Origin of the sequence: Nonomuraea sp. NPDC049129 (assembly GCF_040648495.1) — a bacterium.
Taxonomy (GTDB): Bacteria; Actinomycetota; Actinomycetes; order Streptosporangiales; family Streptosporangiaceae; genus Nonomuraea.
Genome location: NZ_JBEZDU010000006.1, coordinates 1 through 56533 on the forward strand (window position 1 = coordinate 1; position 56533 = coordinate 56533).

Below are 56533 nucleotides of genomic sequence, written 5' to 3' on the forward strand. Positions count from 1 at the left end.
GGTGATCAACCCGTCTACCAGGGGTTTCTTACGTCGTCAGGCGAACACCAAGCTCGCGATCATGCTGTGACCAGCACCCCTGCCGCCTGGGGATGTAGGGTCGGGGGCTGGCGCGGTGGCGTCTCCTGGCGGTAGGGCCTGGGGCCTTCATGTCCCGCCGGTTTCCCGGTCGGTTGCGCCACCCCAGTGACCGTGGCCAGGTTCGTTGCTCCGTTTCCAGTCCCCGCCCGTCGAACCGTGCATGCGGTTCTCCCGCACACGGCTCACCGACGTCGTTCACCGTCGGCATTCGGTCTTACCCGCCAGGGCTTACCAGCCCTGGGCGCGACGATGATTCCATACAAGCTGATCAGTCCCAGATCGAGCGGTTGGGAGCGGGTCAGCACCCACCAACCGAACGCCATGCTGCGGCGGTGACGCCGTCGTATGAAGTGCGCCAGCCGCATCTGGGCGTATCGTCTGATCTTGCTGAGGCACTGGGCTGAGTGTCCGTAGCGGAAATACCCGGCCCAACCGCGTAGGAAGTCGTTCAGGTCCTGCACGATCGCCTCCGGCCGCAACAGCATCCGACGCCGGGCGGTGATCTCCCGGACCCGGTCGCGGGCGCGCTGCATGGCCTTGTCCGCGGGCCAGCGGGCGAGGAACACAAAAGGTCGTTTCCCGTTGAGGCCCCTGGATCTGACGAGCCGATGATGAAAGCCCAGAAAGTCCAGGCCTTCCCCGCCGACCTCCAGGTGGACGATGCGAGTCTTGGCCGCTTTGGGTTCCAATCCCAACTCGGCCAGCAGTTGGGTCAACCGGGCCAGCGCCCGTTCGGCCTGACTGCGTGACCAGCACATCGCGATCAGATCATCGGCATAACGGACCAGCGTCCCGTCTGCTTCGTCCCATGCCCGGTCCAACCGGTGCAGATAGACGTTGCATAAGACGGGGCTGACCACCCCGCCCTGCGGGCTGCCGGTGACCTCACGTCGCACCTGCCCCTCCTCCATCACCCCGGCGCGCAGAATCTGCCGCAGAAGCTTCAGCAGGGACTGGTCGCAGATGCGTTCCTCGATCGCTCGCATCAACTCCTGATGCGGAATCGCCGAGAAACAATCGGCGATATCCGTCTCGACCACCCACCGGCGCCCCTTCGCCTGCTCATCCATGAGCACTTGCAGGGCGTCGTGCGTCGACCGCCTCGGGCGGAACCCAAAAGAGCAGTCGAGCATGTCCGCCTCAAAGACCGGTTCGAACACGATCTTTACGGCGGCCTGCACGACCCGATCCCGAACCGCCGGGATCGACAACGGCCGATACTCGTCCCTGACTCCCGGCTTGGGAATCAGCACCCGGCGAGCGGGCAACGGACGATATCGCCCTTCCCGGAGTTCAGTGGCCAGCTCATCGAGCAGCCGGGCGACCCCGTACTCCTCGATCTGGCCCAGCGTGGTCTTGTCGATGCCGGGTGCGCCGTTGTTCGCGCGCACCATGACCCACGCGCGCGCCAAGACGTCTCTGCGATAGACCTTGTCCATCAGCGCGTGGAACCTGCGTCCGGGATCAGCCTTGGCCGCCCGGTAGAGCACATGCTGCAAGGCACGGACCGGATCACGCGGACGCGACCCCGAAGCGGTGGGACTAGCCGAAACGGCACTCACCGGGCCTCCTCCTGGAAGACACTGTGCATCGACGAAGTAGTGGCCCTTCCCTCACCGCCGGTTGTGTTGTCCGATCGGCTCAAGCAGTACTACGGCCACCTCCGACGCCCACCCGGCTCACCACCCACTTCCCGAGATCATCGGTTATAGGGCGTGCCACTCCAATGACATGTTTCCGCAGGTCACCGGGCCGGGGAGGGCCTCCCCAGTTCCCGCCGTCACTATCGATGCGTTCCGCGCCCCATACGCCGGGGAGTCCTTGACGGCTGCACATCCAGGATCTTCACCGCGTCCATGGCCTTCGCCCCGATTTCGAGAGGCTCGGCACTCCCTCGTCCCGCCCGAAGACGGGGTGAGTAACGACGCCGCAGGCTTCGCTTTATGCTACGGACCGCACCGTCGCTCCCCCATCAGGACCTTTGACGCTGGGCTTCGACCCCGCCCGTTTCCAGACGAAACCGCCAGCCTGCTACCGGGCCTCCTGGCAGCTACCCGGACCGGACTTCCACCGGCAAGCGACGACGAGCTTACGAACAGCAGGATCCACCGCTACGTCACGGCTTCACCTCCTGCTCTGCTGGGCGCACGAAAAAGGTTCACTCAAGGCTGAATGTGCCGCAGGCTGGTCGTGAGGCGTGAAGGCTGAGGGCGACGCATGTCTAGCGAACCAACGGCGATGTGGAGTCCCGTTGAGCATGAGTGGCTGTTTCGCGTGCCAGGCCGCCGCAATCTGGAGCCGCAGGCCGATATCCGCCCCCATGCCGACTTAAATGCCAAATGTCCATTCTGCCCCAGCGGGGAAGACGTGGCAATGGCGAGCGGTGCCCGCCTGGTGCCGAGCAAGCATCCCATGATTGCCCTGGGAGAGCCGCATTCCCCTGGGCAGGAGCAGCTGCATTGGGTGCTTGTGTACGGCAACTCCCATTCCCAAAGGCTGGGCGATCTCCCGGCCGAGGTCACCCGGGAGTTCCTGGAGCTGATCTCCATCAAGACCTCACGCCTTTTTGACCGTTCTTCGGTGAAGGCGGTCTTCGCTTTCGAGTCCGTGGGGGACCACTTCGGTCCGACGGTCGCTCATCCGCACGGTCAGCTCATCGGACTCCCTTTCGTTCCGAGGCGCCTGACTCTCGCGCCGGCCGCTGATTCGTGTGCCGTGTGCGACTCCGTCATTAGGCGAGACCTGACGGTGATGATCAGGAACCATGCACTCGTTCAAGTGCCTCCATGGTCGCGGCTGCCCTTCGAGATGATCATTATGCCGAGGGTGCACCGGCCGGATCTTGCGTCGCTGTCTGTCGAGGAGATCACGTCGATGGCCGACTGCCTGCACACCGGCCTGCAACTGTGTCGGTTGACCCACGATGGCGAGATGCCGCCTTATCTGATCAACGTGATGCAGGCCCCCAAGGGCGACACCTCACACCACCTGCGGGTGGAGCTCGTCCCGCTGCACAAGGACGAGAGAACGCTCAAGCGGCCGGGTGGCATGGAGTTGGGCCTGGGGATCTACCTCAACCCGCTGCTTCCGGAGGTCGCTGCCGGGATTCTCCGCGAGGTCTTGCCGGACGTACGGAGGTGCCCGATATGAGGCGTGTCCAGATCGTCGGGACCCAGCGCTCCGGATCCAACCTGCTTCGCCTGCTGTTGGGGTCACTCCCGGGCGTCTTCGCCCCGCCGTCGGCGCACAAGCTGAGGGACTTCCAAAGCCTGACCAGCCGGTACGGCACGTTGCACGTGCCCTCGAACCAGGGGCGCCTGGCTGAGGACATGGGCCGGCTTGTCGATATGAATGCTCTCGCGTGGCCACGTATACCGGATCGGAGGCGGGCGGTTTTAGCAGAGATGGGCGGATCGACGCTGGCTCACGCAGTTTTAGCCTTTTACGATGCGCACGCCCGACACTTCGGCAAGCAGGTGTGGGTCAGCAAGTGTCTGGAGAATGTCCACTTCATTGATCAGCTCATCGACTCGGGCCTGCCCATTCTTTATCTGCACCTCGTAAGAGATCCACGCGACGTGGCCGCCTCGTTTTCCCGGGCCCCGATAGGTCCGAAGGAGCCAAGAGCTATCGCTTTGCGCTGGTTGGAGGACCAGGAAGCGGCTATGGCAGCACGCGAGATGGTCGGCGAAGACCGTTGGCTTACCTTGCGTTACGAAGATCTGGTCACGGATCCGGAGGCTGCTCTGGCGCCGCTGTGCGATCGCACAGAATTGAGGTGGTCGGCTTCCGCTCTCGAGTTTCACCGTCGAGAAGAGGCTCGATCGGCTGCGTCGATATCCGAGCTGTGGAACAATCTCGACCAACCGATTCGGCGCGATCGCGTGGCCGCGTACAAGAGATCGGCGAATATCGAGCTGGTGACGGCTGTCGAGGGCATCATGTGTGATCTGATGTCCGCATTTGACTATGCCGCTGAATATATATCTGTGCCGACCGGAACCAGTGCCGGCGAGAACGAGGACATTCTGAATCGTGATCGTGAGATGCGTGCGGAATTTGCGGCCGCCCGCGATCCGGAGGCAGAGGCCGTGCACCTCAGGAGAGTGAGTTTCCTGGAGGACCTCAAGGCCACGAGGCCACCCATGGGTTTTGCGGAGGATCTTATGTATGTGCAGTTCGCACAGAAAGCCGTGATCGAGTGGCAAGGAAGATTGCTTCTGATCAGGAAGGGTCAGGATGACCCCCACCAGCCAGGGAGATGGGAGTTGCCGGGCGGACGCATGAAGCCTGATGAATCGCCGGATGACGCGCTTGTTCGCGAGGTGCGCGAGGAGGTGGGGTTGGATGTGTCGCCTGGGCGCCCGCTGGCTCTGTGGTCATGGCGGCTGGGCAACGAACAGGACGCCCCTACGGTCATCGCCGTGGCCCGGCTCTGTATGACGAGTACAGGGGATGTGGACATGAGCCGGAACGACGAGGATGATTTCATCGAGAAGTACGGCTGGTTCGAGAGAGACGAGGTCCTCGACCTAGATCTCATTCCAAGCGCCAGAGGCCCCATCGAGACGGTTCTCGCAAACCTCTAGCAATTCTGTTCAAACGGATGAGGCGCCTACGGGCGTGTGTGAATCAAGGACGAGTTAGTTGCTGACGCGCCAGATCCTGAGGGACGCTCAGTTAGAGATCGAGCGGCGGATCGAGTTGCGTCTACAAGTCGAGGCCGGGCGGCTGCCGGACTGCGCCCTGGCTTCGGGGCAGTATCTCGACCATCCTCGCTACGAACAGCGCGGGCTCTACGGCACTGCGGCCACGATCCACATTCTCGCCCGTCGGGCCACAACGGATCCCGCCGTCAAGGAGCAGGTGACGAGGTTGATCTATTACGTCGTCAACCGCAGCCAGGTGGAAAGGGCCTCGGTAAGCTCTGCCGTGTACCGGGACCTCGTTGCGCGCAGAATCCGGCTGCAGAAGTCGGACATTTTTCGGATGGCCGATATCGGGTTCGCCCTCTCCTCCGTGAGCCCCGCCATCGCGCTGAAGTCCGAGGCGTTGACGCTGGTGCAGGGGGCTTTCGAGGGCGCGCGGGCCAACCCGGCGGGATATGCGGTTGGTAGCGAAGGCGGAGGGCCGGATCCGCTGGCCACGGCGCATGTCGTGCGCTGTCTGGCGGCGAATAATCTGCCCATCAGGCCGGAGGACTGGCGCTATCTTCGCGAGTACCTGAGTAGCGGTGACAATGACTTCGTTCGCTGCTTCGTGCTTCTCGTGCTCACTGCCTATGACTCCCAGATGGAGCGGAGGCAGCTGCAGGTCTCCTGGAAGGATCTCTTCTCGGCGCTTTCAGCCGCGTTCGGCGGCCAGTCGGAGGCGAACCACGAGTACACCCGGTCCGGCGCGCAAGACTATGTCCGGATACCCTGGCAGATCTACCTGGTCCAATCGTGTGCCAAGCTGTTCCCTCTGACGAGATTCAACGGGTTCACGATCCAGCGGAAGATGCTGGATGTGGTTCAGCAGATCTGCGCTCCGACCGGGTTCAAGTACGAAGCGTCAGGTTGCTATCTCTCCACGCGCACCTATGCGTGCGTTTGGCAGGCGATGGAGGAGATCTTAGCCTTCAACTTCAGGCAGCCTATTCCACGCGTCGTCGTCCGCACGGTGACCGGGGCAACGCGTCTGCTGTCCAGTCGGCTCGTCGGGGTACTCACGTATCTGCTGCTCGTCGCCGTTGCGGCCGGATCGCTGGTCGAGTGGCTCAACAGCCCTCACCGCTTCATCGGTGACCTGGCGCCCAATCTGCTGGCCGAGGTCATGCTCATCATCGCTGCGAGGCTCGAGCTCCTGGTGAGGCGGGCGAAGTATCGTCGCTAAGCCGTCGAGGGCACTCGTGAACAGCCCATGACAAGCCCTTGCGATCATCCGGTCACCTTGGCGTCCCAGTTGATCCGGTAGTCGAAGATCCAGGTCATCTTCTCGGGCTTGCCCAGCTTGCCGAAGATCCGGATCGCGTACGCGTTGACGACGCGCCCGACCGGCCCCGCCGCCTTGCTGGCGTTCTTGCGGGTCGTCTCCTTAATGACCCGCTCGACCCGGGGACGGCGCTCGGCCTCATAGGCGGCGAACGCCTCGCCGTAGGGGAGGTCGCGTAGGCAGCGGGCAAGCTGGATCGCGCTCTCGATCGACAGGGACGCGCCCTGCCCCGAACTGGACGACGGCGCGTGCACCGCGTCGCCGACCAGCACGATTCGGCCCCGGCTCCACGTGACGGTTGTGGGTGGCATGTTCTCCATCGGCCCGACGATCACCACGTCCGATGGGTCGGTCCGTTCGATCAGGTCCCGTGCCGGGGTGCCGTCGGCGGCGAACTTCTCCGCCAAGATCGGCAGCCACTCGGCGGCCGGGGTCGCCTGGACCTCGGCGGCGGTCATCGGCTCGGGGTGCGGGAGGTTCACGAACCAGACGGCGTCGTCGGCGCCGAAGACCTGGTAACCGAAGAATGCCTTCTTGCCGAAGGTCATCGGCATCTTGCCCTCGGTCGAGGGGATCCCCGGGGCCCGGACGCGGGCGCCGAAGCTGATCAGACCCGCGTACTGCGGTCCTGGGGCCGCCGGGTCGATGAGGGAGCGGACGGTCGAGCGGATGCCGTCGCAGCCGATGAGGATGTCGGCGGTGGCCTGGGTGCCGTCCGCGAAGTGCGCGGTCACGCCGTCGGCGGTCTCCTCCGCCCGGACGAGGCGCTTGCCGTGCTCGGTTCTGACACCGCGCCGCGCGGCCTCGTCGTGCAGCACGCGGTAGAGCTCGTCGCGCCAGACGAACTGCATCGGCCGGATCCCGGGCGGGTTGCCGAACTCGGCGAGCGGACGGCCCTTCCAGTCCTGGAGCACGATGCCGGTCATCGGCGCGCCGAGCGGCCGGATCAGGTCGGCGCAGTCGATCGCGTCCAGCGCGTCGACTCCGTTGGGGGCGAGGCTCATGCCACCGCCGACCCCGTCGGCGGTCTTCTCGTACGCCTCGTAGACGGCGGCGTCGATGCCCGCCTTCTGCAGGGCCATCGCGGTGACCGGCCCGGCGATACCGCCGCCGATGACGAGTGCTGTCTTCACGGTGTTCTGCTGCATGATAGGATAGTTGCATTGCAACTAGTCTCGCGTCAACTAGTAGCTTTCGGAGTAGTGTCGGTGACATGAGTACTGCGTTCCGGGGTTCGCCGCTGGCCCTCACCGTCCTGGCGCTGCTGCACTACAAACCCCTGCATCCGTACGGGATCCAGCGGCTGATCAAGGACTGGGGGAAGGATCTGGTCGTCAACGTCGAGCAGCGGACGAGCCTCTACCGGACGATCGACCGGCTCGCGGAGGCCGGGCTGGTGGCGGTGCTGGACACCGAGCGGGACCACGCCTACCCCGAGCGGACCGTCTACGAGGTCACCGACGCGGGTCGCGAGGCCGCCCGTGAATGGCTGGTGGACCTGCTCACGGTTCCGAAACGGGAGTTCCCGCAGTTTCCGGCGGCGCTGTCCCACCTGCTGCTGCTTTCGCCCGAGGAGATCCCCGACCTACTGGAGCACAGGCGGACGGCCGTCACGGCGTCGGTGGCGGAACTGCAGACCGCGCTGACCGGTCAGGCCGAGGGGGGTCTGCACCGGGCCAGCCTGCTCGAACTCGAATACCTGCACGCGGTGGCCGTCGCCGAGGAGCGCTGGCTGACCGGCCTGATCGACGACCTCCGCTCCGGCCGGCTGACCTGGTCCCCAGCCGACTTCGCCGACCCGCAAGCCGACTCGCAATAGGTACGGGCAGCAGACCGTACAGGTCGGTTGGGTGAGGCATGAGGGCCTTTCGATGAACGGCAGAACGGGTGCCCGGCACGGCCCGGGCACCCGTTTCGCAGGGCTGCTATCTGGCGCAGACACGCTGCACGGAGCCGGGTGCTGGGTCACCCTGGCCCGGTGAAATGGGCTTCGGCGTATTTGCGGAAGGCCGTGACGAGGCGGCTGCGGTCGTCGGCTCGGGTGGCCAGTACGACGTGGCTGGGCTCGATGCCCTCCAGGGGGATCGTGATGAGGTCGGGGCGCAGGTCGCCGATGCGGGCGGTGGCGGGGACGATGGCAACGGCCTGCCCGCCGGCGACGAGTTCGAGCTTGTCCTCGCCCGCCTCGATGAGGGGACCGTCGGGCGCCCGGGTTCCGTCGGGCCGGGGGTCGGCGCGCCAGAAGGCGTTCCAGACTGGGTCGAGCGCCCGGGGCAGGGGCTCGTCGGCGATGTCGTCGAGGGTGACCGATTCCTTGCCCGCCAGGCGATGATCCACGGGCACCAGCAGCGCCCGGGGTTCGTCATAGAGCACCGTGACGTGCAGCCCGTCGGTGGGGAACGGCAGCCGGGCCACCGCCGCGTCCACCCGGTGGTCGAGGAGCGCGGCGCGTGGTTCGTCCCAGTCCAGGTGGATGATCCGTACCTCGGTGTCGGGATGCCGCTGGCGTAGCTCGCGTACCGCCGGGGTGACGACGAGGTTGCCGATGTAACCGATCGCGATCCGGCTGGGCTGGGCGGCGGCCCGGGCCCGCGACGCGGCGCGCGTGGCGGAGCGCAGCAGCGCGAGGGCGAGCGGGAGGAAGATCTCTCCGGCGTCCGTGAGCCGGCTGCCTTGCGGGGTGCGCTCCAGCAGGCGGGCGCCCACCTGCTGTTCGAGCCGGGCGATCTGTCGGCTCAGCGAGGACTGGGTGAGATGGAGGGCGGCGGCCGCGCGACCGAAGTGCCGGTGCTCGGCGACGGTGGTGAACGAGCGCACCAGCCGCAGGTCCAGGTCCACCGGAGGGAGTGGCGAGTCGGCCATGCGCCCAGCGTAGCTCTCACCTCTCTAGCTGCGGTGATGCGCGAATCGGGATGCGCCTTGCGAAACATTCATTGGACCCTGAGTGGGCTGCGGTCCCAAGCTGATGACGCAAGTTGAGCAGCCCAAGGAGCATTCTCATGAGGACCACCACTGTGGTCGACGCGGCCCGCCAGGCGTTGGGGCCGGTCGGCTTGACGCTGCCGGTCTCGTTCACCAGCGCCCTATCCATCGACCTGCAGCGCGAGGCCGTCGAGCGGCTGGAACGCGCCGGCTACCACGCCGTCTGGACCAACGAGGTCGTCGGCGGAAAGGACGCCCTCGTGCAGCTGGCAGTGCTGCTGGCCGCCACGCGGCGGATGGTGTTCGGCACCGGCATCGCCAACATCTGGGCCCGGTCACCGCAGACCTTGCATGGCGCGGCGGCCGTGCTGGCCCAGGCGTATCCCGGCCGGTTCGTGCTCGGGCTGGGGGTCGGATATCCGCAGCAGGCGGCCGACACCGGTCGGGAGTTCGGCAGCCCGCTGGCCACGATGCGCGACTATCGCGAGCGGATGGACAGCCCGACCTCGCCACCCGCACCCGACGTGGCCTATCCGCGGATCATCGCTGCGAACGGCCCGAAGATGCTCGCGTTGGCCGGCGAGATCGCCGATGGGGCACTGCCCGCCGGAGGGCCTCCCGAGTTCACCGCGCAGGTGCGTCAGGTGCTTGGCCCGGACAAATTGCTGGTCATCGGGCTCTCCGTGGTCCCGGGCGGCGACCGCGACCGGGCGCGGGCGATCGCACGGGAGTGGGTGTCGGGCAGCCTCCGCCAGACCTGGTACGCGGCCGCCCTGGCCCGGTTCGGCTACTCGGATCGGGAGATCGCTGAGGTGAGTGACCGGGTGGTGGACGCGATCATCGCCCACGGTGACCCTGCCGACATCGCCGCCAAGGTACGCGAACACCTGGCCGCCGGCGCGGATCACGTGACGCTCATGCAGCCGATCGGTACCGACTTCTCGGTCGGCGTGGACCAATTCGAGCGGCTCGCCCCGGCACTGCGTGACGTCACCGCCCACCTGGACCGGCGCGCCGGCGGCTGACCCACGCCGGTAGAACGACAGTGTGCCGGTGTCGGCGGATCAGTAGCGTGGATTTTCCGGTAAATCATATTATCGGGGCCATCAGGTTCTATGGCGTTGTCAAGTGTGACTTTTGGTTGAGTGTCCTCATGTGGACACATGGCGGTGGGCAATTGCCGGGAGGACGTGCCCGGCTTACGCTTCAAAAGCCATCCTTTCTGCTGAATACCGTCCCCAATTCGGCGTGGATCCGGCAATTCGCCACCGCGTCTCTCCCGAAAGGGGCCCGCCATGATTCCCGCCCAACCGTCCCCCGACAGCGGCATGCGCGGAGACCGTTCCAAGACGAACCGCGACCCCGGCGCGGCCGCACCGGTCCCCTTCGAGTTGCTGCTGACGCGTCTGGAGAACCACGTCAAGGAGGCCGGCATCACGCAGGACATGGTGTGCAACGGCGCGGTCACGGATTTCCTCGCGGCGGTTCCGGATCCCCAGCTCGCCAATCTCGGCGCGCCCGCGCTGGGCGTACTGAACAATCACATCGACGCGGCGATGCACGAGTGCTCGCTCATGGCCGCCAGGTCCTCGGTCCTGTCCTACGCGTCCATGGTCACCTTCAAGGCGACCAACACCTACGCGTCGGCCAACAACGTCGCCGCCAACGAGCATGAGGTCGCGCGGGTGGGCGTGGCAGTACGCGCTCGCATCGACACGTACGTCGTCGCGTGCGAGCGGCGGCTCTACCTGAACGCGGACGTCCCCGCCGACCTGAAGCTCCTCATCCAGCACCACGCCGTTGGCTCGGTCAAGGACCCCTTGGTGGAGGCCGCCGACCAGATTCTCCAGGCGGTGCACGTGCCCAACGATCCCACCCAGAACGAGAGCGCCGCGCTGGTTCAGGCCCTGGAGGCCCTCCCGGTGGTTCAGGCCATGTATACGGGCAAGCTCTCCGTCGGCTTCGGCGCCGAGAGCGGCGCCCTGCCCAGCATCGTGGTCACCAACGCGTGCAAAGCCCAGAAGCACTTCAGCAGGTACGTCGAGCAGTTCTACAAGAACGCGCCAACAGGCATGATCATCTACGCCGCCCTGGTGCAGCCGTCGCGTAGGCCCCCCGCGAAGCACGTGTCGAACATCGAGGTCACCGAGGACACCGTCGAGCCTGGCATGTTCTGGCTCGGTAGCCGGGTGACGCAGTTCCGGTCAAACGCCGCACGGGTGGGTAACAAGGTACGCCTTTCGGTGATGGACGACGTCTTGACGGTGGTGCACGAGATCGGGCACCAGGTCGAGTTCTACCTTCCCGCGGTCGAATGGCTGCGCCTGCACCTGATTATCAGAATGCGAATGAACGGCACGCAGCTCGTCAATATCTATCCCAATGCAAGTAAACCTGAACCCGCCTTCGACGTCAGCACCATGCCGGCGTTCGAGGCGTACTACACGAAGAAGGAACAGCAGAGAAGCGGAAAGTATTATGCCGCCAAGCTCTATACCTCGGGTGACACCGAACTGCTGTCCATGACCGTGCAGTTCTTCAGCCAGCCCGATACCGCCATCCTCATGATCCAGCGCGACCCGGTGCTCGCGGCGACCGTCCTGCGGGCCATCCGCCCCGACGACTTCACGAACTTCCCCGTCGCCCTGCTGGCCTTGCTGCCCACCTGAGCCCCTCCGCGCAGCAATTAAGAGGACGGGCCGAGTACGAGTGTGGGGGCGACGTAATGTTCCCCCGGGGTGCGGTCGTCGGCGAGGACGTTCGCGGCGGAGTCTCGTTTGAGATTTGGCAGATCGCTGGTTCTTGATGTTCGTCAGCACCCTGATCTCCGATCTCGTTGTTGGTCCGACGACCGTGGGCGTACACGGCCGTCGCTCCTATGACGGGCGCGGGCGCCAGAAGGTAACGAGTGGACCGAGCCCTGCGCGGCAGGGCGTCACGGGTATCCGCGCGGATCCGGTGGAGGAGAAACCGCCCCTTGTGCGGTATGCCCGTTCACTCCGGGTCGAGCCCGGCGCCCCGCCCCTCCGCCATCGGGCGTCCGAGTAGCTTGTCGATGCTGCGGCGTTCGCGTTTGGTGGGACGGCCCGCGCCACGAGCCCGTACGGCCACCGTGACGATCTCTTCGCGCGGAGGGGGCGGAGGGCTCTTGTCGATGTAGCACTCGGCGGCCACGGGGGCGCCGACGCGCTTGGTGATGATCCGGGAGACGACCACTATGCGTTCGTGGCCCTCGTGCCGCAGTCGGACCTCGTCGCCGACCCGGACGACGTGCGCGGGCTTGACCCGTACTCCGTTGATCCGGACGTGACCGCCCCGGCAGGCGTCGGACGCGATCGATCGGGTTCTGGTCAGCCGCACCGACCAGATCCAGCTGTCCACCCGAGCACTCAGCTGCCCACCTGCCACTCCCACACTGTACTGAGATCGTCGCGTCGCCTGCATCCAAGCTTCGCAGTTCTCATTCCCCGGCTCTTTGCCAGGGAATTGCCAGAAATGACTGTCACGCTGCCGCGCGTGATCGCATCGAAGCCGGCCACAGCCACCGTCCCCGTCACATCCGCACACTCTCCCGCCCCTGGTGCGACGCCGCCGATCACGCCCGAGTGTGCCTGCCGACGGAGCTATACGTCGGGCTGACCATGCCCACCTGCGGTCGCCGCAGCGCCCGCACGGTGCCATCACTTCTGCTCACCAGGCTCAGGGAGCTTCGCTATCGCGAGAAGGGATCGAAGGCTTGTCACAGGAGAAAACGGAATTGATGGCCGAAATGCCGCGCGCGGCGGCGGAATGGTTGCGATACGGGGAAGGAGAGCGGGCTCCCTCGCGGAGCGGTGGTCAGGCCGCCTCGGCCCACGACGACGGAGACCGCTAAGTCGTGGCCTCGTCACTCGGTTTTCACATACTCGGCCCGCTTGAGGTCATCGCGAACAACGCCCGCTTCACCATCACCGGGCTCCGTCGGCGGACCGTCCTGGCCGTGCTGCTGCTCACTCCCGATCGGGTTGTCTCGGTCGACCGGCTCGTCGAGGCCGTGTGGAGCGGTACGCCGCCGACCACGTGCCGCAACCAGATCGCCATCTGCGTCGCCGGTCTCCGCAAGGTCTTCCAGGAGGCGGGCTGCCACGAGGACGTCATCGTGACAGCGGCTCCCGGCTACATGCTCGCGTCCGGCGACCACCGCATCGACGCGGTCGAGTTCGCGGCCCGGGTGGAGTCTGCTCGGCATCTCGCCCAGGACCAGCGGACGGCCGAGGCTGCCTCTCTGCTCAGGGAGGCGCTCAGTCTGTGGCGGGGGACTCCGTTCGCTGACACCTCCAGTTCGCGGCTTCAGGAGGAGGCGAGCCTGCTGGAGCAGCAGTGGCTCAACGCGTACGAGCAGTACGCCGAGCTCCAGCTGGAGCTGGAGAGGTACAGCGAGATCGTGTCCGAGCTGTCCGGGCTCGTGCAGGAGCAGCCGCTACGCGAGCACGCCCGAGCGATCCTGATGCTCGCCAACTACCGGCTGGGCCGCCGCTCCGAGGCCCTGGGACTGTTCCGCCAGGCTCGCCAGAACTCCGTCGACGAGCTGGGGCTGGAACCGGGCAAGGAGCTCCAGGAGCTGCACGCCGCCATGCTGCGCGAGGATCCCTCGCTCCTGCCGACCTCCACGGCATCGGTCTCCCTTAATACCGACATTCCCGCCGGCTCCGGCGAGGCGCGGCTGCCTGCGGATGTGCCGTCCTTCGTCTCCCGGGAGGAGGAGCTTGCGAGCCTCGATGCTCTGCTGGAGGGTGGCCCCGACGTAGGGTCGGCCGCCGTCGGGCTCATCACCGGGGGACCGGGGGTGGGAAAGAGTGCCTTGGCGGTCCGCTGGGCCCACCGGGTGGCGCAGTCGTTCCCCGATGGAAGGCTCTTCGCCGACCTCACCCGGACAGGAGACGGCGAGGAGTCTGTCTCGGCCATGCTCGCCCGGTTCCTGCGCGCCCTGAAGACACCGGAGAACGAGATCCCGGCGGACCCGCGGGGGCGGGCCGAGCTGTTCCAGCGGTCGGTCGCCGGACGGCGGGTGCTGGTCGTGCTCAGGGGAGTGCGGGACCTGCGCCGCGTTCAACGGCTGATCCCCGCGTCCGGGACCTGCAGCGTGCTCGCGACCAGCTCGTACAACCAATCGAGCCCGGCCCGGGTACGCCTGCGGCTGGACGCGCTGGACACCCGCTCGGCCGTCGAACTCCTCGACGCGCTCGTCGCCGATCACCGCGTACGGTGGGAGCCCGCCGCCGCCAGGAAAGTGGTCAGGTACTGCGACAACCTGCCCCTGGCCGTGTCCGCGGCCGCGGCGCGGCTCACCGCGAAGGCGCACTGGAGCGTCTCCCATCTGCTGGCCAGGCTGCGCGACCCGCTGCACCGGCTCGACGAGCTGAGCCACGGCGGGCCGCCCGGGATCCGCGACAGCTTCGACCGCGGCTACAGCGGCCTGGGACCGGATGCCGCCGCCCTGTATCGCCGGCTCTCGCTCTGGGACACCCCGGAGCTGGACGTCTGGAGTGGCGCGGCGCTCATGAACATCGACCTGTCGAGCGCGGAGAACCTCATGGAGCAGCTCGCGGACGCCGCGCTGCTCGAGACGTGGGGGCGGCGGCCGGACGGCCTGTTCCGCTATCGCCTGCCCAGCCTGCTCGCCCTGCACGCTCGGGAGTACGCCGATTTCCATGACCTGTCGGCGGCGGGGTTGAAGCTGCCTTATCCGTCCGCGATCTAGGCGCCCAACGTCATTTGTTCTGCCGATTATCGCCGGAAATTTCCCTGCGATAACGAGATGAAATGCCGTTCGCCTAGGGTGGCTGCGCCAGGTCGGTTAATGCGGATGCGCCGCAAGCGGCAGGAAGGGAATTTATTAATCGGATCGTCGCCGAACTTCCAAAGGAGTTCGGCGGAGGCGGAAGCATGCCCAAATTCATCACCGAAGCACACCCGCAAAAAACAAATCCAAGAGATGAGGGATCACGATGGGTCAAATCCATATAACAGGCCGGCGACTCGCCGCGGGTCTGGCTTCCATGGCGATCATGGCCACCGGCCTCACCGCTGTCATGGCCGCCCCGGCCTTCGCGGTGAGCAGGTCCGCGATCGTCTCCGCCGCCCAGGACGAGCTGAACAACAGCAGCCGAGATCATGAGAGTCCCATGGGCAGCGGGTGCAACTACTACACCGGTGTCTTCCGTACGTGGAAGGACTCCGCCGGCTGCCCCAGCAGCGATGGCGTGCAGTGGCGCGACAGCAACTGGTGTGCGGACTTCGCCAAGTACGTCTGGCGCAAGGTCGGCGTGCCCCACGCCGACGTCCCCGAGTTAGAGGGTGGCGTGCTCACCGGATGGGCCAGCTCGTTCAAGGACTACGGGACCAAGTACGGGACCTGGCACACCAGAGGCAGCGGCTACACCCCGCAGCCGGGCGACGCCGTCGTCTTCGACTGGGAGCAGAACGGTGACATCGACCACGTCGGCATCGTGAAGAGCGTCGACGGGAGCACCATCTACACGATCGAGGGCAACAGCGGCGACCGGACCAAGGCCAACTCGCACTCCCGGTCGAGCAGCGACATCGTCGGTTACAGCGCGCCGGTCGAAGCCGGCAACGGTCCTTCGAACCAAGACGGCGGGGATTTCAACGCCGATGGGGTGGGGGATATCTTCTCGGCCGCTACCGGGACGTTGACCGTCTGGAGCGGTAAGGGGTCGAACAATTTCGGTTCGGCCACCGAGATCGGTCCTGGCTGGGGCGCTTTCAGTAAGCCCATTGCTGGTGACTTCAACGACGACGGTATTAGTGACCTGGCGGCGGTCCGGGATGGCAGCAAGCTGACCATCTGGAATGGCAAGGGCGATAACCACTTCTCCAGCGCCATCGAGATCGGTCCCGGTTGGGAGCCGTACGACAGCACCCTGATGTCGCTGGGCGACGTGAACGGTGATGGTCACGCCGACATCGGCGCCGTCCGTGAGGGCACCGGCACGCTCTACATCTGGAACGGCAAGGGCAGCAACAACTTCTCGAGTGCCATCGAGATCGGCCCTGGCTGGACCGCCTACAGCAAGCCCATCGGCGGTGACTTCAACGGCGACGGCATCGGCGACCTGGCGGCGGTCAGGGACGGCAGCAAGCTGACCATCTGGAACGGCAAGGGCGACAACAACTTCTCCAGCGCGATCGAGATCGGTCCTGGCTGGGAGCCCTTCGACAGCACCCTGATGACGCTGGGCGACGTCAACAAGGACGGAAACACCGACATCGCTTCCGTCCGTGAAGGCACCGGCACTCTCTACCTCTGGAACGGCAAGGGCGCCAACAACTTCTCGAGTGCCATCGAGATGGGTCCCGGCTGGACCCCGTACTTCTAACCACTCCACCCCGCCGGGACGACCCCCGGCGGGGGCATTCCCACGATTTGGAGCGTCAGACAGTGTCGAGAACATTCGCCCGCCACACGACGACGGCAGCGCTGGCCATCTTCGCGATCGTCGCCTTATCCCCCTCGGGGTACGCCCAGGACGATCCGGCCGGACCACCTACCGGCCGAGTGGCCGCCTCCTATGCCACCGCCGCATGCGACTCCAACGGCACGACCAGCACGGACGCGGCCCTGGCCACACAGCTGAACGGCGTCTTGACCGCCACGATGAAGGGCTACATGACGGCGTACCGGGTTTCGTGCGCCCGCATGATCGTCAAGGCCGTCCACGACCGCGGCATGGATCCCAGAGCGGCGGTCATCGCAGTCACCACCGCGATCGTGGAGTCGACCATCCAGAACGTCAGCGAGACGGTCGACCACGACAGTCTCGGTCTGTTCCAGCAGCGTGCGTCGTGGGGCAGCGTCCAGGAGCGACTCAATCCGATCTGGGCCACCAATGCCTTCCTCGACAAAATGGTCAGGGAGTACCCGAACAACTCCTGGATGACAGCGCCGATCGGCGAGGTCTGCCAGGCGGTACAGGTCTCGGCCTACCCGTCCCGCTACCAGCCCCAGGCCGGAGACGCACAGAAGATCGTCGATGCCCTCTGGCAGCCGCGGAGTTCGTATGGCGGGGATTTCAACGCCGATGGGGTGGGGGATATCTTCTCGGCCGCTACCGGAACGCTGACCGTCTGGAACGGTAAGGGCTCGAACAACTTCAACTCCGCCACCGAGATCGGTCCTGGCTGGGGCGCTTTCAGTAAGCCCATTGCTGGTGACTTCAACGACGACGGTATTAGTGACCTGGCGGCGGTCCGGGATGGCAGCAAGCTGACCATCTGGAATGGCAAGGGCGATAACCACTTCTCCAGCGCCATCGAGATCGGTCCCGGTTGGGAGCCGTACGACAGCACCCTGATGTCGCTGGGCGACGTGAACGGTGATGGTCATGCCGACATCGGCGCCGTCCGTGAGGGCACCGGCACGCTCTACATCTGGAACGGCAAGGGCAGCAACAACTTCTCGAGTGCCATCGAGATCGGTCCTGGCTGGACCGCCTACAGCAAGCCCATCGGCGGTGACTTCAACGGTGATGGCATCGGCGACCTGGCGGCGGTCAGGGACGGCAGCAAGCTGACCATCTGGAACGGCAAGGGCGACAACAACTTCTCCAGCGCGATCGAGATCGGTCCTGGCTGGGAGCCCTTCGACAGCACCCTGATGACGCTGGGCGACGTCAACAAGGACGGAAACACCGACATCGCTTCCGTCCGTGAAGGCACCGGCACTCTCTACCTCTGGAACGGCAAGGGCAGCAACAACTTCTCGAGTGCCATCGAGATGGGCCCCGGCTGGACCCCGTACTTCTAACCACCCCACCCCGCCGGGACGACCCCGGCGGGGCAACATCTGTAGTCTGCGGCGGTGACCGCGTACCGGATCCTGGCTGTGGACGACGATCAGGCCATCCTGCGTTCGCTGCGGCGCGGGTTGCGGCTGGAGGGCTTTGTCGTGGACACCGCCGAGTCGGGGCGGCAGGCGTTGGAGCGGGCGGCCGGGCAGCCCGATGCCATTGTCCTGGACGTGTCCATGCCGGGAATGTCGGGCATCGAGGTGTGCGGTCGATTACGGGAGGCCGGGTCGCAGGTGCCGGTGCTGATGTTGTCGGCGATGGACGAGGTGGCCGACCGCAAGGCCGGGCTGGCGGCGGGTGCCGACGATTACGTGATCAAGCCGTTCGACCTGGGTGAGCTGGTGTTGCGCCTGCGCGCCCTACTCCGCCGTGCCGGGCGCGCCACGGGCACGACGGTACGCATCGGGCCGCTGGTCATCGAGCCGGACGCCCGTGTGGTCACGTTGCGCGGCCGCCCGGTCGAGATGACGCGGCGCGAGTTCGACCTGCTGGAGGTGCTGGCGCGGAACGCCGGGATCGTGCTGACCCGTGCTGTGCTGCTGGAGCGGGTTTGGGGCTACGACTTCGAGGTGAGCGACAACGCGGTGGACACGTTCGTCGGCTACTTGCGGCGCAAGCTGGAGGCGGGCGGTGAGCCGCGCATGCTGCACACCGTACGCGGCGTCGGGTTCGTGCTACGAGAGCCATGAAGCTGTCCACGCGCTTCGCGCTCTGCCTGGCCGTTGCCGTCCCGCTGCTGGTGGCGCTGGCCGGGCTGGTCGTGCTGATGCTCGTCTCACAGGATTTGCGCACCCAGCGAGATGATCAGCTCGCGGCGCGGCTGCGGACACTGGCCCCGATGGCGAGAACGTACGCGTGGCGAACCGATGTGCTGCGTGCCGTGCCGCCCGACTTCCTGCAGCGGCGACTGCTGGCCGCGGCCACCGGCCAGGGCGGGGCGACGGTGGTGGTGGGTGACGAGAAACCGCTGGTCATCGGGGACGTGCCCGGCACGCTTCCGGCCGGTGCCGGTCCCGGCGACTACGTCGAGGGGGATCGGCAGTGGCGATTCGTCGCCGCCGAGCTGGGGCCGCGGGGGAGGGCGCGACTGATCCTGTTCGAGCCGGATGAGCGCCTCGCCGGCCAGATCGCCGCCCTGCGTAACCGGCTGGGCTCGGTCACGTTGGTCGCGGTCGGTGTGGGCGTGGTCGCGGGGCTCGTACTCGGCAGGTTCGCGGTGCGGCCGCTGTCGAGGCTGGGCGGGCAGGCACGTGCGATCGACGCCCCCTCCTCTTCCGGTACGCGACTGGCGACCACGGCCGGCGTCACCGAGATCGACGAGCTGGCCCGCCTCCTGAACGACCTCCTCGACCGGCGCGACGCGGCCGTGGCCCGTACCGGCGAGGCCCTGGAGACCGCGCGCGCGTTCGCGGCCACCGCCGCGCACGAGCTGCGTACCCCGCTCACCAGCATGGGCACCAACCTCACCCTGCTGGACCACCCCGGGCTGGATCCGGCGGATCGAGCCGAGACCGTCGCCGACCTGGCCGCCGAACACGGCCGCCTCCAGCGGCTCATCACCATGCTGCGCCGGCTCGCGCGCGGCGAGCTGCTCGACGCCTCCGCCTTCGCCGAGACCGACCTGGCCGGTATCGTCAACGACGCGATCGAGGACGCCCGGCGCCGACACCCGCATGCCACGATCACCGCTCGCGTGCCGGACGCCGTACGGGTGCGCGGCTGGGCGGAGGGCTTGCGCCTGGTCGCCGACAACCTCCTAGACAATGCCGCCGTGCACGGTACGGACGCGTCCGGTCGCAGCGCTATCACGGTCACTCTGGAGCGTGGGGATGAGATCGTCCTCGCCGTCCAGGACACGGGTCCGGGGATCGAGCCCGAGTGCCACGAGGCGGTGTTCGTCCGCTTCCACCGACGCCCTGGCAGCCCCGGGTCGGGGCTCGGTCTCACGTTGGTACGGCAGCAGGCGGCCCTGCACGGTGGCACCGCCTGGTTGGGCGCCTCCCTTGAGGGTGCTGGTACGCGAGCCGAGGTGCGCCTGCCCCTGACCGAGCGGGAAGTCCCGCGATCCGGGCGGTCCTGGCTGGAATAGCTCGGCCCTTGCCAGAGAAATGCCAGAAAAGCACGTCACCATCCCTCCGAACTCATCCTTCGGAGGAGATGACATGCGCATCATCCATTACGCGGTCGCGGTCGCGGCTGCGGTCACGCTGTTCATGCCGGCCGCGGCCTTGGCCGAGACCACTGATGTCATGCAGCCATCGGCGCACCCGGTCAAGCTGCGTACCGCCCTCAGAGAACTCTCGGTGACCTACACCTACCAGGGCGAAGAGCGCACCTTGGACGACTTCCTCACCCGTACGAAAACCAACGGCTTCCTCGCCCTGGACGGCCAGGACGTCGTCGCGGAGCGCTACACCGGCGCGAACCGTGACACCCGCTTCCAGTCCTGGTCGATGGCCAAGTCGTTCACCGCGACCGCCGTCGGCATCGCGCTCAAAGAGAAGCACATCGGATCGATCGACGACTCCGTGGACAAATATCTGCCCGAGCTGAAGGACTCCGGCTATGCCGGGGTGTCCATTCGCGACCTGCTGCACATGTCGTCCGGCATCGACTGGAACGAGGCCACCGACGCGCCACGCCTGATGGCCGCGGCCAACAAGGGCTACTCGATCAGCAAGATGGCCGCCCTTCAGAAGCGTGGCTGGGAGCCGGGCAGCCGGTTCGAGTACACCAGCATGAACTCCTTCGTCCTGGCCCGGCTCGTCACCAAGACCACTGGAATGCCGTACTACGACTACGTCGAGCGCAAGATCTGGCAGCCCGCCGGCATGGAGTCCACGGCGACCGTCGGCAACGACTCGCACGGCGACAGCCTGGGCTACTGCTGCTACTACGCCACCGACCGCGACTTCGCCCGCTTCGGCCTGCTCTACCTGCACGGCGGCAAGGCGAAGGGCCACCAGGTCGTACCGGCCTCCTGGGTGAAGGCGTCCACCAAACCGTCCTCGGTCAACCCGAACTATGGCCTGCACTGGTGGCTCGGCGGCGACGGCGGGGATTTCATGGCGGTCGGGCTCGGCGGCCAGTACATCTACGTCTCACCCGAGCAGGGCGTCGTCATCGTCAAGTCGTCCATCGCGGGAAGCGCTGTTGACCAGGAAGAGGCCATCGTCGCGTTCCGCGCCGTGGCGGCCGAGGTGGCCAGGACCCGAGGATGACTCGAATGGGCTTGGTGCAAAGCCGACAGCCGGTCATAGCTTTCGAGTGTGACTGGGGGGCCGCGTGAGTCTCCGGCTTCTGCGGTTCGTCATCGCCGCGGGTGTGCTGACGCTCGCGATCGGGCTGGGCAACCTCGTGGACGGTGACGTACGGGCGGGACTTCCGCTGTTCGTCGTCGGACTCGTTTTCGCCGGAGTGCCGGCGGGCCTGCTGGTCCGTCATGTGATCGCGAACTGGACGTCAACAGATTTCCGGCGCTCACCGGCGATGGCGGATCCCGCGATACGGCGCAATTTCCGCAGCGTCGCCGTGCTCGTTATGGCCTACAGCGTGCTGTGGTTCCTCGCGGCCGTCGCGATCCTCGTCTTCGCCTATCGGATCCCGCACGACAACGGCAGCAGCGGCGGATCGATCGCCACCGTGATGGTCATCGGCTGCTTCCTCGCCGGGATACCTACGCTGCTCGGCATCCAGTTTCTCCGGTGCGGGCAGCTGGTGCGGCACGGAGGCATTGAGGGCATCGCGGCCGGGCTGCGGCTCGGCTGGATCGTCGTCGTCATCGGCGGGCTCGCCACCGTGGGCTCGCTGACTCATGACCGCCCCGGCTACGGCACGATCGGGCTCGTCGCCGGCTGCCTGGTCGCCTTCACGCTGGTCAACAACCTCCGATTGAGCATGCTCAGCACCCGGGTCGTCGCGTACGAGCGGCAGGCTTCGGGGCAACCGTAAAGGAAGATCATGACCGATATTCGTGTGCATACCTACAGCGCCGCCGAGACGGGCATCTTCGTCAACAGCTACCTGATCGAGACGGCCGAGGGAGTCGTCCTGGTGGATGCGAGCCTGCTGGTCTCTGACGCCAAGGCGCTGGCCGCCCGGCTGGCCGCGTTGCACAAGCCCTTACTGGCGGCGTTGGTGACGCATCCCCATCCCGACCATTTCAACGGGCTGCCGTACGTGGTGCCCGATGACGTGCCCGTCTTCGCCACCGGGCCGGTGGCGAAGGTGATCCAGGAAAGCGCTGTGGCGAAGCGCGAGCAGTGGCAACCGATGTACGGCGATGAATGGCCGGACCGATTCCGCGTCCCCGACCAACTGCCGGCGAGCGGTGACGCGATGGAGATCGGCGGAGTGCGGCTGACGGTGACCGACATCGGCCCCGCCGAGAGCCACGCCGACTCCTACATCGTCGCCGAGGCCGGCGGAAAGCGCATCGCGTTCATCGGCGACGTGGCCTTCGCCGGGACGCATTCGTACCTGACCGACGGTCACACCGGGACATGGCTGGCCGCGCTGGACCGGCTCGCCGGCGAACTGGCAGGGGTACGGCTGTATCCCGGGCACGGCCCCGCGGGCGGGGTCGAGCTGTTCGACGACCAGCGCAAGTACCTGCTGATGTACCGGGAGGCCGTTGCTCGCCTGGCCGCCGGGGACACCTCCCTCGACGAGGAACGGAAGCGCGAACTGACCAGCCTCATGGTCCGCTACGCACCGGACGCGCCGCTGGATTGGCTGGTAAGCCTCGGCGCCGACCCGGTCGCCGCGGAGCTGGCCGCCTAGCCTTTCATCGAGGGGAGGGTCACGACGAACTCGCAGCCCGTGCCATGGGCGGGGCTGCGTAGCTTGCCGGCGATGGATGACCGTCGGCAGTGCCCGTACCACCGGGCTGCTTGAAACCTTCTCGCAGATCCGCCGGCCGCCGTTCATCGAAGAGGGCGTCCCCGCGCTGCCGTTCGCGGTGTTCACCACCCGCAACCCGCAGATCGCCGAACCGTGGCTCGTCGACGAACATGACACCCATGGACAGCCGCTCGCCCCCGGCGCCATCGCCGCAGGCTGGGACGCCAAACCCAACTTCAGATGGAAGCCCGACGGCACGGCCGTGCTGTTCTGGCAGCAACAGCTACGCGGCACACAGACCAGGGTCGTCGTGGCCCACCTCCCGGAACGTCCGCCCACTGGACGCGGCACCATCCGCTCGACACCGTCCCCGTCCTGGGCGTCACCGATCGCCGGCTACGTGCCGCCCGACCCTCGCCCGGTGACCCACTACGCCGGGAAGATCTCCGGGAGCGTCGACATCACGCGCCGGCCCTCGCCGATACCGCGATTCGAGTGTCTGCTGGAGGTGACCTACACCAATTACTCCGACGAGCCGGGATTCGTGATCAATGGCGTCGAGCGCGGCGACCACGGAAAGCCCGGTCTGTACGGGACGACTTCCCGCTACAGCGCCGACCTGGCGGTGTCCGGACGGCACAGCGGATACCTCAAGGCGGACAACGTACTGATCCAGCCCCATGCCATGACCGGGACGATCGAATCCCAGCTTGACGGCCGACACCTCACCCTCGGCCCTCTCCCCTAGCGTGTGGCTAATCGAGCTTGGCTTCGCGGCCGTGGACGATGAGGGCGTACAGCACGAGCACGTCGACCGCGATGACGGCGAGTGACCACCAGGGGTTCACGGCGATCCAGGTCAGTTGCGTGAGGGCGTTCAGCATCACCAGAACGATGCCGACCACCCTGGCCCAATCCTGGCCAAGGGTGACGGCGATGCCTGTGGCCAGCACGAGCACGCCGAAGAGGAGATGGAGCCAGCCCCAGCCGGTGACGTCGAAAAGCAGCAGCCGGGCGGGCGTCTGTACGTAGACCCGGTTGGCGAAGACGGCGGCGAGACCGGTGATGATGTTGAACAGCCCGGCCAGGACCATCATCATCCCGCCGAACCAGATCCAGCCGACCCAGCCGGTCACATGGCGTGCTTGGTGATAGGTCATCGAAATCCCCCTTGAGCTCTGACTTCCGTGTGCCGCGGCGGTGTCGTGGGGCCCGGCTCCCTTGTGCTTCCCTCACCAACACGACAAACACGACAAAATGGGATGTAAAGGCAGGTGGAGGGATAGTGTTTCCCCCGCCTTGGCGAATTCGATACGCAAGATCGTCCGCCCATGGCGGCCCCGCTGACTGGGTGGTCGGGCCGGACTGGGCGTCCGAAGGATCACGATTCCGATACGTTGGGCCGTATGCTCCCCGCTCTCCCTCAAGCCGCTCGTGCCGACGTGCGACAGGTTCCGTCCCGGTTCGCCTGGCTGGACGCGTTGCGCGGCATCGGCGCGCTGGCGGTGGTGGGGGAGCATCTGACCACCTGGGCGATGCCGTGGCTGCGGCCTACCTCGTTCAACCTCGGCGTCTACGGCGTGCTGGTGTTCTTCCTGGTCAGCGGCTACATCATCCCGTCCTCGCTGGAACGGCACGGCGACGTGCGGGCCTTCTGGATCGGCCGGTTCTTCCGCCTCTATCCGCTCTACCTGGCGGTCATCGCCCTGGTCCTCGCTCTGGCCTGGTGGATCCCGGTACGGGCGGAGGTGCCCAGAGAGCTGTCCTCGGTGGCCGCGCACCTGACGATGCTGCTGGACACGGTGGGTACGGCAGGTGTGCTGAACACGATGTGGACGCTGTCGTACGAGATGGTGTTCTATCTGCTGGCCGCGGCCCTGTTCGTGACCGGCGTACGCGATGGACGGAACCTGCTTCCGGCCGTATTAGCGCTGATCGCCGCCGTCGCTGGGCTGGTCCTCACCGGGCCGCCGCTGTCGGGCGGCTGGCTGGCCTGGGTGTCGTCCGGCCTCTTCGTGGTGGGGCTCGGCTGCGTGGTCTCCGGCCGCGGGCGTACGGTCGCGGCCTGCGCGCTGGGTTTGATGGCGCTGGCCTTGGTACTGCTGAGCAGCCGCGTCCCCTGGTTCGGGCTGGCGATCCTGGCGGTGATGTTCGCCGGTACGGCGATCCGTCGCTGGGAACGCGGGCAGGCGCCGCTCTGGCCCGTGATCGTCACCGCGATGGTCGTGGCCGCGACACCGCTCTGGGCGCTCAACGCCGGCTGGTGGTGGGTGCGACCGGACGTGTGGGGGCTGACCGTCATCCTCGCCGCCCTCACCTTCGCCGGTGGCATGGCCTTACGTGCTCGCCCCCTTCCTGCCGTGCTCACCTGGCTCGGCACGATCAGCTACTCCCTCTACCTGGTCCACCTGCCATTGCTGCTGATCGTCATGGAGTTGGCCGGTGAGATGCGCTGGTCGCCGCTGCCGCTGCAGATCGGGATCAGCGTGGTCTTCCTGAGCCTGCTCATGCCGGCCAGCTGGCTCAGCCACCGCTTCATCGAAGGCCCCATGCAGCGCCTCGGCCGTCGGGTCATTTCCCAGCAGGTCAGTCTTCGGCGAGGACGATGACCAGGTCGCGGGGGCCGAGCGTGACCGGGTCGGATTTGCCGGGGTTGAGCACCACGCCGTAGTTGGGCGGGGCGGTGGACTCGACCGCCAGCCGGTAGCCGATGGCGGTCTCGCCGCGGGCCCGGGCGGCGGCGATGACGGTGGCGAAGCTGACCGTCATCCCAGGGCGGACGTAGTCGGTCGCGGGCTTGAGGTAGATCTCCGAGCCGTCGGCGTCGAAGAGGTAGCGGAACACCGCGCCCAGGTGCGGGTTCTCCGACAACTGGGTCATCAGCAGGCTGATCAGCTTGGTGCCGACCACGAAGTCGTCGGCCTTGGTGACCTGGGCCAGGCGGCGGTTGCGGTCGTCGTTCATCTCGCTGACGATCGGGAAGCGCTGCCCGGTACGGGATGCCAGGTCACGCAGGTGCAGCAGCGTCACCAGCGTGCGTGAATCCGCGTACTGCGACTCCAGCCGGTCGTCGGCCAGCACGATGATGTGGTCGAACATGCCCGGCTCCAGCGACTCCAGCGTGATCCGGTCGGTGGTGTCGCACTCCTTGACGTTCAGGGCCAGGTTGGTGAGCTCGAACGCGAACTCGGATTCGTCGACGGCGGCGGCCACGTTCAGGATCGAGCCGGGGGCCACGTACTGGTCGAGCTCGGCGACGATTTTCGGGGCGCGGCTGTTCCAGCCGAGCATCAGTGTGCTTTCCGGAGGTGCGGCCTCGCGGGCGGGAAGGGTGATCGCCTGCTGGACGACGGGCGGGAAGCTGCGGACGAGCCGGACGGTGGAGTCGTCCTCGGCGATCACGATCATCTGGTCGCCCTCCATGACCTGGGTGTCCATGGGTGGGTTCAGGACCACCGAGCCGTCGCCGCGCCGGATCCCGATCAGCGAGGCGGTCTCGTACGCGAACAGCGCCTCCCCGTACGGGAAACCGGTCAGCTTCGGCTCCGTCCGCATGTAGATCTCGTCGCCGCCGAAGTCCAGCAGATCGGTGACCACCACCGACAGGCCCGACTGGCGGCAGGTCTGCACGATGAGCCGGGAAGCGATGTCGTCGGTGTCGACCACCTGCGCGTGCCCGTTGGCGGCCAGTTCGGCCGCGACGCGGTTGCTGGAGTCGGCCACCGAGGCGATGATCGGCGGGCGGCGGCGGCGCCAGTTGCGGTTGGTCAGGCCGAGGAGCGTCTTGACGACGTGCGCGTCCGGATCCTCACCCGCCGGGGAGAGGACGATGATGGACCGGGCGGTGTCCGGGCTGAGCAGGTCGAGATCGGTCGGTTCTATGGTGCTGCCACTGCGTACGACGACGCGGGTCTTGCCGGTGTCGCCGACACGCGTGCGCAGTTCCTCCTCCATCTCCAGCTTGTCGCCGTCGCCGAGGATGGCGATGCAGGACTTGGCTTCGCTGGCGTTGGCCTCGACCAGCTCGGGGATGATCGTGAAAACCTGATCCGACCAGCCGACCAGCACCGTGTGGCCGGACTCGACGATGCGGGAGCGGCCCTTGCGCAGCTCGGTCAGCTTGTTGTCCAGGCCGGTGGTGAGCACGCCGACGAGGCTGGAGACGATCAGCAGGCCGCCGATCGTGATGGCGAACCCGAGGATCGTGAAGATCGTGCTGCCCTCGTTGTCGCCCGCGACGGTGCCCGGGTCCATGGCGCGCATGAGACTGCCCCACAGGGCGTCGTACCAGCTGTCGTGGACGTCCTTGTCGGCGAAGAGTATGGACAGGCCCGCGAAGATCACGACCATCACGACGGTGACGAGTGCGAGCCAGCCGATCAGGGCGGGTGTGCCCTTCGACATGCTGTTGTCGAACCGGTAACGCAGACGTTCTCGTCGTGTGGCCATGACCTAACCCATCGTTTTGGGCATCCTCTCGCCAGTGGCGGTAGGGGATGTGCGAAAAGTACCAATAGCCACAATTTTCCCCTTACTTCTATCCCGCCGCTTGCATCTCGCTAACAAAGGAGCGAAGTCGCGCCGCTAGGTCTTCGCCTTGGCGGGCACGCAGGAGGAGTCCAGCGTGTCCAACCGGTCGGACTGCTGGGCGGGCTGGCGTGGTGACCGCGTGGTTGTGGGGGTGCTGCTGGTCGTACTGGTAGGGGATGGGGTGGCGACCCTGCCGGCGCGGGCGATGGCGATCTTCACCGCCCTGCGGATGCGCGGGTAGTCGGGATAAGCCGGGTTGTACGCGGGTGGTACGAAGTTCACCTTGGCCACCTTGGCGCCCTTGACCTGCTGAGCGAGCGGCACCAGGTCCTGCAGCAGATCGCGCGGGATGTCGGTGAGAAAGGTCTGCTTGGCGGCCTTGGCCAACGCGTTGAACTTCAACAGCACGTTGCCCGGGTTGAGCTGCTTGAGCATGGCGCTCATCACGCACTGCTGGCGGAGCATGCGGGTGTGGTTGTCGGCGCCGGCGCAGGTGCTGCCCGGATGGTCGCGGGCCCTGCCGTACCAGAGGGCCTCGTTGCCATCGAGGGTACGGGTGCCGGCCTTGACCACGCCGCCGTCGGAGCGGCCCACGCCGTAGCAGACGTCCCGCTCGACGTTGATGGTGACGCCGCCGAGAGCGTCGATCAGGTGTGCCACGCCCCACATGTTGACGAGCATGTAGTAGTCGATCTTGAGACCCAGGATCTGGCCGAGCGTGCCCTTGACGGCCTCCGGGGCGCGGTCGGCGGAGCGGCCGACGACCTCGGGATGCATGTCGGCGTACGCCCAGACTCCGTTGAGCAGGTCGGCCGAGCCGCGGCCCTGGCCCGGCGGCAACGAGAAGTTCTTCGGCGGCGGGAACCGCTTGGCCAGCGCGGATCCCGGCGGGAACGGCGCGTTCTCCAACTCGCGCGGCAGCGCCAGGACCACGGAGTTGCCGGTATGGACATCGATGCTGACCACGTTGATGCTGTCGGTACGGATGCTCACGCCCTTGCGGGAGGCGGCGCCGTCCCCGCCCAGCAGGGCGATGTTGAGCCGATCGCGTCCCCGCCACGGATCCTTGTGATCGATCGGCTTGGACGGTGAGGACTTGAAGACGCTGCCGATCGCGTCGTCAGAGGTACGAGCGGTCGTGGCGGCCAGCCCGAAAGGCAGCGCCACGGTCACCGACAGCACGCCCGCGACCGTGGCCGTACCGAGCTGTCCCCACTTGCCGAGCCTGGCGGGTCGCAGCACGATGTACGAGCTGATCACGACCCCGGCCCAGGCCAGCCCGCCGACCACGCACAGGACGGTGATCACGGCCAGCCAGGTCGGATCGAGCAACAGGCCGGCCAGCGCGTTGCGGTTGATCAGCGCGATCACGGCACCGATCAGCAGCACGCCGAAGGTCCCCATCATGATCATGCCGGTACGCTTACGGCCCGCCAGAAAGTGCGCGACGCCCGGAACGACGACCGACGCGAGCGTCCAGCCGATCACGGATGGAGCAGTCCACCTGCGCATCCAACCTCCCCCATAGGCAACATATGCCTCATTGCGTAGGGAATTTAGCAACTCACCACGCTTGGGGTGACCTAGACGGAGGTTCCCTGGGCTCCCAGGCAAGCGAACGGCCACGGGCACAACCCGTGGCCGGGACGCTCTATCTTCCGCGTTTGCCGTACAGGCCGACTGTCAGAGAGACGCCCAGCGCGGCCAGGGCGACCTGGATGCCGAGCTCGATCCAGTCGATGCCGCGGGTGTCGGCCACGCCGAGCGCGGCGGCGAAGGCGGTGCCGACGAGCGCCGCGACAACGCCGATCACGATGGTCAGCCAGATGGGGATGCGCTGGCGTCCGGGGACGACGAGCCGTCCCAGAGCGCCGATGACGATGCCGATGATGAGGCCGGAGATGATGCCGGTGACTTCCATGCTGAGACTCCCGATTGGTCGGCAACCTATCCGGGCAACGAACCACCTCCTGGAGAGGTTCCTCACCCTGGTGATCGTCGGCTGAATTCACTTTCGCACATTAAATGGCCGGAACATGCCCGCACATTGTCCTTTGTCCGGCGTTATTGAAGGGTGCAGAATTCGGTTGAGTCCGATGGTCGGGCGAGGAAGGAAAGCGAAATGAGAAAAGTCTCGAAACTGGCCGCGATCGCGACCACCATGGCGGGCGTGCTGATCGCCACCCCGGCCGGGGCGACGGCGAAAACCGATCCCGCCAGCCCGGCCGGTCCGTTATCGAGCCTGGTGGGCTGTCCGCTCGGAAACACGTACGTGATCAGTGGGAACTGGGACGGCATCGGCGGCGACGGCATCGGCACTGTGACCAAGACTGCCGATGGTTTGTCCTGGCACCTGCGCAATGGAGTCCTCGGCGGGTCCGAGACCACGTTCAACTTCGGGCTCCCGACGGACATCCCCGTCGTGGGCAACTGGGACGGCATCGGTGGCGACGGCATCGGCGTCGTCCGCGTGACCTCCGACAACCAATGGGATTGGTACGTCCGCCAAGGCGCGAACGGTGGAGTGGCCGAATATCACTTCGTCTACGGATCCGGTAACGACTACCCCGTGACGGGTAACTGGGACGGCCAAGGCGGTGATGGCGTGGGAGTCGTTTCACCGGGGGGCGGCTGGCATCTGCGCAATGGAGCGAACGCGGGAAACGCGGACTACAACTTCGCTTATACCGGTAATTTCACCGCCAGGCTCCCGGCCGCCGGCAACTGGGACGGTATCGGCGGTGACGGCCCGGTGGCTCTGGGAGCCAATTCCAACGGCGACTATCTCTGGGCATTGCGCAACGACATGCTCGGCGGGAGCCCGCAAACCACGTTCCCCTATGGCAAGGCTTTTCCCTCCGGGTGCGCCGTCGTGGGCAACTGGGATGGTATCGGCGGCGACGGCATAGGCGACGTGTACTCGGACGGGGCCAGGCTCCAGTGGCATCTGCGCGACGCGCCCAACTCGGGTAACGCGAACTACCAGCCGTTCTTCGGCAATCCCTAGGCGTTCCGCCGGCCTGGACGGCAAGATCCATGCCTGGATTGTGCTGCACCTTAAGAGAGTCGTAAGTCGGCTCTGCGAGGCTTCAGGCACATCGAGAACCGGTCCTTACCAGGAGGAACATCATGAGGACGATCGCCGCAAGCCTCTTCATCTCCCTCGACGGCGTTGTCGAGGAGCCGGCGGAGTGGCATTTCCCGTACTTCAACGACGAGATGGGTGCGGCTGTGGGCGGCCAGATGGCCGACACGCTGCTCCTGGGCCGCAAGACCTATGACAGCTTCGCTGGGGCGTGGCCGGAGCGGGAGGCGGAGGGTGGCGAAGACGCCGGTTTCGCCAAGACGCTGGGCGAGGCGCGGAAGATCGTGGTGTCGCGCCAGCCTTTGGAGTTCACCTGGCGTAACTCCGAGCTGCTTCAGGGCGATCTGGTGGAGGCCGTGACGGCGCTGAAGAACGAGCCGGGCGGTCGGATCGCGGTGAGTGGTTCGGTCTCGGTGGTCCGCCAGTTGTTGCAGGCGGGGCTGCTGGATGAGCTGCATCTGCTGGTGCACCCGATCGCGGTCCGCAAGGGCGAGCGGCTGTTCGACGAGGGAGACACGACCGTCCCGCTGGAGTTGATCAAGTCCGAGACGTTCACGACTGGGGTGCTGTATCTGGTCTACCGGCCTGCCCAGGCCGCCGCCGATGCTTCCTACGACGACGCCAAGACGCACCTGTCCCAGGACGAGCAGTAGAAGCCGACAACGGGCAGCTCGGCATGTCGCCGCCGTGTCACGGGGTCCGGAGGGGACCCCGTGACGTCGCGGGTTGGCATTCATCAAGCGGCGTCGAGGGCTTCGGTGATCTTGCGGGCCATCTCGGTCATGGTGGGGCTGGGCTGGCCCTTGTGGGGTCGGGTGGCGGCGTCGATGGCGACGATGACGGTACGGCGGAAGTTGTCGGCCTCGGCCGGGTTCTGCTGGTTGAGCAGGCTCATGGATGCGGTCAGGGCGGGCAGTACCTGGTCGGCGAGTGCGGCGACGGTCCTGCCGTACTTCACGCCCTTGGGCGCCTTGGCCAGCACGTGCCCGACCAGGCCGGTCGCGGAGGTCAAGGCGATGGAGCCTTCGGTGGCGGCCTTGTGCGCCGAGCCGGCGGCACCGGCGGCGGACATCAGCGAGACGGCGCCCCAGCCGGCGGTGCGCAGGGTGAGCTTGTCCTGGTCGGTAAGGGTGATCGACATGGTGTTGCGCTCCTTCAAACTCTTACGAGGTTCGACCGAACGGACAGACGTTGAACCGTTCATGGGCTCCACCATCCCCGATCGTTCTGATACCGGGCCGATGCCGTCCTGACGCGGACACTGACACGACAAAGGCTGGTCGACCGCAACGCGGCTGCGAGTACTGAGCGGCGCCTGGCCTATCCCGTCCCGGGTTATCTTCTGTCGGGGCGAAAGAATGGGAAGCGTCATGCTGATTCGACTGCTCGGCCCGGTGGAAGTGGAGCGGTCAGGCCAGCGATGGCCGGTGCGACCTCCGCAGGCCGCTCTCGTGCTCGCCGTGCTCGCGCTGGAGGCCGGGCACGCGGTCCCGGTCGACGCGCTTCTTGCCCGGGTGTGGGGGGAGCAGGTTCCACCAGGTGCGCGGCGTACCCTGCACACGATCATCACGCGCATCCGGCACGAGGTGGTGGCCGATCATGGCGCGCTCGTCCACCGGTCCGGCGGCTACGTGCTCGATGTCGAGGAGTCGGCGGTCGACGTATCCCGGTTCCGCGCTCTCGTCGACGATGCGGCGAACGCGCCGGATCCGGCACCGCCACTGGGCGAGGCCTTGACGCTCTGGTATGGCGACCCTCTCGCCGGGCTGCGCGGCGAATGGGCCGAACGGACCCGCCAGCGCCTGCGCGACGAGCGAAAGGAGGCCTCGCTGGCGTGGGCCCGGGCGGTGACCGGACACGACGCGGCCGGCGCGGTCGCGGTGTTGTCGGCGCTGGCCGAGGAGCACCCGCTGGACGAGCTGGTGGCGGCCGCGCTGATCGAGGCGCTGCACGCCTGGGGGCGGACGGCCGAGGCGCTGATGCACTTCGCGCAGGTACGCCGGACGCTCGCCGACGAGCTGGGTGTGGAACCGGGCACGGCGCTGCAGCGGTTGCACCTGCGGCTGCTCAGTCCTGAGGCCGTCGTGACCGTCCGGCCCGTCCCGGCGCAGCTGCCCGTCGATCTGCCGTGTTTCATCGGACGGGCGGCGGAGCTGGGCCGTTTGACCGCGATCGCGGCCGGCGCAAGCACGGCCGCTCCGGTCTGTGCGGTCTCCGGGCCGCCGGGAGTGGGCAAGTCGTCGCTCGCGCTGCGGTGGGCCCACCTGCATCGCCGGCGTTTCCCCGACGGTCAGCTGTACGCGGATCTGCAGACGGCCGGCCCCGTCGACGCGACTGTGGTGCTGACGCGCTTCCTGAGAGCGCTCGGAGTCCGGGAAGCGCACATACCGGCGGAGGCGGAGCTGCAGATCGGGCTCTTCCGCAGCATGCTGGCCACGCGCCGGATCCTCGTCGTGCTCGACGACGCCCGCAGCGCCGAGCAGGTTCGGCCACTGCTGGCCACCGCCCCGCAGTGCTTCACGCTCATCACCAGCCGGGCCGAACTGTCCGGGCTCGCCATCACCGCCGGAGCGCACATGCTCCAGCTCGACGTTCTGGGGGACGACGACGCCCACGAGCTGCTGGCGGCCAGGCTGGGCGAGCGCAGGCTGGCTGCCGAGCCCGAGGCCAACAGGCAGATCATCCGACTGTGCGGCCGGTTGCCGTTGGCGCTGGCGATCGTCGCGGCCAGGCTGGCGCAGCACATGGACCTGCCGCTGGCGCATGTCGCCACCGACCTGTCCCGGGTGGACGCGGACCTGGAACCGTTCGCCCACAACGATCCAGCGACCGACTTACGCACCGTGTTCGAGCGCTCGTACCGGGACCTGCCGGAACCGGCGGCCCGGCTGTTCCGGCGCCTGGGGCAGTATCCCGGGCCGCACGTGCCGATGTCGGCGGTTGCGAGCCTGGGTGCTCTGCCCCTGGACAGCGCACGGAGGCTGTCGGCGCACCTCGATCGCACCAATCTGGTCGACATCCGCGCCACCGACCGGTTGCGTCTGCACGACCTGCTGCGCGTGTACGCGGCCGCGCAGGCTCGCGACATCGACAGCCGGACGGCGCGCCGGGCGGCGACGCGGCGCCTGCTGGACTACTACCTCCACTCCGCATGCGCCGCCAGCGGCGTCTGTTACCCGCAGCGGGAGACCGTGCGGCTGGGCCGACCGGCGCGAGGCGTGACAGTGGAACGATTCGACGGACCCGCGTCGGCGCTGCGCTGGTTCGCGGAGGAGTCGGTGGTGCTGACGGCGCTGCTGACGGAGGCGAGCGAACTCGGGCTGCATCAGCACTGCTGGCAGCTGACGTGGGCATTCGCGGAGTTCATGCAGCGCCGCGGACTGTGGGAGCAGATCATGCGTGCTCAGACGGTGGCCCTGGCGGCGGCCGGCCGACTTGACGACCGCTTGGCCCAAGCGCTCTGCCACAACAGCCTGGCGCGCGCCCACGCCAAGCTCGGTCGCGATCACGTGGCCGTCGAGCACTTCGAGCGGGCGCTGGAGCTGCACCGCGGCCTGGACAAGCCGGGCCTGCACGCGCACGTCCATCTGGGACTGACCGTCTCACTGAGCCGGGCCCGGCCCGGCCGCGAACTGCACCACTCCCTTCGCGCACTGGAGCTGTTCCAGCAGGCGGGCGATGCCATAGGGGAGGCCCGGGCGTTGAACAACGCGAGCTGGTGGCGTGCCCAGCGCGGACATTACGACGAGGCTCTGGCCGACTGCCGCCGGGCACAGCGGCTCCTGGCCGATCAGGGCTATGCCCAGGGCGAGGGCCACGCCTGGGACAGCATCGCCTACATCCTCGCCTGTAAGGACGACTTCACGCAGGCGGCGGCGTGTTACGAGCGTGCGGTCGAACTGCTGCACGGCTGCGACGACCTGCATCCCGCCGCCGAGACGCTGATCCGCCTCGGTGAGATGCACCTGCGGGCGGGGAACGTCACGGCCGCGCTGAACGCGTGGAAACGGGCGGCGGAGTTCTACGACGCCCTCGGCGACACGCAGGGCGAGGCGGTCCGCGCGCGCATGACCTCTCTCGAGCGTCCCTGACCGTGTCCCGCCCTGCGCTGAGCTGGGACGTTGAGAATTCGTTCAGAGCCCCGTTGCAGGCTTCGCTTGACTGAGTGCGCATGCGGTAAAGGAGGTCATGCGACGGTGAGAGGAAGAAGCCCGGAGGGAATTCAGGTCAGACTCCTGGGTCGGTTCGCGTGCACCATCGGTCGCCGGGAGGTGCCCATCTCCCCGAAGGCTCAGCGGCTGATCGCCTGCCTGGCCCTGCGCGGGCCGACGCCGAGACCGGTGGTCGAGACCCTGCTGTGGCCGCAAGCGAGGCAGACGCAGGCGGCTAAAGGACTGCGACAGTCTCTGTGGAAGATCCGTAAGGTGACAGGGGACGCCCTGCTCGGTGCCCACGGCGAACAACTCGAGCTCCGAGCCGGCGTCACGCTCGACATCACGCCCGCGAGCAGGCTCGCGGAGCGGCTGGCCCGAAGGGCGGCGACCCTGGAGGAATCCATCGGGCCGACCGCCGCCGGCCTCGCGGGACCGGCGGAACAGGGCATGACCGAACAGAGTCGATGGCCCTGCCTGGATCTGGAGCTCCTTCCGAGCTGGGACGGCGAGGAGATCGAACGGGCACGGGAGCGATGGGACACGATGCGACTGGCGGCGCTGCAGCGGCTGGGTGAGTCATGCCTGGCCGAGCGGGACCTGCTGGCATCCCTGGACTACGGTCGGCGCGCCGCCGCGGTGGATCCGTTCAACGAACGCTCTCAGATGATCACGGCGAGCGCCCTGGTGGGCCTCGGCGACATGCGGGGCGCATGGCGGCTCTACACGGCCTACTCGGATCTGGTGGGAGCGGAGCTGGGTGTCGACCCGAGCCCCGGGTTCCTTCGCATCGTCACCGGCGTCGTGCCGGAGGACGTCCTGCTGAGGCGATGACTTCACTCGGGCAGCGTGCCGAGCATGAAGAAACCGCGCCGTGGGGAGACCAGCGATTCCAAATTCAGGGAACGGTTGCCGGTCGGGGAATTAATGAGGATGGGCGAGCTGCTTTCTTTCGACGCGATGCCGCGCCGGCGAGCGCTATTTGGTCTGGCCGGGGGCGCAGATGGGAATGGTGGTCCCACAGCCGTTGCGGCACGGCGAGGTGCCGTTGACCATCTCCTTGGTCGGCTCGTCCCAGGTGATGTCGGTGACGTCATCGGCGATGAGGTCAACCAGCCCAGCCAGAGACGTGGCGCTCCCTTTTCGTGAGTCCGTTTCTGAACGCCTCCCAACTTAAATGGTAGTCGTCTGCTTTTCGTCTTCCCGGTGATTCTGCGGCGTCTCCGCCGCGTCTGCGCGATGTCTGCGAGCCGGCCATTGAATTACTCTTGACGAAACAGCGGTCGAGTGGCTTTATTGGGTGGTGTCCCACTGCGAATATCTCTCGAAAGGAATGAGAAATGAACACTGGAATCGCTGAGCTTTACGCTGGCTTCAGTTATGACGGCCAGGGCGTCGTGGACCTCGCCTCCGGGGTGTCGCAGGTCAAGACCACCACCGTCATGAGCGCCGCACAGCGTTGACCGACCTCGCCCAGCCGCCGGGGCGCACGGGCGCATTGCCCGGCGCTCCCGGTGTGGCGGACAGCGCGAGACACGATGGAACGGGCGGTGACTACCTCCCGTTGTACGCGCGCCCCCTCGCCCAGGCTCTGAAGCGGCTCCGTAAGGCCCTGGCGACGTCGCCTGCCCTGCCCGGACCTGTCGATGTCACACGCTGCGTCGCAGCCGTCAGCTCCTCGTTGCGCCTGCAGCTCGATCAGGCGGTCCTGCCCGTCGTGGTCGAGGAGCTGGGGTGGGCCGCCGTCCGCGGCGGCCTGCGCGGCGGCACGCCGCAGGAACGGTACCGGTCCTTCTGGGAGGACGGACAACTGTCAGCCGAGCGGCTCGCCCGCGATTACCCCGTGGTCTCGGCCGCACTCGACGTCATCGCCGACTCCACCGCCAGCAGTGTCGCGCTCGCCGTGCGCCGTCTGGCGGCCGACCTGCCGGCGCTACGGGCCGCCATGCCGGCGTTGACAGGCCCCGCGGTGGGCATCGCCCTGGTGGGCGGGGACCGGCACGCGGGCGGCGGGCAGGTCCTGCGCTTTGAGCTGCGCGATGGCGGGCGCGTCTATTACAAACCCGTCCCGCAGGGCTCGTCGGCGCTGTTCCACGACTTTCTGGGCCTGCTCGGCGTACCGAAGGAGATGCGGCCGTCGCGTCCCCGGATGGTCGAGGGGTCTGCACACGGGTGGATGCAGGAGGTCGCGTTCGCCCCTTGCGCGACGGCCGCCGAAGTGCGCCGCTACTGGACCAGATGCGGAGTGCTCCTGGCCGCCTGCTGCCTGCTGAACTTCACCGACGGGCACTTCGAGAACCTCATCGCGGCCGGGGAGCATCCCGTCCTCGTCGACACCGAGACCATGCTGCAGAACTACTCCTGGCGCAATCCCACCGGCACGCTGGAGTCCGTCGTGGACACCGGCCTCGTACAGCCTTCGGATCCGCGGACGCCTGGCCGCGGCAGCTTCTCGGCGTACCAGGTGATGGGCTCCGACCGGCTCTCCACGCTGACTCCGTTCGCCGTAAATCGGGGCAGCGACGCGATGGAGGTCGGTTTCCGGCGGATCACCCACTCCCCGCCGCTCAACCTGCCCGTCCTCGACGGGCGCTTCCAGACCGCCGACTGCTACTTGCGGGAACTCGTGAAGGGCTTCGACACGGTGTTCGCCCTCTGCCGGGCCCGTCGCGCGCATGTGCTGGCCGCCACGGAGTTCTGGGATCGGGTGGCCGCGCACCAGGGACGGCAGATCATCCGCGAGACCGCCTACTACGCACGGCTGCTGCGGCTCATCCAGCAGCCGGCGGCCGCCCGTTCCTGGCCGGCCGCCGACGCCGAACTGAGCCGCCATCTGCGCGTCGGAACCGTCAGCAGATACGACCGCCTGGTGCCCGGCGAGATGGCCGCCCTGCGGGACCAGGACATCCCCTACTTCACCCACCTGGCCTCCGCCACCCACCTGAAGGGCGGCCCGGCCACGCACACCCGGTTCTTCCGCACCTCAGCACTGGCTCAGGTCCGCCGGAACATCGCCGACAGGGGGCCGGCGTTCGTCGCGGCCCAGGTCGCGTTCCTGCACGACCACCTGAGCACCCCGCCGCCGGATCCCTCGCTGACCCTCACCGATCAGTACCTTCTTCGCGCTCAGAGCGCCGCGCATCCAGGAAGCCACCACCATGAACCTGCCGATGATCTCCCTTGAAGCTCCGCCGGCGCCGGACGCGGCCTTCGCCCTGTCCGGCTGGACGTGCTCGTCCCTGACTCCGCAGGTCGTCTGGAACGCAGGGCTGCGTGTCATCCAAGCGCAGCTCGACGGCAGGGTGACCAGGCGCGCATGGGTCCTCGTCGACGGCGAACCCGACCCGGCGCCGGAGCTGATGCCCCGCACGGACGGCAGCGAGGACTTCCGCCGGTGGTTCTCCCGCGTCCGCGCCTCGCGCTCGCCGGACACCCCGATCCTGCTCTACGTACGGGACATCGTCTCCTGCGACCGGTCCTTCTACGAGATCGTCCTGTCGGCGGTTCGCGGCCTGCCCGGCGCGGACCTCCTGCCCCGCCATGGCTCTGACGTCGAGTTCTTCTGCGGCGACTACCAGCGCACTCCGGGCGGCATCCACCGGGAGTACTGCTCCAACCGGCATCTCGTCCTGGCCGGCGCCAAGTCCATGCACTTCTGGACGGGGCAGGCGTGGATCCCCGAGGACGCCGGGCGGATGGTCAACGACGGCCCCTTCCAGGGCACCGAGGAGGAATACCTCAGCTCGCTGGGCGGCCAGGAGGAGGATGTACGAGCCTCCCTCACCGCGGCGGCGGGACAGGCGTTCCTGTGGGACAACGGGGTCTGGCACGTCGGCGAGACCCACGGCCTGGCCTTCGCCGTCAACATCTCGAGCTTCATGTCCTCCTACGACGCCGCCGAGCGCGCTTTCCCACTGGAGGTCTCCCCGGCGGGTGAGGTGTCGCCCGCGTGGCTGGCCGCCTTCTCGGCGTACCTGGGCAGGCGGACGGACCGGGACACCGCACTCGCCGTCGCCTCCGCGCACGGAATCACCGGCGCCGAACCCGTACGGTCCGCCGCCACGCCCTCCTCCAGGGTGCGCTCGGCCACGCACGCGCGTATCTTGTGGTGCCGCGACGGCCACGAGGTGATCGTCGCAACCCATGGCAAGGCCATCCGCTTTCCCGCCACGGTCGGTGAGTGGCTGCGGGAGGCGGCGTCCCTGCCCGCCGGAGCGGCCTGCGACGTGCCGGACGAGGAGGAGATCGGGCGGCTGGCCGCGTGGCTGGTCGGCAATTCCGCCTTCTGCCCGGCATGAGCGCAGGCCCGCACAAGGGTTTTGCGCTGTTGTTCACATCGCAGACGATCTCGGCCATGAGCGACTTCATGGGGCCTGCGGCTCTGACGCTGGCCATCGTAGGCCACGATGGCCAGTCCACCGCTCTCGGCCTCGTGCTCGGCTGCGGGCTGCTGGCCAAGATCCTGGTCCTGCCCGGCGGCGGCGTCCTGGCCGATCGCCTCGATCCCAAGCGGGTCGCCGTCGCCGCCGACCTCCTGCGCGTGGGGACGCAGGCCGGCATCGGCGCCACGCTGCTGAGCGGATCGCCCCAATTCCCGCTGATCGCTGTCCTGCAGTTCATCGCGGGCGGGGCGGCAGGCTGTGCGCTGCCCGCCGGCTGGCCTCTGATGGTCCAGCTGGTGCCGAAGGAGCGGCGGCAGCGGGCCAACGCCCTGCTGGGCACCGCCAGAAGCGTGGCTCTGCTGTCAGGCCCCGGCCTGGCGGGAATCCTGACGCTGACGCTCGGTCCGTCGGCGGTGTTCGCCCTCGACGCCGTGGGATTCGCCGTCAGTGCGGTTCTGCTCGCCATGGTGCGAGCCAGGCCGGCACGGGTGCCCAGCAGGATAGGCCGGCCGGAGTTGAGGGAGGGATGGACGGAGGCACGGGAGGGATGGGCGGAAGTGCGGGCGCGCCGGTGGTACTGGACCACCCTGGTAGCCCACGCGGCCTGGAACTTCGCCTCGGGCGTGCTGCTCACTGTCGGCCCTGTCGTCGTCGCCGGCTCGCTGGGCGGTCAGGGCGTCTGGATCGTCCTGGTTCAGGCGGGAGGCGCTGGTCTGCTGCTCGGGTCGCTGCTGGCCGGACGGGTGAGCGTACGCAGGCCGATCCTGATGGGCAACCTCGGGCTGGCCTGTTACGCCGTACCGCTCATCCTGCTGGCCGCGCGGGCGTCGGCGCCGTTGGTGATCGTCGCCTACGCGTCGGCGCTAACCCTGCTCGGCCTGATGGACCCGATCTGGGACAACGCGGTGCAGGCCCTGGTGCCGGCACGCGCCCTTGCCCGTATCACCGCCTACGAGCTCGTGCTGTCCCTGTCGGCGCAGCCCGTGGGGCTGATGCTGGGGCCTGCCGTGGCCGCGGCCGCCGGCACGGCGCTGCCGCTGTTCGCCGCGTCGGTGGTGGTGAGCGTGACATGTGTGGTGGCGGCCCTGATCCCGGAGAACCGGCGCGTGGTGCTGCCCTGACCCGGCGACGGGGCGGATGCCGCTTCGCGAGTCCCCCTTCATACGGGGTGATTCGATGGCTCAGGTCTGTCGGGGGGAGCGGATCAGCAGGGTGGCCAGCACCTCGTCTGGGCCGACGGCGCAGTAGATGTGTGGGACATCGGCCTGCCAGGAGATGTGCTCACCTGGGGCGGCCAGCAGGGGGACGTCGGCCGGGCCGGCGCGCAGCACGCCCGCGTAGACCGTTACGTGTTCGGTCACGCCGGGGGCGTGGGCCGGCGAGTGCTGTACGACGCCGGGGCGGACGCGCATGCGCAGCAACTCGAACGTCGCGGTCGGCTCCTCGAAGACCTCAAGCAGCGTGGCCGTCACGGCGGCGCCGGGTACGTGGACGGCCTCCGCGGGCGGTGCGCCGGGCTCCAGAACCAGGGCCGTCAGCGGTACGCCCAAGGCTCCCGCCACCGCGTAGAGCGTCTCCAGCGTCGGGTTGCGGGTGCCCAGTTCCAGACCGGACAGGGTGGCCTTGCCGATGCCGGCGCTGCGGGCCAGTGCCGACAGGGAGATGCCGCGGGCCTCCCGCAATCGCCGCAACCGGCTCCCGATTTCCGTGTCACGGCCATCCACCCGGCAATCCTTGCATTCCTCTGCCGGACTTGTCCCGCTCGGGCCACGTGGCTATGGTTCGTTCCGTAAACGGAACGATGGAGCGGGGGATGGGCGTGCGGGTGCAGGCCGTCATGGCGGGACTGGTCAGTGCGGTGGTGGGCTACGCCAGTTCGTTCACCGTCGTGCTCGCCGGACTGCGTGCCGTCGGGGCGACGCCGGGGCAGGCCGCGTCCGGGCTGCTCGCTCTATGCTGCGGCATCGGGGCGGTGGCGGTCGTCCTCGGGCTGCGGTACCGCATGCCGATCAGCATCGCCTGGTCCACCCCCGGCGCGGCGCTGCTGGTGGCGACCGGTCCCGTGCCCGGCGGCTTCCCGGCCGCGGTCGGCGCGTTCATCGTCTGCGCCGGGCTCATCGTCCTCGCCGGCCTGTCGCCCTGGCTGGCTCGGGCGATCGCCGCCATTCCGCGTCCGATCGCCGGTGCCATGCTGGCGGGCGTCATCCTCAGCCTGTGCACCGCACCGGTCCGCGCCATCGTCGACATTCCGCTGCTGGCCGTGCCCGTCATACTGACCTGGGCGGGGTTACTGCGGTACCTGCGGCAGTGGGCCGTTCCGGGTGCGCTCGTCGTGGCGGTCATCGCCATCGCGGTGCACGGGCCCGGTAACGGCCTGTCCGGCGCGTCGCTGCGGCCCGTGGTCGAGCTGACCACCCCGACGCTGAACCTGTCCGTAGTGGTGAGCATCGCCATCCCGCTGTTTCTCGTCACCATGGCCGCGCAGAACGTCCCCGGTATGGCGGTCATGGCGACATACGGGTACGAGCCGCCCCTGCGCCCGGTCCTCGTCGCGACCGGACTGGCGAGCGCGGCGGCGGCGCCGTTCGGCGGTCACGCCATCAACCTGGCCGCGATCACCGCGGCACTGACCGCCGGCCCGGACACCCACCCTGACCCCGGCCGCCGGTGGATCGCGACAGTGGCCCTCGGCGCCGGGCAGCTGACGCTCGGCCTCGGCGCCGGCCTGGCCATGGCTCTGGTGCTGCTGTCCCCACCCGTGCTGGTCATCGCGGTGGCCGGCCTCGCGTTGCTGCCGGCGCTCGGCTCGTCGCTGGCCGGCGCGGTGACCGAGCCGGAGGGACGGGAGGCCGCGGTGGTCACTTTCGTGGTCACCGCATCGGGGATGACGATCCTGGGCATCGGCGCGGCGTTCTGGGGTTTGGTCGCGGGCGGCCTGACCGCACTTCTGCTGCACAGGCGCCCACCGGTGGAACAGCAATCGTCATCCACGGCGGAAACCGAGGCCCGGATGGCTGGTATGTCGGTCGATCAGCCGTCGTAGTGGAACAGGAAGAGTGATCCAAGGACGATTGATCCGTCCTCGCCCTTCAGAACCACATCATGGGCCCGTCAGCTGACGGATCCAGTCCGGTGAGCGATTCGGCCAGCCTGCCGGTCAGGTCGGCGATCACCAGCTCGGTCAGGGTGCCGGGGAAGGTGTGCCGGTCGAATTCCACGTCCCAGACCATCGTCCACCGGTCGGGGTCTGGATCGCTGGTGTCCCACCAGACGGTGTCGCGGCCTTCGGTGTTCGCGCACCACAGCAGCCCTGCTGGCGCGGGATGCACGGGCATCGCCTCGTCTTCCTCCCAGCTGAGATATTCGACTTGCTCTTCGTGCTGCTGCTGGAGGTCCTCCGGCTGCCCGATCGTGATGCCGTTGATGCCGATCGTCCCGTACGCCTCGAACAACCGCTTGTAGTCGCTCGGCAGCCGCAACCCGAGCGACCGCTCGATCGCCGGCCAGTCGTAGGTGTGGCCACCGGTCCGCGGGTCCCCGATGATCATCGCCAACTGCGCCAGCGCGTCTCGCGGCCCTTCCTCTACGGACGCGGCGGGGTCGACACCCGGCGGGAACAGTACGCGCGGACGCGGCACCGCCGACAGCGACAGCACGGGCAGGTCCAGCCGCCCGTCCAGCCACCGGTCGAGAAACCACGAGACGCCGTACGGTAGCCGCTGCCATCCCAGGCCGTCGGCGTCCAGCAGCACCACCGGCCACTCGTCCGGCTCGCCGCTGACAGGAAGCCACCAGCACGTCTCACCTCCGTCGAACACTCCCCACAATCGCAACCCGGCCGGCTCGGGCGCGATCGGTGACGGGACCACCCGCTTGCCCGCGGCCCGCCGCGAGCGCAACCGCTCGCTCACCACGGCCTCCTCCGCATCCACGTCGAAGCCCTCCGGCGCCCCGGGACCGAGCAGCCGCAGCACGCCGGCCAGCCTCCCCACGCCGTACTCGCCGACAAGCGCGGCATAGTCCTCGGGCACGCCCGTGGCCGCCTGGACCCTCGCCGCCGGCCCAGCGACCTCGAGAGCGAGCGACACCCCCGGGAAGGAGGCACTCTCCGGCACGTCCTCAAGCACGAGCGGGGCGAATTTCCAGGCGTACGGAGGCGACACCGCGGGCAGGGCCTCTCCCAGATCCAGACTGCCGCTCACTCGCGCGGCGAGCACCTCCGTCATGGGTGCGTCCACCAGCCGCCACGTCCCATTTGGCCAATGCTGGGTGAAGATCCTGGTCGGCCAGTCGTTCGGATCGGTGGAGACCGAGGTGTCCCAGAAGTAGTACTCGCTTCCGCGCGACTCACCCCACACCAGGAGCCCGCCCGGTTCGGGATGAAAGGCATACGGGTGCGACGGCGGGTCGGCGGCACGGATGGCGCGTTGCAGCCCTTGCCGCTGGTCGAGTTGCCGGTAAGAGCCGCCGCGGTCGGAGTGATGGGGCACCACGACCCAGATCCACTCCCCGACCAGCACGGGCCCGTACCTGTCCGCGAACTGTTTGTAGTCGTCGGGAAGCCGGAGACCGAGCCACTGTTCAACGCCGGGCCAGTCGACGGGAAAGGCGGCAGGGGGCGGCGAGCCGATGACGGCGGCCAGGGCGGCAAGATCCATGCCTGGATTGTGCTGCATTGCACCCGGCCGCTGTTTCGCTGAGATCGCCTTACCAGGCCCTGCGGGCTCGTGGCCCGGCCACCCCCGTGGACATCCTCGGCCTGCGCGCTTGGGCGGTCACCCCCGCTGCGGCAGGCGTGTGGGCACGGGGAATGGGTGATGGGCGTGCTGGGCGGGTCATCGGCGGCCGGCCCAGCGGCCCGAACGACGGCCAGTGCGGCGCCGGTCAGTGATCAGGTTGTAGACGAGCAGCAGGACTGCCGCGCCGACGATGGCGCAGACCCAGGTGGACAGGTTGAAGAAGCCCTGGATGCCCGAGACGTGGAACACCTTGGTGGCCACGAAACCGCCGAGCAGTGCGCCGGCGACGCCGAGTACGAGGGTGATGATCAAGCCTTGCTGGTCTTTGCCGGGGACCAGCATTCTGGCCAGCAATCCGGCGACCAGTCCGAGGATGATCCAAGCGATGATGCCCATGACCGAACTCCCTGTGGTGGTGCGTCGATGTCTGCGCGGGATCGGTCTTCCGGACCGGTCGAAGCAGGTGGCCGGTCACCGCATGATTGGCGGCACCGACCGTCGAACTTGTTCACTTCCAGCCAACACCCTGCGTAAGGGACAGAAACCGGCGATCTGTGAAGGATTCATCTCCAGGACCGATCACCAGGGAGAAAAGGATGGTGCGGCGCGACCAGCGTTGAGCCCGGCGCGTCACAACAGATCATCGCTGCGGCGGCTGGTGGCTGCCGGAGCACCTTCGCCGGACGCCGGCTCGGCGGCCAGGGCGACGGGCTCCAGCCAGTCGAGCCGTTCGGCCAGCCCCCGGGCGATGTCGATGACGGTGGCGATATACGGAGAAGGGTTGGCGTCGTGCCACAGCAGGGACCAGGGGTAGTGCGTCGCGGGGTCGGCCAGAGGCCGCCAGGTGGTGCCCGGCCGGTTGGAGGAGCGGAACGAGGAAGGGACACAGTGCACGCAGCGATGCTGGAGTACGAGGTCGGCGGCGGCCCGGGAGCTTTCGACGGTGCCCTCGTAAAGGGTGGGCGTCAACCCGGCCGAGCGGCACAGCGCGAGGACGAACTGATTGAGCTCCGGCGTCTGCGATTCCTCGCCGAGCAGTAGCAGCTCGTCGGCGAGGGCGGCGACGGGCACGCCGTCGAGGTCGGCGAAGCGGTGGTCGTCGGGTACCAGCACGCCGAGCGGATCGAGCCTGATGAGCTTGGAGGTCACCTCGGCCGGGGTCTGGGAGCCGTGTCCGATGGCGATGTCCAGGCGGCCGTCGGCCAGTTGCCGGTACTGCTCTGGGGTGCCTGCCTCGACCTGGTGGATCGTGATGCCGGGATGGTTGCGCTGGAGCTCGCGCAGGATCTGCGGCATGGTGTCGTAGCCGGCGTCGATGATGCCGACGCGCAGCGTGGGCGCCGAGGCGGCGGCGGTGCGCGCGACCTGCGTGGCTCGGCTGACGTGATCGAGAATCTGGCGCGCTTCGACGAGGAAGGCGGCGCCGGCCGGGGTCAGGTCGACGTGGTGGGTGCTGCGGTCCAGCAGTCGCACGTCCAGCTCACGTTCGAGCCGCTGGATCTGCTGACTCAGTGCCGACTGCACGATGTGCTCGCGGGCGGCCGCGCGGCCGAAATGCAGCTCTTCGGCCAGCGTCACGAAATAGCGCAACTGCCGTAATTCCATGCCCGCCACCCTCTCTGCTCAGGCGGCGCCGATGCGGACTGTCGTCTCCCACTCTAGGTTCCTCGTGGGCGGGTGAACTTCTGGAGGTGAGCCGGGCCCTACTTGCTGGGCTGAGGTGTTTGGCAGGCGATCTGCGGCTTCATGCCGAAGTAGTTGAGGGGGCCGGCCAGGATCGTCACCGCGATAGTGGCCACCTGATTGCAGTTCTCCACCGGCCCCGTGTAGTAGTTGCGCTGGCCTGCGGCGACGGCACCGACGATCAGCCAAAGGATCAGCGCTCCTGATGCTACGCGCATCGGTTCTACCTCCATCTTCGTGCTTGCACGGGGGCGGACGGGGTCATCGCGGAGCTCGCCGGCGTCCGACCTCGACTCCGTAGCCGCCGAGCGGTTGTCGAAGCGGAGGGTCAGCGTTTGAAGGCGTCCCAGATCTTTCCGCCCGCCTGCTTCAGATTGCCTGCGACCTGATCGCTCTTGCCCGCGATCTGCTGGCGCCGGTCGCCGGTGAGGCGGCCGAAGAGTTGCCTGACCCAGCCCTTGAGGACCTGGACCTTGTTGCTGATTTCCCAACGCAGACTCATCGTGATCTTCCTTCACTGCTGTGCCGTGGTCAGGCGGCTTGGAGTCCCAGTGTCCGTCCCGGCCTGATGGGGGGAAACGAGCAATGGCGGCGCCGGTTATCACCGGAACCGATGAGCGCTGGGCGTATCCGGGATCGTGGTCGTGGCCAGAACGGTGAGGATCACGGTAAGGGAGAGCCACACGAGGATCCGCGGCAGCGGAATTGACGGGGAATCGGTCAGTCCCCGGCCGGTGAGAGCGGGCCGGTACGGCGGTGCCGGAGGCGTTCGGGGTCGGGCCAGTGCACGTCGCTTGCCCAGCCCAGCCGCTCGAACAGGCGGATCACCCCGCTGGACAGGTCGATCTGGCCCCGGTCGAGACCGTGACGGGCGCAGGTCGGCTCGCTGTGATGGCCGTTGTGCCAGCTCTCGCCGAACGACAGCAGGGCCAGCGGCCACAGGTTCGTCGCCCGGTCGTGGTTGCGGGTCTTGAACGGCCGGCTGCCGATGAGGTGGCACAGCGAGTTGACGCTCCAGGTGACGTGCTGCAGCAACGCGATGCGGATCAGCCCGGCCCACAGGAAGGCGGTCAGGCCGCCGTACAGGGTGCCGGTGATCGCCCAACCCGCCAGGAACGGCAGTGCCAGCGACACCACGCACAGCGCGGGGAAGGCGCGGGCCACCCGGGTCATGGCAGGATCGGCCAGCAGGTCCGGGGCGTAACGCTCGGCCGGAGTCTGATCGTCGGCGAACAGCCAGCCCAGATGGGCGTGGGCAAGCCCCCGAAGCTGCCCGCGCAGGCCGGTCCCGTACCGGTAGGGCGAATGGGGATCGCCCGGTCGGTCGGTAAAGGCGTGATGGCGGCGGTGCACCGCCACCCAGTCGATCACGTTGCCCTGGAAGCCCATCGACCCGGCGACCGCCAGCGTCACGCGCAGCCATGGCCGGGCGGCGAACGAGCCATGGGTGAGCAGCCGGTGGAAGCCGACCGTCACCCCGAGCCCGGTCACCACGTAGAAGCCCGCGGCCAGAATCAGGTCGGTGAGCGCGACCCCCTGCCCCCACGCCAGGTAGATCACCGCGCCGAGCGCGGCGAACGGCGCGATCACGATCGACGCGGTCAGCGCCGTCTGCGCCCGCCCGGCCGGCACGTGCTCTCCGGCCCCGGGGAACGGCGAGGTGCCGTCGTAGTCCTGCCGACGTTTCACCGGTCGTTCAGAAACCGCTCGTTCGGAAACCGGTCGTTCGGCAACCGGTCGTTCGGAAACAGTCATGAAGTAGCTTTCTCCTCATCTATACCGTCCGCCGGTGCACGTAGCACCAGCGCCAGGTCGACCTGGGCCCCAGAGTGGCGGCCACCGGATGGTCGGTCTCCCGGTAGTGGGCCTTGGCGTGACCGCCCTGCGAATCGTCGGAACAGGCCACCCAGCCGCAGGTCAGGCACACCAGCAGGCGTGTCCAGGTCTGGCCGAGGGCCAGGCATTCCTTGCATTCGGGCGGTCCATACCGCACGGTGGGAAGCTGGTCGATGTGATCGCAGCGGGGCGCCTGACCGTTCAGGCCTGCACGGTCGGTCGCGTCCATGCCCTGTGCGTCCAGGGTCATCGCGACCCCCTCACGGTGACAGCGACGCAAGGTGCGCCAGCTGGTCACTTACCAGTCAAGGTGCTCAGCCGTCCGGCGGAAACACGCAATCCCAGCTCGCCTCATCAGCTGCGGCGATAGCCACCTGCGAGCACGTCGGCCGCGCCATGTCCGCCCTGCCAGGGGCGGAGAGATCTTTCCAGAGGCCACCGGATCGGCTTGACCTGCCGGATCGCGACTTCGAGGCCCGCCGGACAGCGAAATCGGCCGGAGAATTCAGCGGTGCGAAACCTCCTGCCATCTTATGCCGAGAGTGGAATTCGCTCAGTTGTGCGAAATTTCCCTTGCTATTTATTGCGGATGGGTATTGAATGAGGAATGCAAGCCAAAGAAAAGGGAGGCTCTTATGAGCTTCGTACAGATTCTAGAATTCGATACCAAGCGTGCCGGCGAAGTCGAGTCACTCATGAACGAGTGGCGGACGCAGGCCAAGGGCAAGCACTATGTAAAGCGCGAGGTCGTGGCGAAGCGCCGCGATCGACCCGATCACTACGTGGCCATCGTGGAGTTCTCCTCCTACGAGGAGGCCCAGAACAACAGCAAGCTGCCGGAAACCGACCGGTTCAACGCGCACATGGCCAAACTGTGCGAGGGCCCGATCGAGTTCTCCAACTACGATGTGATTCGCGACAAGAGCTGATCATCAACTGAACATCGCGGAAAGCTCAGCCTGTGCTGTGGCGTGCGAGAATATTCTCGCGTCATGGCGCGGGCATTTTTTATGCCGGCCTTCAAATATCGAGCGGGCGGCAAAGGAGCTGCCGGCGTCCCGGGCACCCGGGATTCACATCCCGCATGACCGAAGGCCCGGAACGGGGCCTGGCGGCGTTGACCGCCTGGCCGGCCGCTCTGGTGAGCGCCCGCTTGGCGTGCCGGGTGAGTGACGTAGATTCGAGGTATCCGGAAACGACGACATCCCGCCGCATTAGAGGTGCCTGCCAGGCCGGCTCACCGAAAGGGTTGTCATGGACATCCTGCACCGCTTCCGCACCAGATCCGGGCCATCTGCTGAGACGGCTGAAGCCGATGTGCCTCAAGGCGAGAGCTTACCGGCGCCGGACGAGCGCCCCGCGGGCCCGGGCTCAAGCGCCGAGAACTCCAGGCCGGTGCCCGTCACCCGTACCAGCGTGGCCTGGGCGGGTGTGTGGGTCGCCACGCTCGTGTCCGTCGCCTTCATCGTGTTCATGCTGCAGAACACCACCGCCACGCAGGTGTCCTTCCTCGGCCTGCACGGCACGCTGCCGCTCGCGGTCGCGATGCTGATCGCCATGCTCAGCGGGATCCTGCTCACTCTTGTGCTCGGCACCGCTCGCATCACCCAACTCCGGCGTCTGGCCAGCCGGCGACGCCGTCAGAACCGCTGACCGGCGAACACTTTCCCCGCCCCGGCGACCACGCCTCCTGATCACACGTCTTGGCGGGACACTGCCCGAGCGCTACGGGTTCCTCCTGGCGAGCGCCTGCTCGGCCGCGGCGCTCAGCAATCGGGCGGCGGCGGCCACCTCGGCGAGCCGACCAGGCGTCATCGTCTCCAGACAGGCGGCCAGCCGCTGCCGGTCACCACGACAGGCCATGCGCATCGCGTGCTGAAAGGCGAGGGCGCGCGAAGCGGTATCGATCGCCATCAAGACGTCGGTCAGAGCCTGGTCCACGCCGTCGTTCTGATCCGGCGGCAGCGGAGGTTGAGCAGTCAACGCCATTCACCATGCCGTCCTTGAGCTCCGACCGCGATCCGCCCCGATGATCACGGCTGATGATAAGCCTTGTGCGGATTGCCGCTTTCCACCTGGTCGAGCCCGCCAGATGATCAGACCATCGCACCAGACGGCTCCGCTCACGCCGCCCCTCCGCAACGTGTTCATGACCGCCTCACACCCGCGGCCACCTTATCCCGCACTCCCCGCCCGTAGGAGCCAGCATGAACACCGCGGACACACTCGGCGCACGCACCCCTGACACGCTCGCCGATCGGCTCTTGCGCATCACGCCGCTGGTCGATCCCGTGGGCCTGCGGATCGAAGGTGAGCTCGACCACGCCACCCTACCGGCCCTGACCGGGGCACTGGCCGCGCTGGCGGGCGGCGGCGGCTTCTGCGTCGACCTGAGCGGCCTGGTGTTCTGCGACGTCGGCGGACTGCGCGCCCTGGTCGCCGCCGCCGCCGGTATGCGCGACGGCCATGCTCTGACGTTGCGCTCGCCCTCCCCGCAGCTGCGACGCCTGTTCCAGCTCACCGGCTGGCACCAGACGGCCGGTCTTCGCCTACAGGATCGGAGCACCTCATGACGGCCCTCCATCCCCGCATCGGGACAGGTCTGTGGCTCGTCCCCGCCACCGCCACCGTCGTCCGCCTGTGCGACGAGTTGGACATCGTCCTCGGCCTGGCCGCCCCCCGCCCGCACCTGGCCAGAGTGCTGCGCCTCACCGGCCTGGACCACAGCTTCCCGATGTACGGCACCCCGGGCCGAGGCAGGGCCGGGTTCAGCCGCGCGGCAGCGCGCTGAGACGTCGTCGCCACATGTCTGTTCTCGCCGCCGCTGCCACCAGGACGACCGCCGGGCCACGCCCTTGCCTTCCCGTTGAGGCGACGGCCGAGCGCCGCCGCGATCTCCCAGGCGGTCTACCTCATCTCGCCCCTCTACCAGCCAGGCAGCCTCAACCTCCACCTCCACGGCAGGCCAGGCGCCGACGTCTCCCTGGGGTGGAGCCTGCGGATCCTGGGCCAGGTGCTGGCCGGGTTGCAGGCCGCCGCCCTGAGCGACATCATCCACCTCGACATCAAGCCGCAGAACATCGTCCTGGACGGCCCCGCCACCATCAAGATCATCGACTGGGGAATGTCACAACTGCACCAGGCCGGCAAAAGCGTGTCGACGGCCCTGCCCGGCGGCACCAAATGGTTCGCCAGCCCCGAGCAACTCGGCGTCACCGACGCCACCCCCAGCAGTCTGTCCGATCTGTACGGCGTCGGTGCCCTGGCCTACTGGCTGCTGACCGGCCTGGCCCCGCTGCGACGCGAAACCGACGCCGGCACCGATCCGCTGCAGGTGCACCACCTGATGCGGGCCGGAACCCGGCCCGAACCCGTTGACCGCTACAACCCGCTCGTACCCGAGTGCCTGAGCCGGCTCATCGACCAGTGGCTCAGCTACACGCCCGCAGACCGCATCCCCCCAACGATGGCGGCCTCCGCCGCGCTCAGTTGGGCATGCACGGCCCTGAGCCGGCAGACGTGCGACCTCTCCTGATCAGCGGAGGTGAAAGCCGATACAGTGCTGGCGAGCAGTCCGGTCATCAAGACGCGAAGGTTCTTGTTGGTAGTTTTGGGAGCCATCCGGGGCTGCTCAGGGATCGGCGGGCGGTCATCTGCCGCTGTCATACTCCAGAGTTCGCGAAGGCAGCAGCGTGGCCAGTGCCCAGCGTCCGGGCCCGAAGACGGCGATGATCAGGAACGACCAGCAGAAGAGGGCGGCCTGTTCGCCGCCGTTCTGGATCGGGAACAGTGCCTGGGGCTGGTGGACCACGAAGTAGGCGTACGCCATGGTGCCGGAGCAGACGATGGCGGCGATACGGGTGCCCAGCCCGAGCAGGACGAAGATCCCGCCGGCCAGTTCGATGACCGCGGCCCACCACCCGGGCCACTGCCCGAAGCCGGGTGCCGGGCCATGCGGCCCGCCCAGCACGTTGAAGAGGGTCGCGGCGCCGTGGCAGGCGAACAGCAGACCCACCACGAACCGGTACAGGGCCAGGACCAGCCCCTGATTCTTGGCCAGAAGCTCCATGGCGCATCCCTTCAGAAAGAGATCGAGAAGCGGGTTCATGGCATGTCGGCAGCCGGCCCGGCGGAGGGGCGGCCGCGATGCCGTGTCACGACATGGCCCGCTAGAAGGACATTGGGAGCGCTCCCAACGAGTTTCTGGAAGCTGGCCTGAGCTGTCAATCTCGGTCACCGGAAAAAGGCGCCCCCAACGGTCGGCAAACGCCTCATGTGGTCTGATACCCGCACTAACTCGGCCGGTCAGTGAAATTTTCACCCCTGTATGACTGGGTCGGGGCCAGGGCGACCTGTTCCGCCGCGCCTGGCGGGCCCAGATGATGGCCGCTCGCAGCCGAAGCCGGGCATGTGACTTATGGAGAAATTTCGGGTAATCGCAGCGATTCGAGCGGAGGGTCGCCTTTGCTGTTATAGGTTCACTAGTACGGGCCGATCTTGAAACGGCCGTGCCCGTTACATCTGTGTTGCAGCTTGACCTCTCTTACCCGCCACAGACGCTTGCCGGAAAATACTTCTCTACATGACCAGCCGGGAGCAGATCTTCGACGACTTCGCCAAAGCCGTCTTCGCAAAGGTGCTTCGCCGCAGGAAGTGGCGGAGCCGCCTGCTCATAAGAATTCATGAGGGAACTGCGGGCGGTTCGGCCACTTTGCTCATCGATGCCCTGACAAACCGGCTGCGACTCGGCAAGACGCCGCTGGTGCCGCACGCGGTGGTGGATGAGCGGACTCGTGTGGCGCGGCAGATCGCGACAGGGCTGACAGCTCCGAGGGGGTGGGGCACGCTTCGCTTCCCCCAATACAACGTCTTCAGGGCACTCGAGTCGGACGCCTTCGCCGGAATGGATCCGCAGGATTGTGCCTTCAGAAAGCTCCATCCTTTCCTGTGCCGATTCATCCAACTTCCGGGCGCACCTGATCCGGTTCTTTGGTGGATCCGGTTGGCCGGCTTCGTCATCGTGTTCGCGGGCTGGTTCGAACAGCTGCGGTTCGGCGGGGTATGGCGACGTCGCATGCGCCGCAACTGGTTCGCGAAATTCGCCGGCGGAAGCCACGAGGATTTTTTCGAGCAGGCCGCGACCATCATGCGCGGCAGCGACGAGCAGAAGAAGGAAGGCGTGCTTCTCCGCGCGCTCCTGTGCGATCTGGACGCGGCGTTCACCCCGCGTCTGTCTCCCTGGCGGCGACGCCGGCAGAGCGGATTCATGCTGTTCATCAAGAACGGCGACGAGCTCGCTGACCTCATTCGGCAGGCGATAGAGGACACCAAAGCGCGACACATCACCGTGATTTTCGCTCGATCCGGTCAGGCCGCGGGTGCGCCGAATCTCGCCGAGGCCACGCTCCGTCTCATCCTGCACGGAGACACCGAGCTTCAGGTGACGACGAGGGACATAGCGGCGGGTGCCACCGCGGAGCAGCTCGCCGGCGCGTACAAGATTCCGGTGCGGCTGAGAAGCTCCGCCCTGGTTGTCGTCGTCGCTGTCCTGCAGATCGTGATCCCCACCGTCGGTGGCTATTTCGGCGCCGCGCGGCTTTTCCAGTTCTGGCCCTGGTCCAGGGATGAGACCTGTCTCGGCGAGACCGCTGGACATGCGGCGACGGCGGCCACGCCGGTCGGCCTGCTCTCCTCTCAGGAGGCGACCCGTCTCTACAACGCCGACAAGCAGGCGATCGACGACGAGAACACCCGAGTCAGGGGCCTGGCCAGTAAGAACCCCGACATGAGATACACGATCAAGAGGATCGTCTACCTGGGCTCCGGTGTCGCGGGCGCCTTCGACGCCGGAGTCGCCTACAACGGCGTGATCCCCGAACTGCACGGCATCCGACTGGCGCAACGGAAGATGAACGAACTCGCCGAGGGCAATCCGCGAACGAAGGATCAGCTCTCGGGCAACGTCTTCGTCATCGTCGACATCCGGGAGGCCGGCAAAGACTATGCCCAAGCGCCTCAGATCGCTCAGCAGGTGGTGCGGCAGTCAACCGAGACCGTCCTCGGTGTCATCGGGCTTGGCGAGAGCAGACAGCAGACACTCGAGGCTCTGAAGACCCTCGGCGACGGCGGGCTGCCCATCCTCGGCATGGGCGCCACCTCCGAAGATATGCAGGCCCATCCGCTCTACCATCAGATCTCCTTCGACAACCCGTACCAGGCGCGCATGTTCGCGGCGTTCGCTCGGCAGGCCAACATCATCCGGGCAGGCGAATCCGGCCGCTGTGTCCCTGCTGACAAAGCACTGGTCATCGGCGACCCCACTGACAACTACAGCCTCCGGCTCGGAGAGGACCTCGTGACCGAGTTCCCTGTGGACAATGCGCACGTCATCTGGTTCCCACCGCCGGGATCGGCGACGTCCGTCCATCCCGCGGGCACGTTCGTGACCAGCGACTCGGAGTTGCTCGAAAAGGCGTGCGCGCGACTGACTCAAAGCGCCGACGACCGCACCGTGGTCTTCTGGTCCGGCAGGGCGGAGCGCCTGCGGGACTTTCTCGTCGCGGCCAAGGACAGCGCCGCCTGCCCCGCGTCGTTCACGGTGGTCAGCGGTGGCGACCTCTCGACCACGGCCGTCCTCAAAGAGCGATTTCCCACCGACTTCGCCGGCGTGACGCTCTTCTACTCCGCGCACGCGCTGCCGAGCAGCCCGCCCAACAGCGCCGGGGATGACTACGCCCACCGTTACCTGGACCTGTACAAGACCACCAATGATCCCTGGTACGACAACTGGCGGGGACCGATCGCCTATGACGGCCTCGTCACCATGGTGACGGGAATCAACACCGTGTGCCGGGAGAACGGACCGGCCGGCTGCGGGAGGGGATCGGTGGCCAGCCATTTCCGCTACCGCATCGGAGGAGAGTCTGGGCTTCGGGGCGCGACAGGGATCATCCGTTTCGCCAAGGATCCGTGGGCGACCGCGGCTCCCGCGCCTCTCCAGAAGCGGTTCCTGATGCTCCGCGCGACTCCTACGGGACCATCCGTCGTCATGGAGTGCGGGCAGCGCGACACCAACGACCTCAGGACCACCTGGGGGCCCAAGGGCGCGTTCGACTGCCCGAGCACATAAAGATCGGTAGTGCCAGCCGGACACGGCGCATCATTTCTGCCCGAATCGGAATCACTTTTGGGCTTGACGCGCAACACGTATCACGGCGGCCGGAACTTTTCTTTCTGGTGTTCCTGTCGGAACGGAAGTTAGCATGCGGTGACTCTAGCCATTCATTCGGTAAGGACAGATATGGCGTTGGAATCGGAGAACGGGTCCGTTCGGCGCTTCGACGACATCGCTCGCGCCATTGTCGCCGAGGCCGCCCCCAAAGAGGCGGAATACTTTCCGGCGATCGCCCGGGCCACCCGGAGAAACCCTCGGCGAGCCTTCCGCGGCGGCGGTGACGACCTTCTCGGGTTCTCGCTCGCGGACGCCGTGACACTCCTGACGCCCATCGTCCTGACCGTCCTGACCGGCGCGGCGACCAACACGCTCACGCAGGCCGTCGAACGTACCTCGAAACAGGTCTCCAAGAGCGTGTGGAACAAGCTCTTCCCTTCGCGCCCGGCGCCGATCGCCGGCTCTGAGGCCGTCGTTCCCGTTCTCGACCCCGCTCAAGTGAAGGAGACCGCGCAGGCGGTCGAGGAGATCGCACTCGCGCTGGGCGTGGACAAGGCGACCGCCCTCCGCCTGCGACAGGCGACCTTCGGCCACTTGTCGGGCGAGAGGTGACCGCGGCGGGCGAGATGGTGTCAGGCCGCAGGCTTAACCCCTTCACGCTGCCGTCGTCGACGACGTCCCGGTTCCTCATCCTGATCACCGCGACGATCGCCTGCTCTCTCTACCTTGCCCTGTTCCTGTTCGAGCTCCGGCTGCGCGTCGCCTATCTGCCCGAGCACGTACGGCACGCGGAGTGCCTGTCATCGCTGCGTTCCGGCGCACGCTCGGTCGAACCGACCCTGCTCGTGGACCGGTACGGCGAGTGCACCGCGGGAGTGACGGCGGCCGAGGCGCTCCTGCCGATCGGGTCGCTCGTCGTGCCCGCGCTGTGCGCCCTGCTGCTCTACGCGTTTCACCCGCTGTGGGCCTTCCGCCGCGGACTCATGGCCCTCGCGGAGGTGAGTAGCGGCGAAGCCCACGCGGACCTGGTACGCAGGTTCACCTCCATCGCCGAGGAGGAGGCTCCCGGCAGGAACGTCCGGTTGCTGGTGGATCCGGGAAGGGGAGAAGTCACCGGGCGCGCGCTCGGCCTGCCGCGACGCCACATGGTGGTGCTGAGCATGGGGCTGGTCCTCGCGCACGCGACGACGCCCGCCATTACCGAGGCGGTCCTGCGGCACGAACTGGCGCATATTCGCAACCGCGACGTCGGTATCGCGCACTTCACGGTGGCGATCTGGTGGTCGTTCCTGTTGACGGCCTGCGTGCCCGCGCTGGTCGCCACGGCGATCTGGGTTCCCGGCGACCTGCTTACGCAGTGCGCCAGGCTGACGGTGATGACCCTGGTGCTGTGGCTGGCCAGGACCGCGGTGCTTCGCGCCCGCGAGCACCACGCGGACGTCAGGGCGGGCGACACCGCCGAACGGCAGGAGACGATGGCCGCGGCGATCGAGACCGCCTCGTCGAACCGCCGCTACCCGGGGCCGCTGCGCTTCTTCAGCAGCCATCCCGCCCGGCGGTATCGCCTGGACGTACTGAACGAGCCGGGCAGGCTCCTGCGCCTGGACCAGTGGGAGATGTTCAGCGCGGGGTCGCTGGCGGGCCTGGGTTTCGCACCCGTCTACCACTCCTATTCCCAGCTCGACACCGAGGGGGTGATCGACGCCCGCTACTTCATGCCCGGGCTCATGTTCGGGCTGCTCATCTCAGGCGTCCTTGTCGTGGCCGTCTGGAGGGCGAGCACCGGGCGGTTCGCGGGACACGGTTCGCGGATGAGTCTGTGGTGGGCCTCGGCCGGCTTCACGGTGGGCGTCATCGCCGGCCAGTACGCGGCCATGATCCGCGCGGAGGTGTGGATCTGGACCCTCGCCTTCGTGAACCCGCTGATCGGACTCACCTACTGTCTCGTGCTCCTGCTGATCATCCGGGCCTTCCTCTCCTGGGCCAAGGCCTGCTCCTCGGCCTGGCTGGCCGGCTCCACCCACCCCCGGACGATCACCCTGGCGGCCGTGGCGGTGTCGGCGGTGGTGATCGGCCCGTGGCTGGGTTTCTGGTTCTATGGCATCGCCACCGTCGTACAGGCCGGTGTCACGTGGGACCTGCTGGTGGTGACGCTGGTGACGATGGTCAGATACACCCCACTGGTGCTCACCATCGCGCTGGCCTGCGCCTACCTTGTGGCGGCCGGGACGCGAGCGCGGCCGGCACCGGGGAGCGGTCTGCGGCTCCATCTCGACGACGCCGCGCCGG

52 protein-coding genes (1 of these 52 cut by a window edge) are annotated in these 56533 nt (G+C 67.4%); 33 read left to right on the top strand and 19 right to left on the bottom strand.

The window, feature by feature from the left end; genetic code table 11:
- Positions 1 to 263 precede the first annotated feature (263 nt).
- On the bottom strand, positions 264 to 1571 hold the full coding sequence (ltrA, locus tag AB0B64_RS19200) for a group II intron reverse transcriptase/maturase (RefSeq protein ID WP_358179429.1): 1308 nt from the start codon (positions 1569 to 1571) through the stop codon (positions 264 to 266).
- 727 nt (positions 1572 to 2298) lie between these two features.
- On the opposite strand from ltrA, the gene AB0B64_RS19205 reads away from it, so the two are divergent.
- Genes AB0B64_RS19205 through AB0B64_RS19215 form a run of 3 tightly spaced genes read left to right on the top strand, consistent with a single transcriptional unit; the run spans position 2299 to position 5955 of the window.
- A complete protein-coding gene (locus tag AB0B64_RS19205; RefSeq protein WP_358178716.1) occupies positions 2299 to 3231 on the top strand; it encodes a hypothetical protein in 933 nt (310 codons plus the stop codon).
- On the top strand, positions 3228 to 4670 hold the full coding sequence (locus tag AB0B64_RS19210; protein ID WP_358178718.1) for a sulfotransferase: 1443 nt from the start codon (positions 3228 to 3230) through the stop codon (positions 4668 to 4670). Before AB0B64_RS19205 ends, AB0B64_RS19210 begins: the two co-directional genes overlap by 4 nt.
- A gap of 58 nt (positions 4671 to 4728) precedes the next feature.
- Entirely contained in the window at positions 4729 to 5955 is a 1227-nt protein-coding gene (locus tag AB0B64_RS19215; protein WP_358178720.1) for a hypothetical protein, read from the top strand.
- Between the two features lie 44 nt (positions 5956 to 5999).
- Here AB0B64_RS19215 and AB0B64_RS19220 read toward each other — a convergent pair whose 3' ends face one another.
- Positions 6000 to 7187 (bottom strand): NAD(P)/FAD-dependent oxidoreductase, encoded by a 1188-nt coding sequence (locus tag AB0B64_RS19220; protein ID WP_358178722.1) that lies wholly within the window; start codon positions 7185 to 7187, stop codon positions 6000 to 6002.
- An 80-nt stretch (positions 7188 to 7267) separates the two neighbouring features.
- Here AB0B64_RS19220 and AB0B64_RS19225 point away from each other — a divergent pair, with 80 nt between their 5' ends.
- Positions 7268 to 7873 (top strand): PadR family transcriptional regulator, encoded by a 606-nt coding sequence (locus AB0B64_RS19225; RefSeq protein ID WP_358178723.1) that lies wholly within the window; start codon positions 7268 to 7270, stop codon positions 7871 to 7873.
- Positions 7874 to 8019: 146 nt separating this feature from the next.
- On the opposite strand, the gene AB0B64_RS19230 is transcribed toward AB0B64_RS19225, so the two are convergent.
- Positions 8020 to 8916 carry a LysR family transcriptional regulator gene (locus tag AB0B64_RS19230; protein WP_358178725.1) on the bottom strand — a complete coding sequence of 299 codons (897 nt, stop codon included), beginning with the start codon at positions 8914 to 8916 and terminating at the stop codon, positions 8020 to 8022.
- A gap of 137 nt (positions 8917 to 9053) precedes the next feature.
- Here AB0B64_RS19230 and AB0B64_RS19235 point away from each other — a divergent pair, with 137 nt between their 5' ends.
- Together AB0B64_RS19235 and AB0B64_RS19240 are read left to right on the top strand one after the other, a co-directional pair.
- Complete coding sequence (locus AB0B64_RS19235) at positions 9054 to 10001, top strand: TIGR03620 family F420-dependent LLM class oxidoreductase (RefSeq protein WP_358178727.1); 948 nt, start codon at positions 9054 to 9056, stop codon at positions 9999 to 10001.
- 270 nt (positions 10002 to 10271) lie between these two features.
- Positions 10272 to 11645, top strand: a complete 1374-nt coding sequence (locus AB0B64_RS19240) for a hypothetical protein (RefSeq protein ID WP_358178729.1) — start codon at positions 10272 to 10274, stop codon at positions 11643 to 11645.
- A gap of 325 nt (positions 11646 to 11970) precedes the next feature.
- Here AB0B64_RS19240 and AB0B64_RS19245 read toward each other — a convergent pair whose 3' ends face one another.
- Positions 11971 to 12384 (bottom strand): RNA-binding S4 domain-containing protein, encoded by a 414-nt coding sequence (locus AB0B64_RS19245; RefSeq protein WP_358178731.1) that lies wholly within the window; start codon positions 12382 to 12384, stop codon positions 11971 to 11973.
- Positions 12385 to 12853: 469 nt separating this feature from the next.
- Here AB0B64_RS19245 and AB0B64_RS19250 point away from each other — a divergent pair, with 469 nt between their 5' ends.
- The 9 genes from AB0B64_RS19250 to AB0B64_RS19290 all read left to right on the top strand — a co-directional run bounded on the left by AB0B64_RS19250 (position 12854) and on the right by AB0B64_RS19290 (position 23415).
- On the top strand, positions 12854 to 14716 hold the full coding sequence (locus tag AB0B64_RS19250; protein WP_358178733.1) for a BTAD domain-containing putative transcriptional regulator: 1863 nt from the start codon (positions 12854 to 12856) through the stop codon (positions 14714 to 14716).
- Positions 14717 to 15023: 307 nt separating this feature from the next.
- Positions 15024 to 16355 carry an FG-GAP-like repeat-containing protein gene (locus tag AB0B64_RS19255; RefSeq protein ID WP_358178735.1) on the top strand — a complete coding sequence of 444 codons (1332 nt, stop codon included), beginning with the start codon at positions 15024 to 15026 and terminating at the stop codon, positions 16353 to 16355.
- Between the two features lie 62 nt (positions 16356 to 16417).
- Positions 16418 to 17782, top strand: a complete 1365-nt coding sequence (locus AB0B64_RS19260; RefSeq protein ID WP_358178737.1) for a VCBS repeat-containing protein — start codon at positions 16418 to 16420, stop codon at positions 17780 to 17782.
- A gap of 54 nt (positions 17783 to 17836) precedes the next feature.
- Complete coding sequence (locus AB0B64_RS19265) at positions 17837 to 18514, top strand: response regulator transcription factor (protein ID WP_357943523.1); 678 nt, start codon at positions 17837 to 17839, stop codon at positions 18512 to 18514.
- Positions 18511 to 19914 carry a HAMP domain-containing sensor histidine kinase gene (locus tag AB0B64_RS19270; protein WP_357943525.1) on the top strand — a complete coding sequence of 468 codons (1404 nt, stop codon included), beginning with the start codon at positions 18511 to 18513 and terminating at the stop codon, positions 19912 to 19914. The genes AB0B64_RS19265 and AB0B64_RS19270 overlap by 4 nt, the downstream gene beginning before the upstream one ends.
- 73 nt (positions 19915 to 19987) lie before the next feature.
- Positions 19988 to 21046: a serine hydrolase gene (locus AB0B64_RS19275; protein WP_358178739.1), complete on the top strand. Its 1059-nt coding sequence runs from the start codon at positions 19988 to 19990 to the stop codon at positions 21044 to 21046.
- Positions 21047 to 21110: 64 nt separating this feature from the next.
- Positions 21111 to 21776 carry a hypothetical protein gene (locus AB0B64_RS19280; protein ID WP_358178741.1) on the top strand — a complete coding sequence of 222 codons (666 nt, stop codon included), beginning with the start codon at positions 21111 to 21113 and terminating at the stop codon, positions 21774 to 21776.
- 9 nt (positions 21777 to 21785) lie between these two features.
- The gene (locus AB0B64_RS19285; RefSeq protein WP_357943531.1) at positions 21786 to 22607 is read left to right on the top strand and encodes an MBL fold metallo-hydrolase; all 822 of its coding nucleotides are present in this window, start codon (positions 21786 to 21788) and stop codon (positions 22605 to 22607) included.
- Positions 22608 to 22683: 76 nt separating this feature from the next.
- Positions 22684 to 23415: a hypothetical protein gene (locus tag AB0B64_RS19290; protein WP_358178742.1), complete on the top strand. Its 732-nt coding sequence runs from the start codon at positions 22684 to 22686 to the stop codon at positions 23413 to 23415.
- Positions 23416 to 23422: 7 nt separating this feature from the next.
- Here the strand turns inward: AB0B64_RS19290 and AB0B64_RS19295 are convergent, their stop codons facing one another.
- Complete coding sequence (locus AB0B64_RS19295) at positions 23423 to 23827, bottom strand: hypothetical protein (RefSeq protein WP_358178744.1); 405 nt, start codon at positions 23825 to 23827, stop codon at positions 23423 to 23425.
- Positions 23828 to 24109: 282 nt separating this feature from the next.
- On the opposite strand from AB0B64_RS19295, the gene AB0B64_RS19300 reads away from it, so the two are divergent.
- Positions 24110 to 25276 carry an acyltransferase gene (locus tag AB0B64_RS19300; protein WP_358178745.1) on the top strand — a complete coding sequence of 389 codons (1167 nt, stop codon included), beginning with the start codon at positions 24110 to 24112 and terminating at the stop codon, positions 25274 to 25276.
- Here AB0B64_RS19300 and AB0B64_RS19305 read toward each other — a convergent pair.
- From AB0B64_RS19305 to AB0B64_RS19315, 3 genes are all read right to left on the bottom strand, one after another.
- Complete coding sequence (locus AB0B64_RS19305) at positions 25254 to 27116, bottom strand: potassium transporter TrkA (protein WP_358178746.1); 1863 nt, start codon at positions 27114 to 27116, stop codon at positions 25254 to 25256. The two genes, AB0B64_RS19300 and AB0B64_RS19305, sit on opposite strands and share 23 nt — an antisense overlap.
- Positions 27117 to 27251: 135 nt before the next feature.
- Positions 27252 to 28709: an LCP family protein gene (locus tag AB0B64_RS19310; protein ID WP_358178748.1), complete on the bottom strand. Its 1458-nt coding sequence runs from the start codon at positions 28707 to 28709 to the stop codon at positions 27252 to 27254.
- Between the two features lie 139 nt (positions 28710 to 28848).
- Positions 28849 to 29118 carry a GlsB/YeaQ/YmgE family stress response membrane protein gene (locus AB0B64_RS19315; RefSeq protein ID WP_357943544.1) on the bottom strand — a complete coding sequence of 90 codons (270 nt, stop codon included), beginning with the start codon at positions 29116 to 29118 and terminating at the stop codon, positions 28849 to 28851.
- A 201-nt stretch (positions 29119 to 29319) separates the two neighbouring features.
- Between AB0B64_RS19315 and AB0B64_RS19320 the strand changes: the two genes are divergently transcribed.
- Together AB0B64_RS19320 and AB0B64_RS19325 are read left to right on the top strand one after the other, a co-directional pair.
- Complete coding sequence (locus tag AB0B64_RS19320; protein ID WP_357943546.1) at positions 29320 to 30204, top strand: hypothetical protein; 885 nt, start codon at positions 29320 to 29322, stop codon at positions 30202 to 30204.
- A 122-nt stretch (positions 30205 to 30326) separates the two neighbouring features.
- Entirely contained in the window at positions 30327 to 30935 is a 609-nt protein-coding gene (locus AB0B64_RS19325; protein ID WP_357943548.1) for a dihydrofolate reductase family protein, read from the top strand.
- A gap of 83 nt (positions 30936 to 31018) precedes the next feature.
- Here the strand turns inward: AB0B64_RS19325 and AB0B64_RS19330 are convergent, their stop codons facing one another.
- Positions 31019 to 31423, bottom strand: coding sequence for a hypothetical protein (locus AB0B64_RS19330; protein WP_357943550.1), 405 nt, complete (start codon positions 31421 to 31423; stop codon positions 31019 to 31021).
- A gap of 229 nt (positions 31424 to 31652) precedes the next feature.
- On the opposite strand from AB0B64_RS19330, the gene AB0B64_RS19335 reads away from it, so the two are divergent.
- The 6 genes from AB0B64_RS19335 to AB0B64_RS19360 all read left to right on the top strand — a co-directional run bounded on the left by AB0B64_RS19335 (position 31653) and on the right by AB0B64_RS19360 (position 39936).
- Positions 31653 to 34373, top strand: a complete 2721-nt coding sequence (locus tag AB0B64_RS19335) for a BTAD domain-containing putative transcriptional regulator (RefSeq protein WP_357943552.1) — start codon at positions 31653 to 31655, stop codon at positions 34371 to 34373.
- Positions 34374 to 34553: 180 nt separating this feature from the next.
- On the top strand, positions 34554 to 35267 hold the full coding sequence (locus AB0B64_RS19340) for a BTAD domain-containing putative transcriptional regulator (RefSeq protein WP_357943554.1): 714 nt from the start codon (positions 34554 to 34556) through the stop codon (positions 35265 to 35267).
- Between the two features lie 506 nt (positions 35268 to 35773).
- Entirely contained in the window at positions 35774 to 35896 is a 123-nt protein-coding gene (locus AB0B64_RS19345; protein ID WP_357943556.1) for a hypothetical protein, read from the top strand.
- Positions 35897 to 36114: 218 nt separating this feature from the next.
- Entirely contained in the window at positions 36115 to 37617 is a 1503-nt protein-coding gene (locus AB0B64_RS19350) for a DUF4135 domain-containing protein (RefSeq protein WP_357943558.1), read from the top strand.
- Positions 37604 to 38731: a hypothetical protein gene (locus tag AB0B64_RS19355; RefSeq protein WP_357943560.1), complete on the top strand. Its 1128-nt coding sequence runs from the start codon at positions 37604 to 37606 to the stop codon at positions 38729 to 38731. Before AB0B64_RS19350 ends, AB0B64_RS19355 begins: the two co-directional genes overlap by 14 nt.
- A complete protein-coding gene (locus AB0B64_RS19360; RefSeq protein ID WP_358178750.1) occupies positions 38728 to 39936 on the top strand; it encodes an MFS transporter in 1209 nt (402 codons plus the stop codon). The genes AB0B64_RS19355 and AB0B64_RS19360 overlap by 4 nt, the downstream gene beginning before the upstream one ends.
- 60 nt (positions 39937 to 39996) lie before the next feature.
- Here the strand turns inward: AB0B64_RS19360 and AB0B64_RS19365 are convergent, their stop codons facing one another.
- Positions 39997 to 40539 (bottom strand): XRE family transcriptional regulator, encoded by a 543-nt coding sequence (locus AB0B64_RS19365; protein WP_358178752.1) that lies wholly within the window; start codon positions 40537 to 40539, stop codon positions 39997 to 39999.
- A gap of 89 nt (positions 40540 to 40628) precedes the next feature.
- On the opposite strand from AB0B64_RS19365, the gene AB0B64_RS19370 reads away from it, so the two are divergent.
- Positions 40629 to 41858 carry a benzoate/H(+) symporter BenE family transporter gene (locus AB0B64_RS19370; protein WP_358178754.1) on the top strand — a complete coding sequence of 410 codons (1230 nt, stop codon included), beginning with the start codon at positions 40629 to 40631 and terminating at the stop codon, positions 41856 to 41858.
- Between the two features lie 46 nt (positions 41859 to 41904).
- On the opposite strand, the gene AB0B64_RS19375 is transcribed toward AB0B64_RS19370, so the two are convergent.
- From AB0B64_RS19375 to AB0B64_RS19405, 7 genes are all read right to left on the bottom strand, one after another.
- The gene (locus AB0B64_RS19375) at positions 41905 to 43473 is read right to left on the bottom strand and encodes an SMI1/KNR4 family protein (protein WP_358178756.1); all 1569 of its coding nucleotides are present in this window, start codon (positions 43471 to 43473) and stop codon (positions 41905 to 41907) included.
- 177 nt (positions 43474 to 43650) lie between these two features.
- The gene (locus AB0B64_RS19380; protein ID WP_357943569.1) at positions 43651 to 43950 is read right to left on the bottom strand and encodes a GlsB/YeaQ/YmgE family stress response membrane protein; all 300 of its coding nucleotides are present in this window, start codon (positions 43948 to 43950) and stop codon (positions 43651 to 43653) included.
- A gap of 234 nt (positions 43951 to 44184) precedes the next feature.
- The gene (locus AB0B64_RS19385) at positions 44185 to 45159 is read right to left on the bottom strand and encodes a LysR substrate-binding domain-containing protein (RefSeq protein ID WP_357943571.1); all 975 of its coding nucleotides are present in this window, start codon (positions 45157 to 45159) and stop codon (positions 44185 to 44187) included.
- 98 nt (positions 45160 to 45257) lie between these two features.
- Positions 45258 to 45455: a hypothetical protein gene (locus AB0B64_RS19390; RefSeq protein ID WP_357943573.1), complete on the bottom strand. Its 198-nt coding sequence runs from the start codon at positions 45453 to 45455 to the stop codon at positions 45258 to 45260.
- Between the two features lie 110 nt (positions 45456 to 45565).
- Positions 45566 to 45739 (bottom strand): CsbD family protein, encoded by a 174-nt coding sequence (locus AB0B64_RS19395; protein WP_225301276.1) that lies wholly within the window; start codon positions 45737 to 45739, stop codon positions 45566 to 45568.
- A 218-nt stretch (positions 45740 to 45957) separates the two neighbouring features.
- Complete coding sequence (locus AB0B64_RS19400) at positions 45958 to 46926, bottom strand: acyl-CoA desaturase (protein ID WP_357943575.1); 969 nt, start codon at positions 46924 to 46926, stop codon at positions 45958 to 45960.
- Between the two features lie 85 nt (positions 46927 to 47011).
- On the bottom strand, positions 47012 to 47323 hold the full coding sequence (locus AB0B64_RS19405) for a UBP-type zinc finger domain-containing protein (protein WP_357943577.1): 312 nt from the start codon (positions 47321 to 47323) through the stop codon (positions 47012 to 47014).
- A gap of 385 nt (positions 47324 to 47708) precedes the next feature.
- Here AB0B64_RS19405 and AB0B64_RS19410 point away from each other — a divergent pair, with 385 nt between their 5' ends.
- The gene (locus tag AB0B64_RS19410) at positions 47709 to 48002 is read left to right on the top strand and encodes a hypothetical protein (RefSeq protein ID WP_357943579.1); all 294 of its coding nucleotides are present in this window, start codon (positions 47709 to 47711) and stop codon (positions 48000 to 48002) included.
- Between the two features lie 466 nt (positions 48003 to 48468).
- Positions 48469 to 48726 carry a lipopolysaccharide assembly protein LapA domain-containing protein gene (locus tag AB0B64_RS19415; RefSeq protein ID WP_225301272.1) on the top strand — a complete coding sequence of 86 codons (258 nt, stop codon included), beginning with the start codon at positions 48469 to 48471 and terminating at the stop codon, positions 48724 to 48726.
- Positions 48727 to 48798: 72 nt separating this feature from the next.
- Here AB0B64_RS19415 and AB0B64_RS19420 read toward each other — a convergent pair whose 3' ends face one another.
- Positions 48799 to 49056, bottom strand: coding sequence for a hypothetical protein (locus AB0B64_RS19420; protein WP_358178758.1), 258 nt, complete (start codon positions 49054 to 49056; stop codon positions 48799 to 48801).
- 224 nt (positions 49057 to 49280) lie between these two features.
- On the opposite strand from AB0B64_RS19420, the gene AB0B64_RS19425 reads away from it, so the two are divergent.
- From AB0B64_RS19425 to AB0B64_RS19435, 3 genes are all read left to right on the top strand, one after another.
- Positions 49281 to 49646, top strand: coding sequence for an STAS domain-containing protein (locus AB0B64_RS19425; protein ID WP_358178760.1), 366 nt, complete (start codon positions 49281 to 49283; stop codon positions 49644 to 49646).
- Complete coding sequence (locus AB0B64_RS19430) at positions 49643 to 49864, top strand: hypothetical protein (RefSeq protein WP_357943585.1); 222 nt, start codon at positions 49643 to 49645, stop codon at positions 49862 to 49864. Before AB0B64_RS19425 ends, AB0B64_RS19430 begins: the two co-directional genes overlap by 4 nt.
- Before the next feature lie 75 nt (positions 49865 to 49939).
- Entirely contained in the window at positions 49940 to 50608 is a 669-nt protein-coding gene (locus tag AB0B64_RS19435; RefSeq protein ID WP_358178762.1) for a protein kinase, read from the top strand.
- A gap of 114 nt (positions 50609 to 50722) precedes the next feature.
- On the opposite strand, the gene AB0B64_RS19440 is transcribed toward AB0B64_RS19435, so the two are convergent.
- Positions 50723 to 51142, bottom strand: coding sequence for a DoxX family protein (locus AB0B64_RS19440; RefSeq protein WP_357943589.1), 420 nt, complete (start codon positions 51140 to 51142; stop codon positions 50723 to 50725).
- A gap of 513 nt (positions 51143 to 51655) precedes the next feature.
- On the opposite strand from AB0B64_RS19440, the gene AB0B64_RS19445 reads away from it, so the two are divergent.
- The 3 genes from AB0B64_RS19445 to AB0B64_RS19455 form a co-directional block, all read left to right on the top strand.
- Positions 51656 to 54202, top strand: a complete 2547-nt coding sequence (locus AB0B64_RS19445) for a hypothetical protein (protein ID WP_358178764.1) — start codon at positions 51656 to 51658, stop codon at positions 54200 to 54202.
- 171 nt (positions 54203 to 54373) lie between these two features.
- Positions 54374 to 54856: a hypothetical protein gene (locus tag AB0B64_RS19450; protein ID WP_357943593.1), complete on the top strand. Its 483-nt coding sequence runs from the start codon at positions 54374 to 54376 to the stop codon at positions 54854 to 54856.
- Positions 54853 to 56533: the 5' portion of a M48 family metalloprotease gene (locus AB0B64_RS19455; RefSeq protein WP_358178766.1), read on the top strand. 992 nt of this gene lie beyond the right edge of the window; only the first 1681 of its 2673 coding nucleotides appear in the window; it begins with the start codon at positions 54853 to 54855; the stop codon falls past the right edge of the window. Before AB0B64_RS19450 ends, AB0B64_RS19455 begins: the two co-directional genes overlap by 4 nt.

What these genes read in the sequence shown, in the direction of transcription:
- AB0B64_RS19360 (WP_358178750.1), top strand. Translation starts at nt 38,728, where the DNA reads ATGAGCGCAGGCCCGCACAAGGGTTTTGCGCTGTTGTTCACATCGCAG.
- AB0B64_RS19445 (WP_358178764.1), top strand. Translation starts at nt 51,656, where the DNA reads ATGACCAGCCGGGAGCAGATCTTCGACGACTTCGCCAAAGCCGTCTTC.
- AB0B64_RS19425 (WP_358178760.1), top strand. Translation starts at nt 49,281, where the DNA reads ATGAACACCGCGGACACACTCGGCGCACGCACCCCTGACACGCTCGCC.
- AB0B64_RS19210 (WP_358178718.1), top strand. Translation starts at nt 3,228, where the DNA reads ATGAGGCGTGTCCAGATCGTCGGGACCCAGCGCTCCGGATCCAACCTG.
- AB0B64_RS19410 (WP_357943579.1), top strand. Translation starts at nt 47,709, where the DNA reads ATGAGCTTCGTACAGATTCTAGAATTCGATACCAAGCGTGCCGGCGAA.
- AB0B64_RS19305 (WP_358178746.1), bottom strand. Translation starts at nt 27,116, where the DNA reads ATGGCCACACGACGAGAACGTCTGCGTTACCGGTTCGACAACAGCATG.
- AB0B64_RS19230 (WP_358178725.1), bottom strand. Translation starts at nt 8,916, where the DNA reads ATGGCCGACTCGCCACTCCCTCCGGTGGACCTGGACCTGCGGCTGGTG.
- AB0B64_RS19390 (WP_357943573.1), bottom strand. Translation starts at nt 45,455, where the DNA reads ATGCGCGTAGCATCAGGAGCGCTGATCCTTTGGCTGATCGTCGGTGCC.
- AB0B64_RS19205 (WP_358178716.1), top strand. Translation starts at nt 2,299, where the DNA reads ATGTCTAGCGAACCAACGGCGATGTGGAGTCCCGTTGAGCATGAGTGG.
- AB0B64_RS19325 (WP_357943548.1), top strand. Translation starts at nt 30,327, where the DNA reads ATGAGGACGATCGCCGCAAGCCTCTTCATCTCCCTCGACGGCGTTGTC.
- AB0B64_RS19255 (WP_358178735.1), top strand. Translation starts at nt 15,024, where the DNA reads ATGGCCACCGGCCTCACCGCTGTCATGGCCGCCCCGGCCTTCGCGGTG.
- AB0B64_RS19440 (WP_357943589.1), bottom strand. Translation starts at nt 51,142, where the DNA reads ATGGAGCTTCTGGCCAAGAATCAGGGGCTGGTCCTGGCCCTGTACCGG.
- AB0B64_RS19450 (WP_357943593.1), top strand. Translation starts at nt 54,374, where the DNA reads ATGGCGTTGGAATCGGAGAACGGGTCCGTTCGGCGCTTCGACGACATC.
- AB0B64_RS19235 (WP_358178727.1), top strand. Translation starts at nt 9,054, where the DNA reads ATGAGGACCACCACTGTGGTCGACGCGGCCCGCCAGGCGTTGGGGCCG.
- AB0B64_RS19290 (WP_358178742.1), top strand. Translation starts at nt 22,684, where the DNA reads ATGACCGTCGGCAGTGCCCGTACCACCGGGCTGCTTGAAACCTTCTCG.
- AB0B64_RS19380 (WP_357943569.1), bottom strand. Translation starts at nt 43,950, where the DNA reads ATGGGCATCATCGCTTGGATCATCCTCGGACTGGTCGCCGGATTGCTG.
- AB0B64_RS19295 (WP_358178744.1), bottom strand. Translation starts at nt 23,827, where the DNA reads ATGACCTATCACCAAGCACGCCATGTGACCGGCTGGGTCGGCTGGATC.
- AB0B64_RS19405 (WP_357943577.1), bottom strand. Translation starts at nt 47,323, where the DNA reads ATGACCCTGGACGCACAGGGCATGGACGCGACCGACCGTGCAGGCCTG.
- AB0B64_RS19275 (WP_358178739.1), top strand. Translation starts at nt 19,988, where the DNA reads ATGCGCATCATCCATTACGCGGTCGCGGTCGCGGCTGCGGTCACGCTG.
- AB0B64_RS19285 (WP_357943531.1), top strand. Translation starts at nt 21,786, where the DNA reads ATGACCGATATTCGTGTGCATACCTACAGCGCCGCCGAGACGGGCATC.
- AB0B64_RS19310 (WP_358178748.1), bottom strand. Translation starts at nt 28,709, where the DNA reads ATGCGCAGGTGGACTGCTCCATCCGTGATCGGCTGGACGCTCGCGTCG.
- AB0B64_RS19385 (WP_357943571.1), bottom strand. Translation starts at nt 45,159, where the DNA reads ATGGAATTACGGCAGTTGCGCTATTTCGTGACGCTGGCCGAAGAGCTG.
- AB0B64_RS19335 (WP_357943552.1), top strand. Translation starts at nt 31,653, where the DNA reads ATGCTGATTCGACTGCTCGGCCCGGTGGAAGTGGAGCGGTCAGGCCAG.
- AB0B64_RS19270 (WP_357943525.1), top strand. Translation starts at nt 18,511, where the DNA reads ATGAAGCTGTCCACGCGCTTCGCGCTCTGCCTGGCCGTTGCCGTCCCG.
- AB0B64_RS19430 (WP_357943585.1), top strand. Translation starts at nt 49,643, where the DNA reads ATGACGGCCCTCCATCCCCGCATCGGGACAGGTCTGTGGCTCGTCCCC.
- AB0B64_RS19355 (WP_357943560.1), top strand. Translation starts at nt 37,604, where the DNA reads ATGATCTCCCTTGAAGCTCCGCCGGCGCCGGACGCGGCCTTCGCCCTG.
- AB0B64_RS19240 (WP_358178729.1), top strand. Translation starts at nt 10,272, where the DNA reads ATGATTCCCGCCCAACCGTCCCCCGACAGCGGCATGCGCGGAGACCGT.
- AB0B64_RS19225 (WP_358178723.1), top strand. Translation starts at nt 7,268, where the DNA reads ATGAGTACTGCGTTCCGGGGTTCGCCGCTGGCCCTCACCGTCCTGGCG.
- AB0B64_RS19370 (WP_358178754.1), top strand. Translation starts at nt 40,629, where the DNA reads ATGGGCGTGCGGGTGCAGGCCGTCATGGCGGGACTGGTCAGTGCGGTG.
- AB0B64_RS19315 (WP_357943544.1), bottom strand. Translation starts at nt 29,118, where the DNA reads ATGGAAGTCACCGGCATCATCTCCGGCCTCATCATCGGCATCGTCATC.
- AB0B64_RS19320 (WP_357943546.1), top strand. Translation starts at nt 29,320, where the DNA reads ATGAGAAAAGTCTCGAAACTGGCCGCGATCGCGACCACCATGGCGGGC.
- AB0B64_RS19330 (WP_357943550.1), bottom strand. Translation starts at nt 31,423, where the DNA reads ATGTCGATCACCCTTACCGACCAGGACAAGCTCACCCTGCGCACCGCC.
- AB0B64_RS19375 (WP_358178756.1), bottom strand. Translation starts at nt 43,473, where the DNA reads ATGGATCTTGCCGCCCTGGCCGCCGTCATCGGCTCGCCGCCCCCTGCC.
- AB0B64_RS19345 (WP_357943556.1), top strand. Translation starts at nt 35,774, where the DNA reads ATGAACACTGGAATCGCTGAGCTTTACGCTGGCTTCAGTTATGACGGC.
- AB0B64_RS19395 (WP_225301276.1), bottom strand. Translation starts at nt 45,739, where the DNA reads ATGAGTCTGCGTTGGGAAATCAGCAACAAGGTCCAGGTCCTCAAGGGC.